The 52,074-nt window shown below is 53.4% G+C and carries 34 protein-coding genes (1 of these 34 running past the window's edge); 19 read left to right on the forward strand and 15 right to left on the reverse strand.

Annotated features, from left to right (window positions below; all coding sequences use genetic code 11):
- The 18 genes from PXG97_RS19345 to PXG97_RS19430 form a co-directional block, all read left to right on the forward strand.
- On the forward strand, window positions 1-574 hold the final stretch of the coding sequence (locus tag PXG97_RS19345; protein ID WP_276499482.1) for a LamG domain-containing protein. It extends 2,798 nt beyond the left edge of the window; 574 of the gene's 3,372 nt are visible here — the last part of the coding sequence; its start codon lies beyond the left edge, outside the window; it ends in the stop codon at window positions 572-574.
- A 116-nt stretch (window positions 575-690) separates the two neighbouring features.
- The gene (locus PXG97_RS19350) at window positions 691-4,785 is read left to right on the forward strand and encodes a cellulase family glycosylhydrolase (protein ID WP_276499483.1); all 4,095 of its coding nucleotides are present in this window, start codon (window positions 691-693) and stop codon (window positions 4,783-4,785) included.
- 314 nt (window positions 4,786-5,099) lie between these two features.
- Complete coding sequence (locus tag PXG97_RS19355) at window positions 5,100-6,419, forward strand: glycoside hydrolase family 140 protein (RefSeq protein ID WP_276499484.1); 1,320 nt, start codon at window positions 5,100-5,102, stop codon at window positions 6,417-6,419.
- 472 nt (window positions 6,420-6,891) lie between these two features.
- Window positions 6,892-10,080 (forward strand): SusC/RagA family TonB-linked outer membrane protein, encoded by a 3,189-nt coding sequence (locus tag PXG97_RS19360; protein WP_276499485.1) that lies wholly within the window; start codon window positions 6,892-6,894, stop codon window positions 10,078-10,080.
- Window positions 10,081-10,095: 15 nt separating this feature from the next.
- Window positions 10,096-11,526, forward strand: a complete 1,431-nt coding sequence (locus tag PXG97_RS19365) for a RagB/SusD family nutrient uptake outer membrane protein (protein ID WP_276499486.1) — start codon at window positions 10,096-10,098, stop codon at window positions 11,524-11,526.
- Window positions 11,527-11,602: 76 nt separating this feature from the next.
- Window positions 11,603-14,191, forward strand: a complete 2,589-nt coding sequence (locus PXG97_RS19370) for a hypothetical protein (protein ID WP_276499487.1) — start codon at window positions 11,603-11,605, stop codon at window positions 14,189-14,191.
- 15 nt (window positions 14,192-14,206) lie between these two features.
- Window positions 14,207-14,920 carry an SGNH/GDSL hydrolase family protein gene (locus PXG97_RS19375; protein ID WP_276499488.1) on the forward strand — a complete coding sequence of 238 codons (714 nt, stop codon included), beginning with the start codon at window positions 14,207-14,209 and terminating at the stop codon, window positions 14,918-14,920.
- 42 nt (window positions 14,921-14,962) lie between these two features.
- Window positions 14,963-17,320: a glycoside hydrolase family 3 C-terminal domain-containing protein gene (locus PXG97_RS19380; RefSeq protein ID WP_276499489.1), complete on the forward strand. Its 2,358-nt coding sequence runs from the start codon at window positions 14,963-14,965 to the stop codon at window positions 17,318-17,320.
- 159 nt (window positions 17,321-17,479) lie between these two features.
- Window positions 17,480-18,331, forward strand: a complete 852-nt coding sequence (locus tag PXG97_RS19385) for a sugar phosphate isomerase/epimerase family protein (protein ID WP_276499490.1) — start codon at window positions 17,480-17,482, stop codon at window positions 18,329-18,331.
- A 25-nt stretch (window positions 18,332-18,356) separates the two neighbouring features.
- Window positions 18,357-18,893 (forward strand): gluconate 2-dehydrogenase subunit 3 family protein, encoded by a 537-nt coding sequence (locus PXG97_RS19390; RefSeq protein ID WP_276499491.1) that lies wholly within the window; start codon window positions 18,357-18,359, stop codon window positions 18,891-18,893.
- Between the two features lie 4 nt (window positions 18,894-18,897).
- Window positions 18,898-20,613 (forward strand): GMC oxidoreductase, encoded by a 1,716-nt coding sequence (locus tag PXG97_RS19395; RefSeq protein WP_276499492.1) that lies wholly within the window; start codon window positions 18,898-18,900, stop codon window positions 20,611-20,613.
- A gap of 86 nt (window positions 20,614-20,699) precedes the next feature.
- Window positions 20,700-22,826, forward strand: coding sequence for a bifunctional aldolase/short-chain dehydrogenase (locus tag PXG97_RS19400; protein ID WP_276499493.1), 2,127 nt, complete (start codon window positions 20,700-20,702; stop codon window positions 22,824-22,826).
- A gap of 184 nt (window positions 22,827-23,010) precedes the next feature.
- Window positions 23,011-24,285, forward strand: a complete 1,275-nt coding sequence (locus PXG97_RS19405; RefSeq protein WP_276499494.1) for a sugar isomerase — start codon at window positions 23,011-23,013, stop codon at window positions 24,283-24,285.
- 2 nt (window positions 24,286-24,287) lie between these two features.
- The gene (locus PXG97_RS19410; protein WP_276499495.1) at window positions 24,288-25,676 is read left to right on the forward strand and encodes an FGGY-family carbohydrate kinase; all 1,389 of its coding nucleotides are present in this window, start codon (window positions 24,288-24,290) and stop codon (window positions 25,674-25,676) included.
- Complete coding sequence (locus PXG97_RS19415) at window positions 25,673-26,413, forward strand: (Fe-S)-binding protein (protein WP_276499496.1); 741 nt, start codon at window positions 25,673-25,675, stop codon at window positions 26,411-26,413. Before PXG97_RS19410 ends, PXG97_RS19415 begins: the two co-directional genes overlap by 4 nt.
- A gap of 9 nt (window positions 26,414-26,422) precedes the next feature.
- Entirely contained in the window at window positions 26,423-27,814 is a 1,392-nt protein-coding gene (locus PXG97_RS19420; protein WP_276499497.1) for a lactate utilization protein B, read from the forward strand.
- Complete coding sequence (locus PXG97_RS19425; protein WP_276499498.1) at window positions 27,807-28,412, forward strand: LutC/YkgG family protein; 606 nt, start codon at window positions 27,807-27,809, stop codon at window positions 28,410-28,412. Before PXG97_RS19420 ends, PXG97_RS19425 begins: the two co-directional genes overlap by 8 nt.
- 956 nt (window positions 28,413-29,368) lie before the next feature.
- Entirely contained in the window at window positions 29,369-30,241 is an 873-nt protein-coding gene (locus tag PXG97_RS19430; protein WP_276499499.1) for a prephenate dehydrogenase, read from the forward strand.
- A 938-nt stretch (window positions 30,242-31,179) separates the two neighbouring features.
- Here PXG97_RS19430 and PXG97_RS19435 read toward each other — a convergent pair.
- The 12 genes from PXG97_RS19435 to PXG97_RS19490 all read right to left on the reverse strand — a co-directional run bounded on the left by PXG97_RS19435 (window position 31,180) and on the right by PXG97_RS19490 (window position 43,552).
- The gene (locus tag PXG97_RS19435; protein WP_276499500.1) at window positions 31,180-31,518 is read right to left on the reverse strand and encodes a helix-turn-helix domain-containing protein; all 339 of its coding nucleotides are present in this window, start codon (window positions 31,516-31,518) and stop codon (window positions 31,180-31,182) included.
- Between the two features lie 85 nt (window positions 31,519-31,603).
- Window positions 31,604-32,761 (reverse strand): site-specific integrase, encoded by a 1,158-nt coding sequence (locus tag PXG97_RS19440; RefSeq protein ID WP_276499501.1) that lies wholly within the window; start codon window positions 32,759-32,761, stop codon window positions 31,604-31,606.
- Between the two features lie 547 nt (window positions 32,762-33,308).
- A complete protein-coding gene (locus PXG97_RS19445) occupies window positions 33,309-33,896 on the reverse strand; it encodes a helix-turn-helix domain-containing protein (protein ID WP_276499502.1) in 588 nt (195 codons plus the stop codon).
- A gap of 240 nt (window positions 33,897-34,136) precedes the next feature.
- Entirely contained in the window at window positions 34,137-35,513 is a 1,377-nt protein-coding gene (gene mnmE / locus PXG97_RS19450) for a tRNA uridine-5-carboxymethylaminomethyl(34) synthesis GTPase MnmE (protein ID WP_276499503.1), read from the reverse strand.
- Between the two features lie 155 nt (window positions 35,514-35,668).
- Window positions 35,669-36,259: a thioredoxin family protein gene (locus PXG97_RS19455; protein ID WP_276499504.1), complete on the reverse strand. Its 591-nt coding sequence runs from the start codon at window positions 36,257-36,259 to the stop codon at window positions 35,669-35,671.
- 71 nt (window positions 36,260-36,330) lie between these two features.
- The gene (locus PXG97_RS19460) at window positions 36,331-37,209 is read right to left on the reverse strand and encodes a metal ABC transporter permease (protein WP_276499505.1); all 879 of its coding nucleotides are present in this window, start codon (window positions 37,207-37,209) and stop codon (window positions 36,331-36,333) included.
- Between the two features lie 100 nt (window positions 37,210-37,309).
- Entirely contained in the window at window positions 37,310-38,593 is a 1,284-nt protein-coding gene (locus tag PXG97_RS19465) for a metal ABC transporter permease (protein ID WP_276499506.1), read from the reverse strand.
- Between the two features lie 179 nt (window positions 38,594-38,772).
- The gene (locus tag PXG97_RS19470) at window positions 38,773-39,561 is read right to left on the reverse strand and encodes a metal ABC transporter ATP-binding protein (protein WP_276499507.1); all 789 of its coding nucleotides are present in this window, start codon (window positions 39,559-39,561) and stop codon (window positions 38,773-38,775) included.
- A 12-nt stretch (window positions 39,562-39,573) separates the two neighbouring features.
- A complete protein-coding gene (locus PXG97_RS19475; RefSeq protein WP_276499508.1) occupies window positions 39,574-40,503 on the reverse strand; it encodes a metal ABC transporter solute-binding protein, Zn/Mn family in 930 nt (309 codons plus the stop codon).
- Window positions 40,504-40,521: 18 nt separating this feature from the next.
- Window positions 40,522-41,181, reverse strand: coding sequence for a metal-dependent transcriptional regulator (locus PXG97_RS19480; RefSeq protein ID WP_276499509.1), 660 nt, complete (start codon window positions 41,179-41,181; stop codon window positions 40,522-40,524).
- Between the two features lie 159 nt (window positions 41,182-41,340).
- A complete protein-coding gene (locus PXG97_RS19485) occupies window positions 41,341-42,339 on the reverse strand; it encodes a 3-oxoacyl-ACP synthase III family protein (RefSeq protein ID WP_276499510.1) in 999 nt (332 codons plus the stop codon).
- Window positions 42,340-42,412: 73 nt separating this feature from the next.
- Window positions 42,413-43,552 carry a glycosyltransferase family protein gene (locus tag PXG97_RS19490; RefSeq protein WP_276499511.1) on the reverse strand — a complete coding sequence of 380 codons (1,140 nt, stop codon included), beginning with the start codon at window positions 43,550-43,552 and terminating at the stop codon, window positions 42,413-42,415.
- Between the two features lie 52 nt (window positions 43,553-43,604).
- On the opposite strand from PXG97_RS19490, the gene PXG97_RS19495 reads away from it, so the two are divergent.
- Window positions 43,605-44,417, forward strand: a complete 813-nt coding sequence (locus PXG97_RS19495; protein ID WP_276499512.1) for a 2,3,4,5-tetrahydropyridine-2,6-dicarboxylate N-succinyltransferase — start codon at window positions 43,605-43,607, stop codon at window positions 44,415-44,417.
- Between the two features lie 122 nt (window positions 44,418-44,539).
- Here PXG97_RS19495 and PXG97_RS19500 read toward each other — a convergent pair whose 3' ends face one another.
- The 3 genes from PXG97_RS19500 to PXG97_RS19510 form a co-directional block, all read right to left on the reverse strand.
- Window positions 44,540-45,955: a T9SS type A sorting domain-containing protein gene (locus tag PXG97_RS19500; protein ID WP_276499513.1), complete on the reverse strand. Its 1,416-nt coding sequence runs from the start codon at window positions 45,953-45,955 to the stop codon at window positions 44,540-44,542.
- A gap of 333 nt (window positions 45,956-46,288) precedes the next feature.
- On the reverse strand, window positions 46,289-47,296 hold the full coding sequence (locus tag PXG97_RS19505; protein ID WP_276499514.1) for a glycosyltransferase: 1,008 nt from the start codon (window positions 47,294-47,296) through the stop codon (window positions 46,289-46,291).
- A gap of 256 nt (window positions 47,297-47,552) precedes the next feature.
- On the reverse strand, window positions 47,553-50,507 hold the full coding sequence (locus PXG97_RS19510) for an InlB B-repeat-containing protein (RefSeq protein ID WP_276499515.1): 2,955 nt from the start codon (window positions 50,505-50,507) through the stop codon (window positions 47,553-47,555).
- Between the last annotated feature and the right edge of the window lie 1,567 nt (window positions 50,508-52,074).

Here is a 52,074-nt window from a genome sequence, read left to right on the forward strand (position 1 = left end):
GGGGGGCTATGTGGTGGGCACCTTCGGGATGGAGCAGGAGCTGGCGCGTTTCTCACAGGCCCTTCAGGCCTTGCCGGCGGTAAAGTTCGAGGAGGTGCCGGCTGTATCGGACCCGGTGCGTATCCGACAACAGGTGGTGGACGGCAGGCTCTACTTCTACGTGCTGAACACCCTGCCGGAGCCTGTGGAAATCAACGTGAGGCTGAAGGAGGCGGGAGCACTCCGGGAGCCTGTTACAGGCAATTCACGCAGAAAGTCCCGGAAGCATCGCCTGAGCCTGGAGCCCTACGGGCTGCAGGTCTTTACCAGCGCGTCGGTGGACCAGCGTGTAGTAGGTGGAGAGGTGAAAGTCCCTAAAGAATGGTACAACAAGTTACAGGCAGCCTACGAGCGGGTGTGGCAAGTGGGGCAGGAGAAAGGCACTGACACGGGCAAATACGCGCCTTACCTGGCGCTGGCCCGCCAGAGCTGGGAAACGGGACAATACTCCCGGCTCTACTTTCTGCTGCAGGAAAGTTGGGCCAGGGAGCTGCTGAGGGCAAATGCCGGCGCGGTGACCCCGCTTTCGCAATAGAAGCCGTTGACTTGCAGGAGAGAGAAAAGAAGGGGCTGCAGGGCAGCGGGAGGAGAGGCACAGGTAGCGCTGGTAAGCCCTGATGGAAGGCAACCTATAACTTTAGATACAATGCCATGGTAAAGAAAACAGCCTGCCTGCTAGCCTTGCTGCTAGTAATGCTACAGCACCTTGTTAGTGCTCAGGGCGACGGAGACGTTCTTTTCAAGAACGGTGACCGCGTGAACTTCATCGGCAACAGCATTACCCATAGCGGGGAGTTCCACAACTTCATTCTGCTGTACTACGCCACCCGCTTTCCCGACCAGAAAATCACCTTCTACAACTCCGGTATCTGGGGAGACAATGCCAATAACTTCCTGCGCCGGATGGACACCGACATCCTGGCCCGGCCCGCTGACTGGTCGGTGGTGATGGCCGGGATGAACGATGTGAACAGAGCCCTTTATGCGGCCTCCAGGCAACAGGAACCAGACATTGAGGCCAGGAAGCAACGTGCCCTGGAGGATTACAGGGGCTATATGGAACAGGTGATCCAACGGCTGCTGCAGGCCGGTACGAAGGTAATCCTGCAGAAGCCAAGTATTTACGACCAGACAGGCGACCTGCCGGCCGAGAACATGTACGGTGTGAACGATGCCCTGGAGCGGTGTACCGGGATCATTGATGAGCTGGCGCAGCAGTATAACCTGAAAGTGGTGGATTACTGGACGATTCTTGATAGCCTGAACCAGCAGGTGCAGTCCACCAATCCCAAGGCTTCCCTGATCAGCAATGACCGGATCCACCCGGGCACGGTGGGCAATTTCATCATGGCCTACCAGTTTCTCAAAGACACGGGAGCGCCAAGGTTTGTGTCGGAAGTGAGCATAGACCGGGGCAGGCTAAAGCGCAGCAAGGGCTGCACGGTAACGGAAATCACGGCTACAGACAGTTTGCTCGAGTTTCGCTACCTGGCCCAAAGCCTGCCTTTTCCCGTGCCTGCCGAGGCAGCACCGGCGCTGGAGCTGGTGCCTTTCACACAGGAGCTGAACACTGAGATACTCAAGGTCTCCGGTCTGGCAACGGGCGTGTATGCCCTGACGATAGACGGAACCTTTGTCCGCAACTATACTCGTGAGGAGCTGGGCAAGGGCGTGAACCTGGCCCTGGAGCAGCACACGCCGCAGTACAGGCAGGCGGTGCAGGTGCGGGCGCAGGCCTCGCTCTACAGGTCGCTGCAACGCAAGCTGCGCGACATCAGGCGGGTGGAGATCAATTACCTGCCTGCCGAGCTGCGGGATGCGGCCTTTGCCGACGTTAAGGCATTCATAGCGCATTTAAAGAACACGGATGATCCGAAGTATACCGCCAACAAGGCGCTCTTTGAGAGTTACCTGGTAGAAAAGCCCAAAGAGCAGGAGACCGGGCGGCGGCTTTCCGAAGTAGCCGACCATATCTATACTATCAACAAGCCCATCGGGCATGTGTTCCGCCTGAGCCTTGGAGCCCAGACAGACCCGGACGCGCAGACTACCCACCGCTGGGATTTTGATGAGCCGGTGGTCAACAACCTGGTGGAAGGCTGGACGGTGGTCAATTACAGCGACGCTGCCACTTCAGGGGGTATCCTGAACCTGACGGGTGTGCAGACCTACAACCACATCCGCTATAATGTGCCCACCGCCAATACGGTAGACCCTGCACAGAGTAAAACAGCCCTGATCCGGCTCAAGAACGGCACGGCCGACACCAGGGCCCGGTTCTACTGGTGGGGAAGCGCCGCAACGGCCGCCTACATCGAGTTCGATATCTCTGCCAACGACACTGCCTTCAAGGAATATAAAATAGACCTGAGCAGCGACTCCCGCTGGAGCGGGAATATCAGCATCATCCGCTTTGATGTGCCCAGCCCGCTCCTGGCTGCTTCTTATGGCAGGCAGGTGGCCATCGACTACGTAAAGCTGAGCGCAGAGGAGCTGCCCCATCCGGAGCCGGAACCCGTAGGGGCGATGCCGGACAGGGTACCGGCGCCATTCGGGGTGAACCTGGCGGGGGCGGAGTTCGGCCAGGTGTGGGGACCGGATTATTCCTACCCAACGGAAGCGGAGCTGGACTACTTTAAGGCAAAAGGCCTGAACCTGGTGCGGCTCCCTTTTAAGTGGGAGCGGATACAGCCAACGCTCAACGGCCCCTTAAGCGCCGAGGAGCTGGCCAGGATGAGGAGCTTTGTGCAGGCGGCCAGGACCAGGGGCATGTGGGTGCTGCTGGACATGCACAACTATGGCCGCCGGAATATAGGAGGCACAGAGTATGTCATCGGTGATCCTGCCCTGCCCGTAGCGGCCGTGGCGGATGCCTGGCACAAGCTGGCCGGCGCGTTCAAGGATGATGAGAATGTCTGGGGCTATGGGATCATGAACGAGCCGCACGGGATGCTCGCCTCCACGCCCTGGTTCACGATAGCCCAGGCGATCATCGATAAAATCAGGACCACCGATACCCAGACCACCATTGTGGTGGGAGGGGATAGCTGGAGTTCTGCCGCCAGGTGGCCCGCTGCCAGCGATAACCTCAAAAACCTGGAGGACCCGGCTGATAAGCTGATCTTTGAGGCGCACGTTTACTTCGACGACGATGCCTCCGGTAAGTATGACGGCACCTACGACCAGGAGCAGGCCGACTCTGACATCGGCATAACCAGAACAGCTCCTTTCGTGAAGTGGCTGCGTGACAACGGCCTGCAGGGCTTCGTGGGGGAATACGGGGTGCCCGACAACGACCCCCGGTGGCTGACTGCCCTGGATAACATGCTGGCTTTCCTGCAGCGCAACTGCGTGAACGGAACCTACTGGGCTGCCGGCCCGCGCTGGGGGAGCTATACCCTGGCGGTGGAGCCTATCAACGGGCAGGACAGGCCACAAATGGCCGTGCTGGAGAAGTACAAGACGGCTAACACCGCCTGCACCGGTGAGGTGGAGCTGGAACAGCAGACCCATAGCTGGGAGTTTAACGGCGCTTTGGAAAGCAACCGCATCGACGGTTGGACGATCGCCAACTACACCAATGCCAGTGCTGCCAATGGCATACTGGATCTGACGGTAGCGCAGACCTACCAGCACATCAAGTATGACGTGCCTGCCAGTAACGCCATTGACCCTGCGATGAGCAAATATGCCGTGATCAGGCTGAAGAACACGACCCCGGATACCAAAGCCCGCTTCTACTGGTGGGGGCCTGTGGGCGATAACGTGGCCCATTACGTGGAGTTTGACATCAGCAGCAATGACACTGATTTTAAAGAGTATACCGTCGACCTGAGCCAGAACGCCAGCTGGACCGGGAAGAGCAGCATCCGCATCATCCGCTTTGATGTGCCGGGGATAGCCAGTGCCGCTTCTGTGGGCAAGCAGGTGCAGGTAGACCAGGTAAGGCTGCTGGCCGCGCTTCCGCCGCAACATGCCTATACCTGGCGCTTTGACGAGGCGGTGGCCAGCAACAGGGTAGAGGGCTGGAATATCGTCAACTACACGGGGGCCTATACTTCCGTAGGCGTCCTGCACCTGACCACTTCCCAGACCTATAACAATATCCGCTATGATGTGCCGGCCAACGCGCCGGTGGACCCCGCTGTGTACAGGTATGCCACCATCCGCCTCCGGAACGGGACGACAGACACCAGGGCGCGGTTTTACTGGTGGGGACCTGTAGGGGACAATGTGGCAAACTATGCTGAGTTTACCATCAGCAGCCAGGACACGGCTTTTCAGGAATACACCCTGGACCTGAGCCAGCTGCCCCTTTGGACGGGCAAGAGCAGCATCCGCATCATCCGTTTCGATGTGCCAAGCCCGGTGAGTGAGGTGTCGTACGGGGCGAGGGTGGGTATCGATGAGATCCGCCTGTCCTCGCACCTGCCGCAGCCATCGCTTCAGGTGAATGCCCTGGTGGCCAGGGCAAGCGCTGCCACGGAAACGGAGCACGCGGGGTTCTTTGTCCGTGCGGCATCCGAGCGTAGCATACACGTGAAGGCTTCTGTACCGGAGCAGACCGAGGGGATGCTGGTGATAACGGACATGGCGGGCCGGAGGCTGGCAGATAAACCATACCGTTTTGCCCGCGGCGACAATGCTTTGGAGGTGCGGGTGCGAAAGCTGGCCCCGGGCATGTATATTGCCACGTTCTACAGTGCCAGGGAGAAGGTGAGCAAGAAGTTTGTGGTGCAGTTTTAACGGCGCCTTACTCCTGCCGGCAGACATAACAGAAAGCCGGGGAGCCTGTCAAAGGCTCCCTGGTTTTCTGTCTTTATACATGTGCTGCCCCTGTAAAGGGCAGCCTCTTGGAGCATACAACAGTTACCGGCCAACAGGCTGTTTGGCTGTCAGGAGCTCCTGATGCATGATGGGAAAGTACAGCACGAGCGCAGGGAAGGTATCCGGCAGCACTGTACGTATCTTTCCTGTTCGTCTCTTTAACCTATTTTAATCCTGATATGAAGCTATCCGCTCTAGAAAGCATGCGCTGTGTCTTTCTTTTCGTTTTCAGCATGCTGGTTCCCTTCCTTGCCACTGCGCAGACAGACCTGCGTGTCAGCGATAACGGCCGCTACCTGGTGCATACCGACGGCACCCCTTTTTTCTATTTAGGTGATACGGCCTGGGAGCTCTTCCACAGGCTCGATAGGGAGGATGCCACCGCCTACCTGACCAACAGGGCTGCCAAAGGCTTTACCGTCATCCAGGCGGTGGTGCTGGCCGAGCACGACGGGCTGCACGACCCCAGTCCCTACGGGCACACGCCGCTCCTCAACGATGACCCTACCCAGCCGAACGAGGCATATTTTGCCCATGTTGATTTCATTGTGGACAAGGCGGCGGAACTGGGGCTGCATCTGGCCCTGCTGCCCACCTGGGGCGACAAGCTCTTCAAAAACAAGTGGGGCGTGGGGCCGGAGGTTTTCAACCCGCAGAATGCGTATGCCTATGGCCGCTACATCGGCAGGAGGTATCAGGATAGACAGAACATTATCTGGGTCATTGGCGGGGATAGAAACCCGCGGGAGGATTCAGCTGATGTGGAGGTGTGGCGGGCCATGGCCAGGGGCATTACCGACGCCGTTGGCGGAAAGGAGAAGGTGTTGATGACCTTTCACCCCCAGACAGCTTCCTCCAAGTGGTTCCACGAGGATGACTGGTTGGACTTTAACATGCTGCAGACAAGCCACTGCGCTGACACTAAGGTATGGGAGAAGATAAGCCATGACTACAACCTGCCTACTGTGAAACCAACCATGGATGGGGAGCCCATGTATGAGGAAATCCCCGTCTGCTTTGACCTGGAAAAGAACGGCTATGCTGACCCCAACGATATCCGCCGGAAAGCCTACCTGAGTCTCTTTGCCGGCGCCCATGGCCACACGTATGGCTGCAACAACATCTGGCAGATGTACGAGCCCGGTCGCATCCGCCACATTGAAGCCACCATGCCCTGGTATGAGTCGCTGGACCTGCCGGGGGCAAATGCCATGACGCATGTGCGAAAGCTGATGGAGTCGCGCCCCATGCTGGAGCGCGTCCCGGACCAGTCCCTGCTGGTGGGAACGGTCTCTGATAACTACAAGGAGCGTGTGCAGGCTACCCGGGGCAAGGCCTACGCTTTTATCTATACTTCCTCCGGGCTTCCTTTTGAATTACAATTGGGGAAGATCACAGGCAAAAAAGTACAGGCATCCTGGTTCAACCCCAGAACGGGAGAGACAAGCAAGGCCGGGCGGTTTAAAAACAGCGGAATTAAAGTATTCACACCCCCCACCCAGGGAGACGACCAGGACTGGGTGTTGATCCTGGATGATGCTACCAGGAAGTAAACCTGCAGTCATGGAGCCCGCAGTAGTTGGAGTGCTGGAGGATAGCGTTATGTTCAGGGGCTGCCTCGAATATCTACTTAGTGCGTTAAGTATTTTGGTTCTGTCCTGTATTCGCTTCCATTCGCATCAAACAGGAAAGAATATGAAAATAAAGCAGTAGAAATATGTCCAATTGACAGCTGCTGACTTCTTTTTAACTGAAAATAATATTGGAACTGTACTTGAATTATTGGAATAGATTCTATAATATTGATTGCTTGCTCACTTAGTGCGTTAAGTAAGTAGAATAAACGCTGTAAATGAGGGTGGAGCAACTCCTGGGCAGGGGATACAGGTATCGGCAGTGGGTTGCATGGGAAAGACTGAATAAGGTGTATTGCCGCATAGGTGTACCAGACTTGATGGGAAGATACAGCCAGGGGCCGATGCCCAGGCACAGCATTGAGGTTTGAACAAAATAAATTCCATACGTATGAGACATGAGTTTAACAACCTACTGCGATTAAAGTTGATCTGTGTCTTGCTATGCCTGACATGTGGTGTCAAAGCGCTGGCGGCGCAGGCGGCCGGTCCCATCACGGTTAGCGGCAGGATTACAGGGGCCACAGACGGTGCTCCCCTTATCGGAGCCTCTGTCGTGGAGAAAGGAACGAGCAACGGTACCGCCACTGATGCCGAGGGGCGTTTTACACTGACCGTGCGCCCGAATGCGACGCTGGTGGTGACCTACATCGGGTTTAACGCCCAAGAGGTCGCTGTGAATAACAGAACGGATTTGGAGATAGCCCTGGATGCCGACCAAAAGCAGCTGCAGGAAGTGGTGGTGGTGGGTTACGGCACACAGCGCAAAAAGGACCTGACGGGCTCAGTGGTGAGCCTGTCGACCGAGGAGCTGCTTCCGGTGCCGGCGGCCAGTTTTGACCAGCTCATGCAAGGCAAGGTGGCGGGCACGCAAATCTCCCAGACAACGGGTGCACCAGGGGGTAACGTGAACATCGTGATCAGGGGCATCAGCTCTATTACCGGCGGCAACCAGCCCCTGTATGTGATCGATGGCTATGCCATTGGCGCAGGCGGGGGTGGCTCGGATGTGAGCAGTTTCAATGGCAACTCCTTTTCCTCCAGCGGCATGGCCAACAACACGGTTAACAAGATCAACCCCTTGAGTACCATCAATCCTGCTGATATCGAGTCTATTGAAATACTCAAGGATGCCTCTGCCACAGCTATTTACGGTTCCAGGGGCGCGAACGGCGTGGTGATTATCACAATGAAAAGGGGGAGGCAGGGCAGGCCGAGCATTAGCCTGGAGGCCTCTGGTGGCGTGCAGACGCTGGCCAACAAGCTGGATTTGCTGGACGCGCGCCAGTTTGCCGCGTTCGTGGCTGATGGCCGGGACAATGCCTGGGTCTATGCGGGCGGAGATGCCGCCGATCCGAATGAGGCCCGCTCCGGTGCCACCCGGGTAAAGCCAGAGTTCCGCAACCCGGAGGCGATAACAGTCAACACAGACTGGCAGGATGTGATTTTCAGGCCTGCCGCCATCCAGAACTACCAGCTATCCGCCAGCGGCGGCAAAGAGGATTTAACCTACTACATTGGCGGCGGCTATTTTGACCAGGACGGTATCATCGAGGGGTCTGACTTTAAGAAGTTTAACCTCCGTACCAATCTGGATGTGGATCTGACCAAGCGCCTGCGCTTAGGGGTCTCGGTAGCAGGGTCGCATTCCTGGGGCGACTTTGCCCGCGCCGAGGGTCACCTGGGGCAGCGCGGCCTGATCTCAGCGGCCCTGGCCAGCTCCCCGGCCCTGCCTATCTATGATGCCGAGGGGAATTACAGCTCTGAATTGCTCGATCCCCTGGGTGTTCCGGTGGAGAATCCCTTGCTTATCCTGGATGAGTTCAGTGACAAGCGGCAATCCAGCAACTTCTTCACCAACAATTACCTGGAGTATGAGTTGCTGGAAGGGTTAACCCTACGGTCCTCGATTGGTATTAATTACATAGTGGACAAGACCAGGCTTTGGAAATCCTCCGAGATAGGCGAGTGGGGAGCCAAGACCAGCCCTGCGACAGCGGGGGCGCATAACAGGACCAGCCTTAACTGGCTTAACGAGAACACGGTAAACTTTCAGCGGGTCTTCAACGAGCGGCACAGCCTGAATGCCGTGGCGGGCTTCACGGCACAGAAAGACGTGATGGAGATGCTGCAGGCGGGTGCTACTGACTTCCCGACCGATCACATTCAGTTCCTGGCCGGGGGCAACGTGAACGCCGGCACCAACTTCACGTCAGAGTGGGCCATGCTTTCCCTGCTGGCCAGGGCAAGCTACACGTTCAACGACAGGTACCTTTTTACGGCCACCGTGCGGCGGGACGGCAGCTCCCGTTTCGGGGCGAACGAGCGCTGGGGTACCTTCCCCTCTTTCTCTGTGGGCTACCGCGTTTCGGAGGAGCCGTTCATGCAGGGCCTTGCTTTCCTGGACGACCTCAAACTCAGGGCCAGCTACGGGGTATCGGGTAATAACCTGATCGGTAACTATGCCCACATCGGCTTGCTGGGGATCTCCAGGTATGTATCCAACGGGCAGCCGGTGCTAGGCATCGTGCCGCAGGGCCTGGCCAACGACGATCTGACCTGGGAGCGCTCGCTGCAGACGAACCTGGGCCTGGACCTGTCCCTGTGGGACAGCAGGCTCACACTGACGGCAGACGTGTACCGCAACCATAAAAAAGACCTGCTGCTTAATACCCTGCTGCCGGCGGCCTCCGGCTTCGGGTCTTCCATACAGAACGTGGGTGAGCTGGATAACAAGGGCCTGGAAGTAGCGGTAGGCGCTGATATCGTCAGGAACAAGAATTTTACCTGGAACGTGAACGCCAACATCAGCATGAACCGCAACGAGGTGCTGGCGCTCAGCTCCTCGAGCTCCCGTATCATCAACTCAGCCTACCAGATCACGGAGGTAGGCCAGCCGATCGCCAGTTTCTTCCTGCTCCATGCCATCGGCGTATTCAAAGACCAGGCAGAGGTGGACGCCAGCCCGAAGCAGCACCCGAACGTGCAGCCCGGGGACCTGAAGTTTGAGGACGTGAACGGCGACGGCGTGATCACAGACGCGGACAAGAAGATCGTAGGCAGCCCCTGGCCGAAGTATACCTTTGGGTTCACCAACAGGCTCACGTTCAATGGGCTGACGTTGAGCACGGCCATTGTAGGGTCCCAGGGGAATGATGTATACTTTCAGGGTGGGGAGATCGTGCTTAACAATGCCGGGGTGCAGAACCAGCTGGCCATCGCGGCAGAGCGATGGCGCTCGCCGCAGGAACCGGGCAACGGCATGGTGCCCAGGGCCATCCGCAACGACTACGCCAGGGGCATAAGCGCTAATTCCCGCTATCTGTTTGACGGATCGTTTGTCAGGATCAAGAATATCAACCTTGCCTACAACCTGCCAACAAGTGTGCTGGACAGGTTACGCGTGCCCGCCCTCACGGTGTTCGCGGATGTGGCCAACGTGTATACGTTCACTGATTACCCCGGCTATGACCCGGAAGCCAGTTCCACGGGCGATAACATCGCAGCCACCGGTGTCGACTACTTCTCCTATCCTCTTCCAAGGATTTTCACACTAGGCTTAAGAGTATCTCTCCAATAATTAAGGTAAAGCGTTATGAGACTGAAAATACTTGCCACTGTATTGCTTTTAGGCACACTTACCTCCTGCGAGGACTTCCTGGAGCTTCAGCCGGACTCCCAGATAAATGACCAGAGCTTCTATCGGACGGAGAATGATTTTGAATCGGCCATGATCGGGGTGTACGGCACCTTTAAGAACCTCTACAACACGGATCTTTTTTACGTGGCCGAGCTGATGTCAGACAATGCCGAGATCTCCATTTCCTCCTCTTCTATCACCGAGGTGGAGTTTGACGAACTGAATGTAACCCCATCCAATACAATCGTGCAGTCTGTCTGGAACACGGCCCTCTACACGGTGGCACGCTGCAATATCATCCTTAGCAGGCTGGAAACGGCAGACATCGATGCCGGTGTGAAGAGCAGGATAGCGGGAGAGGCCAGGTTCATGCGGGCCTACAGCTATTTTATACTGGTGCAGACCTTCGGCAGGGCGCCCCTGACGGATGCAGAGTTCAGGAGTCCCGGCCAGATTGCGGGTGCTGACCTAAGCCTGAAGCCGCGGGAGGAAGTGTACCGAAAAATCATCGAAGACCTGACGGAGGCGGAGGTGCTGTTGCCCGAGGAGCTGAACCCGAACAAAGGGTATGCCTCACGTGGAACCGTTAAAACCCTGCTGGGCAAAGTGTACCTCACCCAGCAGCAGTACGATCAGGCCGCTGCCAAGCTGAAAGAAGTGATCGAGTCAGGACAGTATAGCCTAGTAAGTAATTACAAGAGCCTTTTTGCTACCGGCAATGAAAACCTGCCGGAGTCCATCTTTGAACTCAAGTTTATATCCGGGGCTAACCTGGGCAACAGCTACTCGGTGCAGTTCACGCCAGCCTCCACCGGCCTGCTGGCAAACGGGCAGCAGGGTTCGGGCAGGATTACCCCCACCCTGAGCTTGGTGGAGGCTTATGAGGAGGGAGACTTGCGCAAGGATGCCACCGTAGGGGAGTACATCGTTTCTGACCTGACAGGGGAGAGGGCCTATAGCAGACATGGGCTGAAATTCGTAGATTTAACAGCGGAGAATCCCCGCGACGGCAGCATCAATTTTACCGTGCTGCGCTATGCGGACGTGCTGCTGATGTATGCCGAGGCACTGAATGCCTTGGGCAACACGGACGAGGCCGAAGACTACCTGAACCTGGTGCGTAGCCGCGCCGGCCTTGCTGGCCAAGAGGGGCTCTCGCAGGACGCGCTGCGCGAGGCGATCGCCCATGAGCGAAGGGTGGAGCTGGCCTACGAGGCGCACCGCTGGTTTGACCTGGTGCGCACCGGCAGGGCACAGGAAGTGATCAATGCCTATTATGCCGCCAAAGGGCTTAATTTTTCAGTGGCCGGTCACGAGCTGGTCCTGCCCATCCCGAGAAGGGAGATAGAGATAAACCCGACGCTGGAGCAAAACCCCGGCTACTAATGGCAATACTGTATTTCCGTTCCCCGCTGCCATGCCGGCAGTGGGGAACGGAATTTAATTTTAACCCTTACACCCTATGACGCTTAATTTCAGACCGCTTATGTGGCTTCTTGCCGGCAGCCTTGCCTATGCCTGCTCCGGTTCGAAGCCTGCACCAAGCCAGCCTGAGGCAGCCGTGGCGACACAGGCGCCTGCAGCGCCCTTACCCTTGATCGATTCCAGCCTGAGGGGGCAGCCTTTTGAGAACATCACGCTGGAGGCCTCCCTGAAACCCTTCAAGCAAAACGACCCGGCCTACATTAAGCGGGTAGCCGCCGAGATGTTCACCCAGTGGAGCGCCCTGCTGCGCCATGCCGACACGGTTTCGGTCATGCTCTGGACGGCCGACGGTTCGGAAATACTTGATTACAAGGGCACACTGGAGCAGCCGTTGGAGTGGGCAAAGTACATCGGCAACCCGAACACGGAGCACGCGGTTGGCTCCGGACCAAAGGAGCTGTCACTCCATGAGCGGGCTTACCTGTACATGGACAGTCCGCCGGAGTTTACCTACGGGGACCTGAAGCTGATCGTGCAGACCCTGCGGGAAACAGGGGAGGCAATAACCGGCAAACCAGTAAGAGTAGGCGCTACCTTTGACCCGGGGCCGGAGTTCGCCAAGTCTGACTTTAAGTATAAGAAGCACCCGGAGATACTGGAAGGAAGCGCCATGGGGCATAAGTCCTTTGTGTTCAGCTATGCCGTGCTGAACGCCGACAACGCCTCCTATGCCGGTTTCCCGGATGGCATTCCGGCGAACACCCCTTTCGGAACCTTCTTTGGCCGCCAGAGCCAGCACTTCCTGCAGGACCTGGGCTTTGATTACATCTGGTTCAGCAACGGTTTTGGCTTTGGCATGGAGCCTTGGGCCTCGACGGGCACCATCTTCACCGGAAAGGGCTTTAATCAGGAGAACCTGGCAGAGACCAAGGAGAAGATCATTAATTTCTGGACGCTTTTCCGCCAGGAGTGCCCGGATTTTCGGATCGAAACCAGGGGCACCAACCTGGCCACAGGCATTGACCTGGCCAAGGATGGCGTGGACCTGAAAGCCATTTACGAAGGAGGATACAACATTCTGCCGCCGCCAAATTCACCCTGGGCCGCCCTGGACGGAGACTTCGGCCTGGAGATGGTAGGCTACATGTCGCGGATGGCGCAGCTGCCCGATGACCGCTACATCTTCCGCTACTACACCCATGATCCCTGGTGGCTGAACAGCCCCTGGCTGGACCGGTATGGCCGTGAACCGCATGATATTTACCTGCCGATGGCCGTAGCCCGTTTGAACGGGCAGGGGGAGGTAAAACTGCCCACGCACCTGAACTTCCTGACCATCGATGATTCCTTTGGGGACATGCCCACGCAGGTGCCCAACGAGGTGATCCCCCACATCCTGAAGGCCCGCTACGACAGCCCCACAGCGCCCGGTCCCCTGGTATGGGTGTACCCGTTTGAGGAGTATCACAGCTGGGCCTACAACCAGCCGGACCGCCTGGCGGAAATATACTACGGTGACTGGTTTATCCGGCAGGCCATCAACAACGGCTTCCCGCTTAACACCATCATCTCCACCAAATATTTTCCTGCTGCCCTGGAAAATAAGCCGCATGTGTTTGACGAGTCGGTCTTGCTGACGATTGTGCCGGATGCAGGCTCTGCCTTCGAGCAGAGTTTGATCAACTACGTGCGGCAAGGGGGCAAAATCATTGTTTATGGGCCTGCTGACCATGCCAGCCCTGCCTTTGCCGAGCTGTTGAACCTGGAAAACGCTACGGCGCTGGAGGGGGAGTTTACCCTGACAGAAAGCTACGGCAAAGATAAACTAACCCGGAAGGGGCCTGCCACCATACAGCACCTGGCCCTGTTCTCCGGCGGCGGCCTGCGCACAAAAGTGAGGAACATGAAAGATCTGCATACCAAGGTAGGGGTCCGCATGACCCAGGGCGGCAACACGCGCGACGCCCTCTGGACAAGGGCACTACCTGACTGGAAGGGGGGCAAGGTAGCGTACGTGCGCGGTACCAACTCAAGCCACTACGAAGGGGGGCGCCTGCTCAAGCCGAATGATCCCACCAAGTATGCGGTGGGACCCGCGTACCTGCGGCACGTGCTCCAGGAATTCGGTATGGAGTATATCGTGGACAAGTATGATCCGGCAGTTAAAAGCCCGGTGCTGAGCATATCCCGCAGCAACAACGGCTATTTCTTCTCCGGGTACGTGCCCAACACATCGGTCAGGCACCGCTTCAGGTTCCCGCAGGGGGCACCGGTGCTGCTTGGCTACGATACCGAGCTACAGAACGGCTACGCGACCTATTCCTTCCCTACCGCCTGGAACCGCGAAGCGCGGGTGTTTGTCGAGCAGCAGGATGGCATTGTGTCTGTGAAAGAGATGCATTCGGGCGAGCTGGGCATCAAGCGCAGGCTGCAGATAGCGGGGCTTGAGAACGCCACGGTGCGGGTGTACCCGGATGCGGATATTTCCGACGAGGGCATACACTTCTACCTCAACACGGGGTACCCTTGGAAGACGGGGCACCTGCCTTTTGAGAAAGGGGAGAAGCAGTTCGGCAAGAGCTACCTGGTAAAGAATGTAACGGGTACTGTGGTGGTATCCTGGTAAGAAAGCATGTATCGCATGAATAATATAAAGCTAATCGTTCTGGCTTTGCTGCTATCGCTTTCAGCGCAATGCCAAAGTATAAAGAGAGCGCCTGCGTCAGCCTATCTGAGTGATGTGCAGCAGGAGCTGAAAGCGGTTTTCCCGAACAACAAACGGATTAACCTGGTCTTTCACGGGCACTCCGTCCCCTCCGGCTACTGGAGCAAGCAGGAAGTGCACACGCTGGAGTCTTACCCGCACTTGCTGCTCACCAAGCTAAAAAAGGAGTACCCGCACGCGGTGATCAATGTCATCATCACCGCTATAGGCGGTGAGTTTGCCGAGAAGGGGCAGCCGCGACTGGCCACTGAGGTGTTGCCGCTCAAGCCCGATGTCCTCTTCATCGACTATGCCCTCAACGATATGGGCATAGGCCTGGAAAGGTCAAGGGTGGCCTGGGAAAAGATGATCGAGGAAGCCCTGCGCCATAACGTGAAGGTTATTCTGGTGACCCCTTCCCCCGATCAGCGGCAGGACCTGAAGGACCCTGACAATAAGCTGGCCCAGCATGCCAGGCAGATACGGGGGCTGGCCACCAGGTATAAGGTCGGCTTGGCGGATCCCTATGCCGCATTCGAGCGGATTGCCAGGGAGGAGGGCACCGTGGCCCCTTACATGTCGCACGTGAACCATCCCAATGAAAAAGGCCACGACATCATTGCCCGGGAGTTGCTCAAGCACTTCCTGTAAAGCAGCATAGAAAAGACTACAAAGCAAATAACCCTATAGCTTATGAACGTATCAAATTACAGTATGGCCCTGCTGTTGACGGCGCAGTTTTGCCTAGCAGGGGCCGTCAAGGCACAGACCTCTCTGAACGGATCGGGCGATGCAAAGCCCTCCAAAATGGCTCCGCAATTCGGTAAAAGCCCGCTCGAAGAAGTTATTAACGCCATGACCACGGAGGAGAAATCGCTGATGGTGACCGGCGCCAAGCGCCGGGAGGTGGTACCGGTGGCAACGCCGGGGAGAAAGCAGAAGAATATCACGGCAGTAGGGGGATACACCTATCCTTTTGTGCACCTGGATATCCCGGCCATTTACCTTTCGGACGGGCCAGCGGGTTTACGCATCGCCCCCAGGAGGGAAAATGACCTCAACACATATTACTGCACCGCTTTTCCGGTAGCCACCCTCGTAGCCTCCAGCTGGGACCCCGGGGTGGCAGAGCGTGTGGGCAGCGCCATGGGGCATGAGGCCCTGGAGTATGGCGTGGATATCCTGCTGGGCCCGGCGCTGAACATCCACCGTGATCCGCTCGGGGGCAGGAGCTTTGAGTACTATTCCGAAGACCCGCTGATCTCGGGCAAGATGACGGCGGCAGCGGTAAAAGGCATACAGTCGCAGGGAGTAGGCACCTCGCTCAAACACTTTGCCGCCAACAACCAGGAGACGAGCCGGCGCTTTATCAATACCATCGTAAGTGAGCGCGCCCTGCGGGAAATATACCTGGAAGGCTTCAAGATAGCTGTCGAGGAGTCTGACCCCTGGACGGTGATGTCGTCCTACAACAAAATCAACGGCGTGTACACTTCTGAGAGCGAGGAGCTGCTGGAAACGATCCTGCGCAAGGAGTGGGGCTTTAACGGCTTTGTGCTCAGCGACTGGTACGGGGGAGAGGATGCGGTAAAGCAGATGAAGGCAGGCAACGACCTGCTCATGCCCGGCCTGGCCGTCTGGTCAGATAAAATTGACAGTGCCGCCAGCAACGGATCACTGGACATGAAAGTGCTGGACCGCAACATCGCGCGTATTCTGACCGTGGCCCAGCGCACCCCGACCTACAGGAACTACCCCTACTCTGACAAGCCGGACCTGAAGGGCAATGCCGCCCTGGCCCGCGATGCAGCCGCACAGTCGATGGTGTTGCTCCAGAACAAGAACCAGGCACTGCCGCTAGCCCGGGGCACACAGAAAGTAGCCGCCTTCGGCAACTACTCCTATAAGATGATCGTGGGCGGTACAGGCAGCGGCATGGTCAACAACGCGTACAGCGTATCGCTGGCGCAGGGCCTGGAGCAGGCAGGTTACCAGATGGACAAGGAGCTGCAGAAGACATACCTGGAGTACCTGAAGCTAGGTAAACCGCGCAACCTGAAAGCCGATAGCCTGATCACGGCCCTGCCAAAGCTGGATAGCATATTAGGTGAGCTGGCCCTGGATGAAAAGCTGATCCGCCGGAAGGCCAAAGAAGCAGACATCGCCATGGTGACCATCATGCGTGTATTCGGAGAAGGCGGCGACAGGAAGCTGAAAGACTTTTACCTGACGACAGAAGAAAAGGCGCTGCTCAAGTCCGTGTCGGAGGCTTTTCGCGGCGAGGGAAAGAAAGTGGTGGTGGTGCTCAACATTGGCGGCGTGATAGAGGTGGCCAGCTGGAGAGACCAGGCCGATGCCATCCTGTTGGCCTGGCAGCCCGGGCAGGAGGGCGGTCACGCGCTGGCAGACCTGATGTCGGGTAAAGTGACCCCGTCGGGTAAGCTGGCGACCACCTTCCCGATGGATTACCAGGACGGCCCATCGGCTAAGAACTTCCCGGGTACGCCTGCCGGAGAACCGAAACAGGTAGTCTATGAGGAAGGGGTCTATGTAGGGTATCGCTACTATGACAGTTTCAATATTACCCCAGCCTACGCGTTTGGCTACGGCTTGTCTTACACCGACTTTACCTACAGTAACCTGAAGCTGAGTTCAGGCAGGTTCAGGGACAAGCTGACCGTTACCATGGACGTGAAGAACACAGGCAAGGCGGCTGGAAAGGAGGTGGTGCAGCTCTACCTGAGTGCCCCTGCCAGGAGCATGGATAAGCCGGCAAAAGAACTGAAGGGGTTCGCGAAGACAGCACTCCTGCAGCCGGGGGAGACACAAACCGTTTCCTTTACACTGGATGCCAGGGCACTGGCCTCCTTTGACACCGGACAGACTGCCTGGGTAGCCGAGCCAGGGAGGTATACAGTACAGCTTGGCGCCTCTTCCAGAGATATCAGGCAGACGGCCTCCTTTAAGCTACCGAAGGCAAGGGTGGTAGAGCGGGTTACGAAAGTGCTGGTGCCGGAGGTACCCATTCAGGAGCTGAAAGCCACCAGATAGGCTGCTGCGGCAGGTATAATCTCATGCGTTGCTTGGGACTCTTCTAAATTTTATTAACTTAGTGCGTTAAGCAGTTTGTGGTGAGGCTGTAGCCTGTACCGGCGCTGTTTCACCCTGCGCAGCAGCAAGAGGCCCTTTAAACAACAAAAAAGATTAGATATGACACCTTCCTGTAAAATAGTAGCAGCCATTGCCCTGCTGTTTAGCCTGCTGGCTAGCCGGGAGACGGTACAAGCCCAAAAAAATCCGGAGGAGCGACTGGGATGGAAGCTTGGTGCCCAGGCCTATACCTTCAAGGAGTATACTTTCTTTGAGGCTGTTGAAAAGATCGACAGCTGTGGACTCAGGTATGTGGAGGCTTATCCGGGCCAGGTGCTGGGTGGAGGAATGGAAGGCCGGATGGATATCCACATGGATGCGGCAAAGCGGGAAGAAATTCTAAGGCGCCTGGAAGCAAAAGGCATGAAGATGGTGTCGTTTGGTGTGATCTCCCCAGGCAATGAGGCCGATTGGCGCCAGCTGTTTGCGTTCGGGAAGGCCATGGGCATTGAAACAATCACCTCTGAGCCGAAGCAGGAGGACCTGCCCTTGCTCTCGCAGTTGTGCGAGGAGTACAGGATCAATGTGGCTATCCACAACCACCCGAATCCTACCCGCTACTGGAACCCTGACATCGTGTTGGAAGCCCTGCAGGGACAAAGCAGGCGCATTGGCGTGTGTGCCGATATTGGTCACTGGACCCGCTCGGGGCTGGATCCGGTAGCCAGCCTCAAAAAGCTGGAGGGCCATGTCTTGCAGCTGCATGTAAAGGATCTGCATACACGGGATCCAAAGGCGCATGATGTGCACTGGGGGCAGGGTGTAACGAATATAGCCGGTGTCATCCAGGAGTTGAAGCGGCAAAATTTCAAAGGGATTCTCTCTGCCGAGTATGAGTACAACTGGCGCCATAACACACCCGATGTACGGGCGAGTGTGGACTATTTCAGAAGTGTGCTAAGGGAAGAGTAGCATTTAATTTAAAAAGTATAAGCATATGGATAGGCGATCGGCCGTTAAGGGCCTGTTGATTTTGGCGGGGGGCGTGGCGGTACTGCCCTCCTGCGTCCTGGAGGAGGGCAAGGCCTCCATCCCGCTGGACCACCTGGACGTGTCGCAGGGGCAGGAGGAGCTGCTGGCCGAGTTGGTGGAGACCATCCTGCCGGCCACCGACACCCCCGAGGGCCGCGAGATGGGCCTGCACCTGTTCGCCTTGAAGATGGTGGACGACTGCTACAGGCAGGAGGAGCGGCAGGCGTTCATGCAGGGCATGGCCGCCTTCGAGGAACTAGCCAAGAGTCAGGCCGGCAGCAGGTTCGGGAAACTCAGCCCGGAGCAGCGCCAAAAGCTGGTCGCGGCCGTGAACGCAGGGCAGGCGCCGCAGGAGGTGCTCGTCTTCTACAAAATCCTCAAGGGCGAGACGATCAAGGGCTACCTCAACTCCGAGCTGGTGATGACCCGCCTGCGGGTGTACGAGCTGGTGCCGGGCCGCTACGAGGCCTACTATCCGATTTCCAAAGCACAGATAAGCTAACGACATGGCAAACTTAAACACAGAAAGCGCGAAGCAGCGCACCTACGACGCCATTGTGATTGGCTCGGGGATAAGCGGCGGCTGGGCGGCCAAGGAACTGACCGAAAAAGGCCTGAAGACCTTGGTGCTGGAGCGGGGCCGCGACGTGAAGCACAACCGCGACTACCCCACCACCAATAAGATGCCCTACGAGTTCGAGCACCGGGGCGAGGTGCCCCTGGAGATCCGGGAGAAGGAGCCGGTGATCAGCCGCTGCTACGCTTTCCGCGAGGACGCCATGCACTTCTTCGTCCGGGACTCCGAGCACCCCTACGTGCAGGAGAAGCCCTTCGACTGGATCCGCGGCTACCAGGTGGGCGGCAAGTCGCTCTTGTGGGCGCGGCAGACCCAGCGCTGGAGCGACCTGGACTTCGAGGGACCGGCTAGGGACGGCTTCGCCGTGGACTGGCCCATCCGCTACAAGGACCTGGCGCCCTGGTACAGCCACGTGGAGAGGTTCGCCGGCATCTCCGGCAACAGCGATGGGCTGGCCGAGCTGCCGGATGGCGAATTCCTGCCCCCTTACCCGCTCAACAGCGTGGAGGACTACTTCAAGCAGCAGCTCAAGGACAAGTACGGCAACCGCCATGTCATTAGCGCCCGCTGCGCGCACCTGTCCAAGCCCAACCAGATCCACCTGGACCAGGGGCGGGCGCAGTGCCAGAACCGCACCCTCTGCCAGCGCGGCTGCCCCTTCGGTGGCTACTTTAGCAGTAACTCCTCCACCTTGCCCTGGGCCGAGCGCACGGGCAACCTCACGCTTAGGCCCTTCTCGGTGGTGGAGTCGGTAATCTATGACGAAAAGGCCGGCAAGGCCACCGGCGTGCGCGTGGTGGATGCCAACACCAAAGAGGTGACCGAGTACTATGCCCGCATCATCTTCGTGAACGCCTCGGCGCTGCACACCAACCACATCCTTTTGAACTCCACCTCCTCGCGCTTCCCCAACGGGCTGGGCAACGACAGCGGACTGCTGGGCAAGTACGTGGCCTTCCACAACTACAGGGCCAGGGTGTCGGCCGAGTACGACGGACTGCTGCAGTACAGCACCGACGGGCGCAACCCGGCGGGCGGAGGCTACATCCCGCGCTTCAGGAACCTGCACCGCCAGGAGACCGATTTCCTCAGGGGCTACGCCGCCGGCTTCAGCGCCCGCAGGTATGAGTTCGAGGACCGCTCCGGCTTCGGGGAGGTCCTGAAGCGGCAGCTGCTCAGCCCGCAGCTAAGCAACTGGAAGGTGGGCTCCCACATGATGGGGGAGACGATCCCGAAGGAGGAGAACTACGTGAGCCTGAGCAAGGAGCAGAAGGACGCCTGGGGCATGCCGCTACTCAACATCTCCGTCGGCTACGACGACAACGACGAGAAGATGGTGAAGGACTACCTCGAGCAGATGGAGGAGATGTTCACCAAGGCGGGCTTCACCAACATCAGGACCTCGGACTCAAAGCAGGCGCCGGGGCTGGACATCCACGAGATGGGCGGCGTGAGGATGGGCCACGACCCGGAGACCTCGCTGCTGAACAAGTATAACCAGCTGCACCACTGCCGGAACGTGTTCGTCACCGACGGGGCCTGCATGACCTCGACCTCTACCCAGAACCCCTCGCTCACCTACATGGCCCTGACGGCCCGCGCCGTGGACCACGCCGTGAGCGAGATGAAGAAGGGGAACCTGTAAAAAAATGATAAAAGGCTTCTGCCGCCATAAAGCTTGTGCGTCAGTGACAGCCAGTTAACTAAGTCAATCCATACATTAAAAAGCATATGCCTGAATTAACTGCAAACCCCACTTTTAAGCATGTAAGCTACCTGTGGGATGAGGAAGATGCGGCCAAACTGGCCGGGGACGAAGTAGCGCTGTTGATCTACCGATCAAACCTCCTGGGGGCAGACCTGCGGCTGACGAACTACGGCGGGGGCAATACCTCCTGCAAAGCCATGGCCAAAGACCCTTTAACCGGAGAGGAGACCGAGGTGATGTGGGTGAAGGGCTCCGGCGGAGACCTGGGTACCCTTAAGCGCAGTGGCCTTGCAGCACTGCATGTAGACCGCCTCAGAAGCCTGAAGAACGTGTACCGCGGCAGAGGGCACGAAGACGAGATGGTGGCGCTCTTTCACCACTGTCTCTTCGACCTTGATTCAAAGGCGCCCTCTATTGATACGCCTTTGCATGGTTTTCTTCCCTTCAGGCATATTGACCACCTGCACCCTGACGCGGCCATCGCCATTGCCGCATCCAAGGACGGCAAAAGCATTACAGAGGAGCTCTTTGAGGGAACCATCGGGTGGGTAGACTGGCAGCGCCCGGGCTTTGACCTTGGCTTAAAGCTGCGCCAGTGCCTGGACGAGAACCCGGGCATACGGGGTATCATGCTGGGCTCGCATGGCCTGTTTACCTGGGGAGACACGGCCTATGAAAGTTATGTGAACACACTGGAGGTGATTGAAAGGTGCGCCGGATACCTGGAGCAGCATGTCGGGAGGAAAGGCCCTGTCTTTGGCGGTGTCAGGATACAAAGCCTGGAGGAGAAGGCCAGAAGAGAACAGGCAGCGGCGCTTGCCCCTGTGCTGCGCGGCTTCTGCTCCAGTGAGCGTCCTATGATCGGTCATTTCAGTGATGATGCCCGCGTGCTGGAGTTTATCAATTCACAAGACCTGGACAGGCTGGCCCCGATGGGCACTAGCTGCCCGGACCATTTCCTCCGCACAAAGATCAGCCCCCTGGTGCTGGACCTGCAACCAGACGAGGACCTCTCGGACCTGAAAGCCTTGAAGGAGAAGCTGGCCCCTGCCTTTGCAGCATACCGGCAAATGTACGCTGCCTATTACCAGAACCACAGGCACCCGGACAGCCCGGCCATACGGGATCGAAACCCGGTGATTATACTTTACCCGGGAGTAGGCCTGTTTGCCTTTGCCAAAGACAAGCAGACGGCCCGTGTCGCCTCTGAGTTCTATAGCAACGCTATCAACGTGATGCGAGGGGCAGAGGCTATATCGGCCTATACCTCACTGCCGCGGCAGGAAGCCTTTGATATCGAGTACTGGCTGCTGGAGGAGGCCAAGCTACAGCGCATGCCCAGGCCAAAGCCACTTTCCGGGAAAATAGCCTTGGTAACAGGCAGTGCCGGAGGCATCGGGAAAGCGATTGCCAGGAAGTTTGTGGAGGAGGGGGCCGTGGTCATACTCAACGACATGAACGAGGCGCGCCTGCAAGGGACAGGGGAGGAGTTCAGGTCAGCCTATGGCAAGGATGCCTATACTACGGCGGTGCTGGACGTAACCAGGGAAGCGCAAATACAGGAGACCTTCCAGACAGCTGCACTGGCGTTCGGAGGGGTCGATATCATCGTGAACAACGCGGGCCTCTCTATATCGAAATCTATGGAAGATCACACCGCGAAAGATTGGGACCTGCTGTACGATGTGTTGGTAAAGGGCCAGTTCCTGGTGACGCAGGCCGCCGTGGACGTCATGCGCAGGCAAGCGATCGGGGGAGACGTGCTCAACATTGTGAGCAAGAACGCGCTGGTGTCTGGCCCGAACAACGCGGGCTATGGCTCTGCCAAGGCTGCACAGCTGCACCTGAGCAGGCTGAATGCTGCCGAGTTGGGAGGCGATGGCATACGCGTGAACGTGGTGAACCCGGATGCGGTGATCAGCGACAGCAACATCTGGGCTGGTGGCTGGGCCGAGGGCCGCGCCAAAGCCTATGGCATCACGGTAGCGGAGCTACCTGCTTTCTACGCCAGGCGCACCCTGCTCGGGCAGGTCATACTCCCCGAAGACATTGCCAACGCCTGTTTTGCCTTTGTGGGCGGATTGCTCAGCAAATCCACAGGCAATGTGCTTAATGTGGACGGCGGTGTGACTGCGGCCTTTGTGCGATAGCCAGGAAGGCCACGGCCCTACAACGAGCATAACCGAGTGCCATGGCGCCGCCGCCGGACATCATGCCCATGGAAGGCTTAGAAGGGCAGTAGAAACAGCGGCAGCACCCCTTGAAGGTACGCGAAGACTATGCCCCTGGCCATCCCCTGAAAAATGTGTTTTACCAAGCTTAACCCGATTAACCATGCAGATCGAGAAGTATCAATTAGAGGAGTACAACCATCACCACGCTACCGCCCATGAGCGGGCATTTTCCTTTGCTGCCTCCTCCGTGCCGCACCTGGACACGGTGCTGCAAAAGCTAACCGACTTCCAGATTGCCATACCGAGCTGGGCCCTGGGGACAGGCGGGACGCGCTTCGGCAGGTTTTCTGGGGGGGGAGAGCCGCGCAGCCTGGAGGAGAAGATCGAGGATATCGGCCTGCTGCATGCCCTGAACCGCTCCAGCGGCGCCATCTCCCTGCACATTCCCTGGGACATCCCACAGGATTATAAAGCCATCAAAGCATTGGCGGCAGCGCATGGGCTAACCTTCGATGCCATGAACTCCAATACATTCCAGGATCAGGCAGGGCAAGCATATAGCTACAAGTTTGGCTCCATGCAGCATGTAGACAAGGCTGTGCGGCGGCAGGCAGTGGAGCATAACATAGAGGTGATCAAGCACGGCATGGCCCTTGGCTCCAACTCCCTTACCGTGTGGCTAGCGGACGGCTCCTGCTTTCCGGGGCAACTGAATTTCCGGAAAGCTTTCCAAAACACCCTGGAGAGCCTGGAGGAAGTGTATGCGGCCTTGCCCGAGAACTGGAAGATGTATGTGGAGTACAAGGCTTTTGAGCCGAATTTCTACTCCACCACCATCGGCGATTGGGGCCAATCCTACCTGTTGGCTAGCAAACTGGGACCGAAGGCCTACACCTTGGTGGACCTGGGCCATCATCTGCCCAATGCCAATATCGAACAGATAGTGGCGCTGCTGCTGATGGAGGGCAAGCTGGGCGGCTTTCATTTTAACGATTCCAAATATGCCGACGATGACCTGACCACCGGCAGCATCAAGCCGTATCAGCTGTTCCTTATCTTTAATGAACTGGTTGAAGGCATGGATGCCCGTGGCATGGCGCATGCCACCAGCCTTGGCTGGATGATAGATGCCGCACACAATGTGAAAGACCCTTTAGAAGACTTGCTGCAGTCCGTGGAGGCCATTATGCTGGCCTACGCACAGGCCCTGCTTGTGGACCGGAAGGGCCTGGCGGAGGCGCAGCAGGAAAACGATGTGGTGCGCTGCCAGGAGATCCTGCAGGAGGCCTTCCGGACCGATGTGCGTCCGCTGGTGGCGGAGGCGCGCCTGCGCGCAGGAGGCGCCCTGCACCCCTTGGGCCTGTATCGTCAGTTACGGGTCAGGGAACAGCTCGTGCAGGAACGGGGGCTTAAAACGGTAGCCTCTGGTTTATAGCTATGCAACAGATACCGGTAATTGCTGTTTTCGATGTGGGCAAAACCAATAAGAAGCTGTTTCTCTTCGATGAGCACTACCAGATCGTGCACGAGAAGTCCGCACGGTTCCTGGAGACAGTGGATGAGGACGGGGACGCCTGCGAGAACCTGGAAAGCCTGCGGCTGGCCGTGTTCGACTCCATCAGGGATGTGTTCAGCAGGCAGGAGTTCGCGGTGAAGGCCGTGAACTTTTCAACCTACGGGGCAAGCTTTGTGTATGTGGGGGAGGAGGGTGCCCCGCTCTGCCCATTGTATAATTACCTGAAACCTTACCCCGAGCAGCTCAAGAGACAGTTTTATGACACCTATGGGGGAGAGGAGCAATTATCGAAGCAGACAGCCTCTCCTGTGCTGGGAAGCCTGAACTCGGGCATGCAGCTCTATCGCCTGAAATATGAGAAGCCGGAACTTTTCCAAAAGATAAAATACGCCCTGCACCTGCCGCAGTACCTGAGTTACCTTATTTCAGGGAGAGCCTATTCGGATATCACGAGCATTGGCTGCCACACCAACCTGTGGGACTTCCAGAAGGGCGGCTACCACGAGTGGGTAAGCAAAGAGGGCATCCTGGAAAAGCTAGCGCCGCTGGCTTCGCCTGACAGCGTAGTGCCGGCGGCCTTCCCGGGCAATAGTTATGCGGTAGGGGTTGGCCTGCACGACAGCTCGGCCGCCCTGATTCCATACCTGGTGAATTTTCAGGAGCCTTTCGTGCTCATCTCTACCGGAACCTGGTGTATCAGTTTAAACCCTTTCAATGCCACTTCCCTGACGACAGGAGAGCTGCAAAAAGACTGCCTCTGCTACCTGCAGTACAAGGGCAAGCCTGTGAAGGCATCCAGGTTCTTTGGGGGCCACGAGCACGAGCAGCAGGTAAAGCGCATCGCAGCGCATTTCAACCAGAATGCCGCCCGCTATAAGGCAGTAGCCTTTGAACCGGAGATGATCAGTAAACTACAGCGGGAGACCTTCTCCCTCATCAGGGCGGGTGAGCAGCAAGGGCACGTGTCATTGTTTGGGCAGCGGGACCTGTCCTCATTTGCCTGCGATATAGAAGCCTATCACCAGCTTATCCTTGACCTGGTGACGCAGCAGGTAGCCTCTACGCAACTGGTGCTGGAGGGATCTGACGTGAAGCGGATCTTTGTGGACGGCGGCTTTAGCAAGAACGCCATTTACATGAACCTGCTGGCCTCTCTTTACCCCGAGAAAGAAGTGTTTGCTGCTTCCATGGCGCAGGCAACGGCCATCGGTACGGCGCTGGCCATTCACCGGCACTGGAACACGAAGCAGTTGCCCCGCGACATCATTGCATTAAAATACTATGCCGTAACACATGACACCAGTATATGAAGATAGGCCTTTTTATTCCCTGTTATATAGACCAATTGTACCCTCAGGCCGCCATGGCTACCCTTTGTTTGCTTGAAAAACTGGGGGCAGAGGTGGTGTACCCCTTAAGGCAGACCTGCTGCGGCCAGCCTATGGCTAATGCCGGGTTTGAGCATCTGACAGAGGAGAGCAGTGCGCTTTTCGTGGAGAACTTCACAGGCTTTGATTACATCGTGGCCCCCTCCGGCAGCTGTGTGCTGCACCTGAGAGACCACCTGCACGCTAGCAGGTATCCTGACGAGGCAAAAGCGCTGCGGGGCAAGCTCTATGAGCTGGTCGAGTTCCTGACCGATGTGTTGCAGGTAACCTCGCTCCAGGCACGCTTCCCCCACAGGGTAGGCCTGCACCAGGGATGCCACGGGCAGCGGGGCCTCGGGCTGGCGCAAATGTCAGAGCTTGCCGCACCTGCCTTTTCCAAGCCTGAGCAGCTTTTGAGCATGGTGGAGGGCCTGGAGCTGACCGGGCTGACACGCAGGGATGAATGCTGTGGCTTTGGGGGAACCTTCTGCGTGGCAGAGGAGGCCGTGTCGGTGAAGATGGGCAAGGACCGTGTCACGGATCACCTGCAACACGCAGCAGAGGTGATCACCGGCTCGGACATGAGCTGCCTGATGCATCTTGAGGGAATCCTGCGCAGGCAGAAGAGCAGCGTTCGGGTTATGCATATCGCTGAAATCTTGAATGCCATAGAGAAGTAAAGGGAAAACATGACAGGAGATACAAAGGAGATAAAAGACCACGCCGCCCTTGCCGCTGCTTTCAACGCCGATGAGTCCAGGGTAAACTGGCACGACGAGACACTATGGTTCATCCGGCAGAAGCGCGATAAGGCGGCCTATGCCCTTGGAGACTGGGAGTTGCTGCGTGAGACGGCATCCCGCATCAAGGGAAACGTCCTTTCGAACCTGCACCAATACCTGTTGCAGCTCGAGGTTTACGCCCGGGCTAACGGGGTGATCGTGCACTGGGCGGCTGATGCCGCAGAGCACAATCAAATTGTGCACGGCATCCTCCAAAAGCATGGGGTGAAGCGCATGGTAAAGAGCAAGTCGATGCTCACCGAGGAGTGCGACCTGAATGAGTACCTGGCAGCTAACGGTATAGAGGTGACGGACACGGACCTGGGAGAGCGTATTGTGCAGCTGGCAAAGGAGCCACCGAGCCACATTGTGCTGCCCTGCATCCACAAGAAGAAGGAGGAGATAGGGGAGCTGTTCCAGGAGCATCTGGGCACACCTGCCGGCCTGTCTGACCCGCAGGTGCTGACCGAGGCGGCCCGGCAAAACTTAAGAGAAGCCTTTCTCACGCGCCGCGCCGCGCTGACGGGCGTGAACTTTGCGGTAGCTGAAACAGGGGAGCTTGTTATCTGCACCAACGAAGGGAACGCCGACATGGGCGCCCACCTGGCCGATGTGCACATCGCCTGCATGGGTATTGAAAAGCTGATACCAAAACGCGAGCACCTGGGCGTATTCCTCCGGCTGCTGGCCAGGAGCGCCACCGGGCAGCCCATCACCACCTACTCCAGTCATTTCAGGAAGCCGCGTAAAGGGCAGGAACTGCACCTGGTGCTGGTCGACAACGGCCGTAGCACCCACCTGGGTCGGGAGGATTTTCGCAACGCGCTCAAGTGCATCCGCTGCGGGGCCTGCCTGAACACCTGCCCGGTATACAGGCGAAGCGGCGGCCACAGCTACCATGCAGCAGTGGCCGGCCCGATCGGTGCCATCCTGGCACCGAACCTGGACATGGAAAAGAATGCTGACCTGCCCTTCGCCTCCACGCTGTGCGGCTCCTGCTCGAATGTGTGTCCCGTGAAGATTGATATCCACGACCAGCTCTATAAATGGCGGCAGGTGATTGTGAAGGCGGGATATGCGGACAAAAAGAAAAGATGGGGCATGAAAGCCATGACACAAACCGTAGCCTCTCCCACCACATTTCAATTGGCAGGAAAGACGGGTAGGTGGTTGATGCGACATGTCCCTTTTGTCGTAAGCAACAAGCTGAACCCCTGGCATAAGCAGCGCGAGATGCCTGAGCCGCCGAGGGAGTCTTTCCGTGAGTGGTACCTTAAAAATAGGAAAAGAAATGAATAGCCGGGAAAAGATACTGGCAGCAGTTGCCAAAAACCAGCCGGAGCTCATAGCCTTACCGGAGGTGCCTGCTTTTGCGGTAGAAGAAACGGATCTGGTAGAGAAGTTTACGGCAGTGGCAGTAAGCATCGGGAGCAAGGTGTTCCGGGTGCAGCACATGGAGGAGGTAAAACAAATCCTGTTGCAGGAGCACAGAAACGCAGGGAGAATCATAGCCCTTTATCCGGAGTTCTCGGATATAGCTGAAACTGCCGTTGATCCGGACGCAGACCCGCACTCCCTGGCCGATGTGGACTTGGCTGTGCTGCCCGCCCGGTTGGGGGTAGCAGAGAACAGTGCCCTGTGGGTGACGGATGAAGACCTGCCGTGGCGCGTGCTGCCCTTTATCTGTCAGCATCTGGCCTTGGTGCTTCCCCAGCAACACATTGTGCCGCTTCTACAGCAGGCATATAGGGTGATCGCAGCACAGGCATATGGCTTCGGCACTTTCATCGCGGGCCCCTCCAAGACCGCTGACATTGAACAGTCGCTGGTACTAGGGGCGCATGGGGCGAGAACCCTCACTATTTTTCTGATAGATAATATTATGCCACAGCGTTAACTTTATTATGTAATACCCGGATTCCCTGTGTTTGATAACTTAATCCTGCTGGTATTTTAATCTTCTGACGAGGGAAACCTGGGTTACTTGAACCACCATAAAAAGTTAGCTATTATCCCAAACATAGAGAGCACATCCCCGGTGACGCCGTCAGAAGCTACCTGCGTGTGTTACCGCTACCTCCCTGTCTACCTCAGGTACTTCTCCAAGGACAGTATAGCAAACATCCATAGTGGAAGTTTAATAAAAAATGAAGAAACCAGCTTTTTATTTTAAACGACATTTTGGATATTGGCTCTTGCAAATGAAAAAGACACAAGTACATACAGCCTATTATTGCTATTACTTTTTTTACCCGGGTAACTAAAAGGAGGCTGGCCTGTACATGAACATGTATAAAAGATGATGAAAGCCTCCGCACAGGGGGCTTTTTCTATATACTAAGGTGAACAAGGAATTTAATCGCGCTTACTCTTTTTACTATTACTACTACTTCTATCTCAGGAAGCAGGCGGGACATCTATGGCAAAAAGGTAAGCAATGAAAAATTGCTGATCAGCAAAGAGGAGTCCCCATACCGGCGGACTCTTTTTTTATACCCTTTAACAAGCAACATGATCACAACAGCTCCAAGGCTCAACGCTATCAAGGATTATTGGCTCATGCCCGCCGAAGCCAAAGGCAGATCGCCTTTGCCAGACCTTGCGGTGCACAGCAGAACCCTGCATAGGCAGGAGGAGTCCTTTGGTTTTACCCAAGATGATACGCCCCGAAACAACTTTTCAGACAAGGTGTGTCGGAGTTTATGCTGGAGCTTGATTCACTGAACAAGTCCCGTAACACGGAGCGGGGGCAGGCCACGGCAGGCATATTTATAGGATCCGGCGCGGGCCAGGAAACGCTCTAAGCGGCACAAGGCAGCATAACGAAACGCTAACATTAAATTCTCAAAAAACATGAAAGTAGGAATTGTAGGAGTTGGCCTGATTGGCGGCTCCATGGCACTGGACCTCAAACAAAGTGGCTTCGCCACGAGCATCGTGGGAGTGGACAACAACCCGGAGCATATTCGTATTGCCAAGCAAATGGGTATCATAAAAGAGGAAAGCAGCCTTGCCCGGGTTGCGGAGGATTGTGACCTGATCGTGATTGCCACGCCGGTAGATGCAGCCAGTGGTATACTGCTCAATATCTTAGACCAGGTGCATGATAAGGTGGTGGTGCTGGATGTAGGGTCCACAAAGGAAAACATATGCAAAGTCGTGCAGGAGCACCCCCGCAGCAGGCAGTTCGTGGCCTGTCACCCTATTGCCGGTACCGAGCATACAGGTCCGGGTGCAGCGCATCATAAGCTTTTCGACAAGAAGGTCAACATCATTTGCAACGCCGAAATCAGCGGTGCAGAAGCCGTGCAAACGGCCAAGGCGCTGTTTGCCGCATTGGGAATGGAGACTATTTTCATGGGTGCCCAGGAACACGACCGGCATATTGCTTATGTGTCCCACCTCTCGCATATCTCTTCCTTTGCCCTGGGATTAACCGTGCTGAACATGGAGAAAGATGAGAAAAGTGTTTTCAACATGGCAGGCAGTGGTTTTGCCTCCACGGTAAGGCTTGCCAAAAGCTCTCCTGATATGTGGACTCCTATCTTTAAGCAGAACGCGGCGCATGTTTCCGAGGCGCTTGGTGCCTATATCGACCAGCTCCAGTTGTTCAAGCAAACCATTGACGAGGGACTGGCCACAGAAACATATGATCTGATCTCAACGGCTAACCAGATAGCCAAGGTGCTGGATGGCATAGCGCTGAGAAGCAAGCCGAAGGTTTAGGTAAAGGCAGGGGCAAAGGCGCAGGGACTGAGGATTGACCTGGTAGAGGCGTGGCTTTCTGGCCTGCAGGGTCCTTAGGAGATCGGATTATCTTGCAGCCGGGAAACGAGGCAGGTGCTGGAGACCTGTCGGTAGCACCTGCTATCGGCAAGGTGGGTGTGCTTCGCACCGGCATCTGGAAACTCCGAACTAAGCCAAAAACTTTGAAGGGTGCGATTAGCCTGGAGTAGCTAAAATAAGCCTAAGAGAATACGGGGCTGTAGGGCGGTGTGGAAGTTTTCAAAAAGTAGCATCTGGAGGAGGCGCTGAAGCATGGAATGGACTTCCTCTGGGTAGGTGCCTATACCAAAGCATAACCGTTCTCGGTGCAGGAAACAACAGATTCCCTGCAAGGCGTGGACATCCCGTTAACGATCAAGGATGCCTCCAACGCAGACTCGGGGCTGGTGGTAAGGGGCTCAACGTGTTGTTCAAGCCTTAGAAGGCCCTCCTGCAGGAGGCTGCCTTCTAAGGCTTTGGTACTTCCGCATCCTCTTGCTCCTCGCCTAGTGCATCGGGGGTGAAGTGCCTTAGCCAACCCTATAATAACTGCTTATATTCTCCCTGCCCGGAGTCTGAATTTTTAGTTGTAGACTTTTTCCTGCTGCAGTGCAGTCCACAATTTGAGGAGATGTATTCTTATAAGTTCTATTATTCAGTCTTTTGAGAATAAAGGTGTGCTGTAGATCTAAAGCAAATTCACCTGCACGGCGCTTCTGTCAAAGTGCTGTGCAGGTGAGTCTTTAAAAAAGTTATTGGTGTAAAGGGTGATGCTTTACGCTCTACAGACAATAGGCCTGTTGCTATGCTGTCGGTACAAGGTTTGCCTCATTTCCTGCTGATGCACTGCAGCGAAAGATCATCTCCAGGCGGGTACCGGTTTAGTATTCCCCTTTTTTTTACCGCCTGTGCCTGGTGTTCTTACCGGCATACTCCTGCGCCTCCAGCTGCAGCTCCGCCAAAGTCTTTTTCCGACCCTCTTTGATCCAGGCCTCTAATTCAGATTTGTAGAAGTAAAGCCGATTTCCTCTCTTGTTGGATGGTACCTGTCTGCTACTGACCTTCCTGTATAACGTGGTAACGGTCAGGTTTAGAAATGCTGCCGCCTGTTCAACAGTGAATATCTCTTCCACATTATGAGGGGGCTGTTTTTCCAATAGGAGCTGCTCAATCCGGCTTATTTTCTTATGCAGCTGGCAGATAGCTTGCGGGAGTTGCTCAAAAGTCAGTGTTTCCATGGTGATTATAGTTTTGTTTCAGTAGTTTCATTCATAAGGTGCTATTGGCAAGCACGGGCCTCTCTAAAGTCAATGCAGCTGCAGGTCAGGATAAGTCGATCTGAATCCTGTCTGCTGCTTCCCGCTTTGAGCGGTCTACTACTTTTGCATATATCTGTGTGGTTTTCAGCTCACGGTGGCCCAGCAGTTTTGAAACCGTATAAATGTCGGTGCCGTGCGCTAGCTGCAGCGTAGCATAAGTATGACGGAAGCAATGAAAGGTGATGTATTTAGCGATGCCGGCTGCCTTCACCCAGGATCTCAGGATATCGTTGTTATAGGCAGAGTATGCCAAGCCATTGAAAACCACTGCCGTCGGATCTTCCCGTTCCCCCAATAATCGGAAAGCTTGTTCTGAGATGGGTAGCTTTTCGACTCCTTTTGTTTTTTGCTGTCGGAACTGAAGGTAGTGCCCTTCTGCCTGACTGTGCTGTATCTGGCCCCAGGTAAGCTGCTTTATATCTGAAAAACGCAACCCGGTCAGTGCTGAGAAGATGGCGGCACGTTTCAGAACAGGCAATGAGCATTCCGTATTGTAGAGCGCCTGCAGCTCTTCTAAGGTCAGATACTCGCGCTTCGTCTCCACAGGTTTAATGGATGCTATCTTAGCGTTTAGATCTGTGGCTAAGAGATCCTCTTTGTAGGCTTGTCTTAAGGTAGCTTTTAACTTGTTAAAGTAGGAGAGGGCGGTATTAGAAGAAATCACCTTGGCTGTTTTTGCGCTGCACTGGCTGTTGTTCACTTTCTTTATTTTTCGCTGGCTCTTGGCATGGAGCAGGTAGTTTTTGTAATCGTTGCAGGCAGCCACTGTGAGCTCTGAAAGTCTGAGGTTCTCAGGAAAGAACTCCTCGAGGTAAAATAGAGAGCTTTGCCAGTTTCCGCTGTTGGATCCGCTTCGCTTGGAGACCTGCTCTTTATAGTAGTCTATAAGTGTTGTGTTTCTTCTGGCGGAGGATAGAAATCCATACCTCATGCTTTGCACATCTAATTGGCGCTTGGCCCTGATATGTTCGGCTAAGGTTAATGTTTCCCTGTTGTGGTGCTTGTCAAGTTGGTTCCTCGGCTTGTCAAAAACGTACAGGCGCAGAAACTCCCGTCGTGTCAGTTTCCCTGTATCCGGATGTGGAATGGGCGGGTAGTAGTCCAGGTAAAGCGTGTGACGTCCCTTCGACATTGGCTTGCGGCGTAGTGTTACTTTCGTCATCAGAGCAATAAATTTGTTTTCAAATCATCACAATATAGTTAGTAGTCCCTCGGCCCTCAGGCCCTCCACCTGTCTGTGCTTCACCTGACGTGCAGCTGATCGCTGCTTGTACAGCTTTCAGTCGGGCCTTAGGAGAGTACCTGGCAAAAGCCTCTTCCCTATGCTTTACCACGTTAGTTTGTTTATGCATTCCTTCTCACTGTACTGGAAATTTACTTTTATGCTAATATTGAAGCTCATAATCAATTGGCACTGCTAGTGGAGACAGCGTAGAATTAGTGTTAAATAAATCAAACAATTACACCTGTTTTCAGTACTGATGCACAACTACTGATACTTTTTTATGCTTTTAATACACAGCAAGCATGTGTTGAAAAAAGGTTTTTGCGTTCATGACTCTCCTTGCCTCATTGCGTCTGTGGTTTTCATAGAAGTGAAGCCAGGTAAACACCAGTAAGTAAGCTTACCGGTTTCAGCATGAGGTAAAGCTGGGTTGAACCCTATGTACAGCATCTACCGGTTTATGGGCACTTGCTAGCTTCTTACTTTAACCTTTCTCAACTGATGGTCCTGCTGAAGGATTAAGTATGCGATCGATCGCTGACTTTGGTATATAAGCATGTTTCCCTTTTTTGTACTTCGGGATATTGTTGCGAATAACCACCTCATAAAGGGCTTTCTCTGAAATACCGTAAACCTTCTGTGCTTCGGTCATCGTATAGCAGTCTTCTATCGGTGTTTGGCTTTTGAATGACTCCTGTTGCTTTGCCACCGAAGGCTGGTTTTGCTCGAAGAGTTGATCAAGATCGACGCGCTTAATAATGGTACGCCTTCCAATTTTCACTGCCACTAATTCTCCTGCCTTGATGGCTCTCCAGACAGTCCACCGGCTAAGCCCTAGTAGTTGGCAAGCTTCTGAGATATTCAGAAACTCTTTAGCCTTCAACTCTACTATGGGTTTTAGCCTTGTAGTTTTAGTTTCTTCATTGCTCGTCTGAATTTTCGCTTGCTTTTGCCTCGCTTTATAGGCACGCTTCGCACAGTTATCGCTGCAGTACTGTGTAACTGTCGTCTTGGCTATGAAATTATTTCCGCAGTGCTGACAGATCCGCTCTATTCTAATATTGGAGCTCATGTTGCTTGATGTAGCTTGATGTTGCTAAAGGTAGCTAGATGTTGCTATATGTTGCAAGATTTCTCCCGAAAATAAGATTTAGAGGCACGATGAGAGGATGGGGTACAAGCTAGGTACAGATATAGTAACAATAGTGTATTAGTAAAGTTCTATCAGGGGTAGGTTTTAGATGTAAAAAAGCCCCTAAACATTTGTTTTAGGGGCTTTTAATGCAATTTGCTATAAAGTTGATGGAGGTTCTTACTTGCCGATGCAGAACTTGGTAAAGATGTTGTCCAGCAAATCATCTGTGGTGATCTCCCCTGTGATTTCACCCAAACTGTACAGCGCTCTGCGGATATCAGCCGCTACCAAATCGCCGCTCATGCCCAATCCAAGCCCGTTAAGCACATCGTCCAGCGCCTCGTATGTTTTATTAAGGCTGTCCACGTGGCGCAGATTTGTTACGATGGTCTGGCTTTGGGTATTCAGTTTGCCCAGGTTTACTTTCTCTACCAGCGCCTGTTTCAAATCATCCAAATTGGCCCCCTCGGCAGCGGAGATCTGCACCAGCCCATCTATACTTGCAAAAGCCGCTAGTTTCTCTGGTGATGCCTGATCAATTTTGTTGGCCACGGCTACCAAAGGCAGCTTCTTCGGGTTCAGCCTCTCGAGCTCTGCCTGTACTTCAGTTGCTGATACTTCAGTAATGTCGAACAGGTAAATGATGAGCGAAGATTGGCTCAACTTCTGCATGGTACGCTCCACGCCGATGGCCTCCACTTTATCCGTCGTCTCCCGCAAACCAGCCGTGTCGATAAAGCGGAAGGTGATACCTTCAATATTGATCTCGTCCTCAATGAAGTCGCGGGTAGTGCCTGGCACATCCGAAACGATGGCTTTCTCCTCGTTCAACAGTTTGTTGAGCAGGGTAGATTTGCCGGCATTGGGTTTGCCCACAATCACGGTTGGCACCCCGTTTTTAATCACATTGCCTAGCTCAAACGACTTCAGCAGTTCCCGGATGATGTGCTGAATGTTGTTTATGAGCGAGCGCAGCTGCTCACGGTCGGCGAACTCTACGTCTTCTTCTCCAAAGTCCAGCTCCAGTTCTATCATCGAGGCAAAGTGCACCAACTCGGCCCGCAGGCGCCTGATCTCCTGCGAAAAGCCGCCGCGCATCTGCTTAATGGCCACTTCATGCGACAGGGCCGAGTCAGAGGAGATGAGGTCGGCTACAGCCTCGGCCTGCGCCAGATCAAATTGCCCGTTCAGGAAGGCACGCTTGGTGAACTCTCCGGCATTAGCCAACCGGGCACCCTTCTTCAGAAGCAGCTTCACGATCTGCTGCACGATGAAATCAGAGCCGTGGCAGGAGATCTCCACCACATTCTCTTTGGTGTAAGAGTGAGGCGCCACAAACAGCGACACCAGCACCTCGTCCAGCACTTTATCCTCGTCCCGGATGGTGCCGAAATGGATGGTGTGGCTGGCCTGCTTGGCTAGGTCTTTCCCTTTGAAAACGGAGTTGGTGATATGGATAGCCTCCGGACCCGACAAGCGAATCACGGCAATGGCGCCAACGCCTGGGGCGGTAGCGACGGCTACAATGGTATCGGTATTGGTGTGGTGGATCAATTCAGGTATAAATTATTTGCGCTGCAAAAGTACGGATAATTGTCTGAACCTATAAACAGGGCTCTTACCCCAAAGATTTACAGGAGGAGATGATAAGCAGGATGATATTAAATCAGGGTTTTACAGTCCTGTCCACACAGCGTGCTTGTTAAACTTTACTTCTGCTTCTCGTACTCCTGAAAGTTCATCGACTTATGATGGTTCTCGCCGAAGTAACGCAGTATCTTCGAAAAGGTCTTGGCGTCAAGGTAACCGGGTACAGGGGCCAGCATGTTCATTTTCTCGTCCAGATACACGGTAGTGGGGTAGCTCATCTGGCCCTGCAGCAGCGCCACCGCCAACTCATGCGACCTATATTCGTCTTTATACTTAAATGTTTGGCCCTTTAGAGTAATGGGTTCTTTGCCTTCGGCGTCCAGCTTTACAGGGTAGAAATGCTTATTCACCAACTCCACTACCTTAGGGTCGGTAAACGTGCTTTTATCCATTTTCTTGCACCAGCCGCACCAGTCGGTGTATACATCGATCACAATCTTTCGGGGCTCCTTCTTCATGCGTGCGGCAGCCTGTTCTATGGTTAGCCACTTTATTCCCTCTGCTTTGTTATCCGTGTATCCAAAAGAAGTTAATTGTGCTGGTGTTGCATCTGTGGCCAAAGTCTGTGTGCTGGCAGATGTGTTGCTGTCGGAACAGCCAGAGAAAAGGGCTAGGGCAAGAACCGGAAGTATAGCTGCTTTCTTTAACATGGTTTGGGGTGGTAGGGTGTGTTTAGGTTTAGGTTACTGCATAACAGGAGAGGCAAAGTATAAATTCCTGCTTAATGCTGCACAGGTTGCAACTGTCTTCTTTTAATCAGCAAACCCCGGGTAGGGGAGAACAGAAACGCCAGCATAAACTCAATGCCTGTAACGGTGGCAATAGCCCCGGCAATGGAGCCGTCTATCCAAACCGCCAGGTAGTAGCCGCCCACGGAGGCAAGTATACCGGCTACCACCGAGAGCAGCAGCATGGTTTTAAAGTTGTCGGTGAGCAGGTAAGCCGTGGCCGGAGGGGCCACCAGCAGCGCCACCACGAGTATGGCGCCCACCGATTCAAAAGAGGCCACCGTGGTAAGAGACACAGCCGTCATGAGGGAGTAGTACCATACGGAGGTAGAGATGCCAACCGCCGCTGCGTAGGCCGGATCGAAGGTGGTCAGGAAAAGCTCCTTGTACCCCAGCACAATGAACAGTATGATCAGTAGGGTAACCACCCCAAGCGTCCAGACGGTGCGGGGGCCGAGGCTCAGGCCGCCGTCTATGATCCAAAGATCCAATGGCACATAGGCAATCTCGCCGTACAGCACGCAGTCCTGGTCGAGGTCTACCTGGCCGGCAAACACGGAGATAAGTATAATGCCAATGGCAAAGAGCCAGGTAAAGGTAACGCCAATGGAGGCATCGGCCTGCACACGGGCATAGCGATGGAAGAACTCGATCAAGAAAGTGGTTAACACACCCAGCAGGCCGGCACCAATCAGCATTGGCACCGTCTCCCTGGAACCGGTGAACAGGAAGGCAACCACGATGCCTGGCAGTACGGCATGGGAAATCGCGTCGCCGACCATGGCCATGCGGCGCAGGATAAGGTAGCAGCCCAGCAGGCTACAGCAGGTGGCTACCAACGATCCGGTAAGTATGATCCAAAAGGCGTTCACAATACTAAATTGTTTTATTGGTGATAACTAGATTGTTGACAGACGAATTTGGCGGCGTTCAACTCTCTAACTCTTTATATCTCTAACTCCCAAACTTTCCTCACGGTATCCGGGTGCTGTGCGGGTCGAGGACAGGAAATCCGAGCTCTTCCATTAGTCGCTGTTCCAGTTCCGGGGTGATGATGTGCTCTATCGTTTCGGCATCCTCGTGCACGTGGTCTGAGGCCAGGTTCAGGTACTGCGTAAGGTATAGCTCCCAAAGGCGGTGCAGCCTCACTACCCGCTCACCCCGCCGCTGGCCCTGCGCCGTGAGCTGCCACCCTTCAGGTGTTTTTTCGATATAGCCTTGTTTCCGGAGCTTGCCAAGGCCAACGTTCGCCTGTTTTTTAGGAATGGCTCTTCTTTGCAGGATTTCCTGCAGCGTGTGTGGCAGCTGAAAGTTCTGCTTCGTTTCCCCCAGCTGGTACAGCAGCTTCAGCAGGTTCTCTTCAAGTATAAGTGTTTTGTTGCGGCGCTGGCGCAGCAGCCGGGAGACCCAGCCCTTGTTCGGGGCAAAGGCAAAAGATACGATGGCGATCATTGAGACGATCAGTACGATCCAGGGGCCGGTGGGCATGGCGGGTGCGGTATAAGACACAAAGGCCCCGGACACGCCTGAAAACGCCCCAATCAAAGCAGCCAGCACCAGCATCAGGCTTAGCCTGTCGGTCCAGAAGCGGGCAGCTGCGGCCGGCGTAATGAGCATAGCCGCCATCAGCACCACCCCAACCGCCTGTATACCCACCACTACCGCAAAAACGGTGAGGGTGGTAAGTAACAGCTCCAGTGCCCGCACCGGGTAGCCAATGGTCTTGGCGTAGGCTTGGTCGAAGCAGAGCAGGGTAAGTTCTTTATAGAAGAGGAGTGTGGTAATCAGCAGCAGCACCGCCACAAGACTAAAGGCAATCAGGTCCTCACCAACCAGCGAAGCAGCCTTGCCAAACAGAAACTTGTCCAGCCCGCTTTGCGCGGCGTTACCCGAGTGCTGAATGGCCGTGAGTAAAAGTATCCCGATGCCGAAAAACACGGAAAGCACCAGGCCAATGGCCGTGTCTTCCTTGATACGGGAGCGTGAGGTGATAAAATCTATGGTGACAAGGGAGAGCCAACCCGTGATGAAAGCCCCCAGCAGAAGTATAAACGGGTTTTTGGTGCCCGAAAGTATAAACGCCAGACAAACTCCCGGCAGCACGGCGTGTGCCACGGCATCGCCCACCAGCGCCCGCTTGCGCAGCAGCGTAAAGCAGCCTACCACGGCCGAACTGGTAGCCAGCAGCACAGAGCCAAGCGTAACATAGCGAATGTTGGCGTCTGCAAATGAAAAGAACTCAAAAAACTCGTTCATGCTGCTCTTAAATGGTTAAATCAGGTTTGGAGGATTTAGAAGGATACATGGGATGAGATTGTTAAATGCTGATGAACAGGAATCATGTCTTCTGGTTTTCTAACTGTGAGGCGCCAGGTAATACATTTCTACAGCGTTGTAACTCCTAAACCCTCCAACTCCCAAACTCTTTAACTCTCTCAGCTTTCCCTTGACGGAAATTCCTGTTTGCGCAGCAGCTCGCCCACTTTGGTGAGAACTGTCAGCTTGCCGCCGTAGGTTTGCTCCAGCAATTGCTGCGTGAGCACCTGCTCGGTAGGGCCGGAGGCCACCAGGCGCATGTTCAGCAGCACCACCCAGTCAAAATACTCGGTGGCCGACTGCAGGTCGTGGTGCACCACGATCACGGTCTTGCCCTGCTCGCGCATGGTGCGCAGGAGTTCGATAATGGCCGTTTCGGTGGCGATGTCTACCCCGGCAAACGGCTCGTCCATGAAATAGATGTCGGCATTCTGCGCCAGGGCACGAGCCAGAAACACACGCTGCTGCTGCCCCCCGGAGAGCTGGGAGATCTGGCGGGTGGCATAGCCCTGCATCCCCACTTTCTGCAGCGCGTCCATGGCGGCATCTTTATCGGCTTTGCGCGGGCGCTTAAACAGGCCCAGCTTGCCGTAGCTGCCCATCAGCACCACGTCGAACACCGAGGCCGGAAAATCCCAATCCACCGACTCTCGCTGGGGCACGTAGCTGATGCGGTTGCGCACCTCGCTTATCGGCTTGTCAAAAATCCTGACGTAGCCGCTGCCGGCCGGCAGCAGGTCCATCATCGCCTTTATCAGCGTAGACTTTCCTGCACCGTTCGGCCCGATCACGCCCACCAGCGCGCCTGCAGGCAAGGTCAGGTCGATGCCCCACAGCACGGGCTTGCGGTCGTAACTTACCGTCAGGTCGTGCACTTCTACTACCGGGTTCTCTACTTGGAGTATCATCTGTTAATACGTTTATTTTAAGGCCAATACCATGCTGTTCACGTTGTGCCGCACCATGCCTGTGTAGGTGCCCTCTGGTGTTCCTTCCTCACCCAAGGCATCCGAGTAGAGGGTGCCGCCAATCTTTACATCATGGCCGCGCTCCCTGCTGCCCACTACCACCGCCTCTATGGCCTTCGGCGACACGGACGACTCCACAAAGACCGCCTTGATCTTGTTCTCCACGATGTACTTCACCAGCGAAGACACGTCCTGCAGGCCAAACTCCGACACCGTGGAAATGCCTTGCAGGCCGCGCACTTTTATACCATAGGCATCGCCAAAATACCCGAAGGCATCGTGGGCCGTGATGAGGATACGCTGCTGCTCTGGTATGGCCTGGATTTGCTGTGCCACCCATCCGTGCAGCTCGCTCAGCTCCTGTAGGTAAGCCTGCGTATTCTGTTGGTACACTTCGGCGTTGGCAGGGTCTTTCTGCTGCAGCTCCTGGCTCACATGTTTTACCACTTCCTGCCATAACTGCACATCAAACCACACGTGGGGGTCCTGGCTGTCCTGGAACTGCGGCGATTTACGCAGCTTTTCCTGCGGGATACCTGCCGTGGCGGCTACTACCGTTTTCTGGCGGCTGAGTTTCTCCAGCACTTCGCCCATCTTGCCCTCCAGGTGCAGCCCGTTGTATACCACCACATCAGCCTCCATCAGCTTCTGCAGGTCGCCCTGCGTGGCTTTGTAGAGGTGGGGGTCCACACCGCTTCCCATTACGGACTCCACCTCGGCGGCATCCCCTACAATATGGGCCACGGCATCCTTAAGAATGCTGGTGGTGGTGAGCACTTTCATGCGTTGGCCAGAGGCCATGGTGCCTTTGCTGTCGGTTTGGGTGCAGGCGCTGGCCACAAGGGTGAAGCAAAGCAGGGCCAGAAAGTAGAGCGTTCTCATTGTTTTTGCAAAGCGCGGTTAAGCCGAGATAAATATGTTCTTGGAAACTTCGCTGGAGATGAGCAGGCTCTTGCTGTCCTCCAGGTTAATCTCCAGTGAGTTGTCGTAGGGGATTTTGTCTATCACTTTTATACTTGACCCGAGGGAAATGCCCATTTTGTCCAGGTACTGCAGGAAGAGCGGTTGCGAGTCATTTACGCCCACCACCACACCGGCATCGTTTACCTGCATCTCCGAGAGCAGCCTTTGTTTTTTCTGTTTCATCTCGCCCGTCTCGGATGGGATAGGGTCGCCGTGCGGGTCGAACTTGGGGTAACCCAGGAACTCGTCGAGGCGGTTGGTGAGCAGGGTGGAGGAAATGTGCTCCAGTTCCTCTGCCACCTCGTGCACCTCATCCCAGTTAAACTTTAGCTTCTCCACCAGAAATGTCTCCCACAGCCGGTGTTTCCGGATAATCTGCAGCGCCACCCGCTCGCCCTGTGGCGTAAGCGACACGCCTTTATACTTCTTATAGTTGACAATATCCTTGGCGTTCAGCTTCCGGAGCATGTCTGTCACCGAGGCAGCTTTGGTATCCAGCACCTCCGCAATGGCATTGGTGTTCACTTCTTGTGTGCCGTTGGCCGAAAGCTTGTAAATAGCCTTGATGTAGTTCTCTTCGGTAAAGCTATGGGACATAGTAGCAAAGGGTGAATGAGCGATTGAGAGAATGAGTGGGTGAGTGTGTGGTTCGAGTTGGGTAAAAACAGAAATAAGCGGCACTCATACCTGCTCTTACTGTAACCAAACTTTTTCCATCATTCACTCATCCACTCATTCAAAATTCAGAGTTTATACTTACCAGCGGATGAGGGCAGAGGCCCAGGTAAAGCCGCTGCCAAAAGCAGCCAGGCACACCAGGTCACCCTCTTTGATGCGGCCTTCCTGGTAAGCCTCGCTCAGGGCGATGGGCACAGAGGCGGCCGTGGTGTTGCCGTACTTATGAATGTTGCTCATCACCTTTTCGGCCGGCAAGCCCATTTTCTGCTGAATGTAAGAGGTGATGCGCAGGTTAGCCTGGTGCGGCACCAGCAGGTCAATGTTCTCTGCTTTGTAGCCGTTTTTGTTCAGGGCCTCCTCAATCACTTCCGGGAAACGGGTAACCGCGTGCTTGAACACCATGTTGCCGTTCATGTGCGGGTAAATCGAGCCAGAGTCGATCATCTCATGCGTGAGGCGCTCTTTCTTGTTGCTGCCTGGGTCCAGCACCGCCAGCTCCTCTGCAAACTCGCCATCGGCGTGCAGGTGCGTAGACAGGATGCCCCGGTCGTTGCTCTCGGAAGGAACCAGCACGGCAGCGCCGGCCCCATCGCCAAAGATCACCGACACGCCACGGCCGCGGGTTGAGAAATCGAGGCCGGAGGAGTGGATCTCGGAACCCACTACCAGCACGTTGTTATACATTCCGGTTTTGATGAACTGATCAGCCACTGACAGGGCATAGATAAAGCCGGAGCACTGGTTGCGCACATCCAGTGCGGGGATTTCCTTGATGCCCAGCTCACGCTGCAACAGCACCCCTGAGCCAGGGAAAACATAGTCGGGGCTGAGGGTGGCAAACACGATCATGTCCAGATCCTTTGGCTCCAGGCCAGCCATCTGAATGGCTTTTCTGGCCGCGGCGGCTCCCATGTTGGCGGTGGTGTCTACGCCCTCCTGAAAGTAGCGGCGCTCCACGATGCCTGTACGCTCCCGGATCCACTCATCCGAGGTATCCATCAGTTGCTCCAGATCCTTGTTCGTTACCACGTTTTCCGGCACGTAGTGGCCAACGCCTGCAATTCTCGAGTTACGCATGTTCTAGTTTCGTTTAGTTACAAATATACTGTTTTATTCAGGTTTTAGATTCATCTAAAAATAAAATTTATACTTAGAGATTATGGCTTAAGGTGTCTTTAATTATTTCTAGCAGCTTTGCCTCCTCTGTTTCCCAGAATACCTCAGCAGGGATGCCGGAAGTATAAAATTGACTTTGTCGTATACGTGGCAGCAGGTCCTGTGGCGGCGCCTGCCTGAAATCTATGGCAATGCCTGCCTGGTATGCCGCTGTTATACTTTGCCACAGCGGGTTTTGCTGCACCAGCACCGGTAGGGCATGGGCCACGTATTCGTAAAGCTTGGTGGGGATGCAGCGCTCGGTGCTCGGGTGTGGCTGGTAAGGCAGCAGCCCCAGGTTACTCTCCTGTACTTGCTCCAGGATCTGTTGGTGCGGCACTAGTTTATCGCCTCCGATAAGTTTGATGTAGCGCTTGCCTTTGATGCGCTCCTTCAGCTGCTGCAAGGTGTGGCTGCGGGCGCTGTAGCCGATAATGGTGAGCGAGGTAGAAGGCTCAAGCTCATGCAGCGCCTCAGCAAAGCTCACCGCTTCAAAAACGCCGTATACTTCTGCTATGGTGCCGGAGTAGAGCAGCCGCAGCGGCTGCTGCGCCACCTGTACCGGAGTAGCAGGCAAAGTATAGCCAGGGGCCGGTTTATACTTGTTGCCGATGACGGTATACTTGCCCTTTTGCAGAAAGGGGAGTTCGTCGGCGTAGCTCTCCTCAGCCAGCAGGAAGTGGGCTATGCTTTGGGAGGCTTTTCTTTCTGCCTGTGCCACGCCGAGGGCTAGCAGCTGGCGTAGCAGGGGAGGGTAGTTCTCCTGCGAGGTCAGGTTTAAAGTATAGTTTTCCTGCACATCATAAACCAGCTGGGCGCCATACTTTTGGCAATAGCTCAGGCTGGCCAGCAGCAGCTCATGGGTGCAGGCGATGATCAGGTGCGGCTTTAGCTGACGGAGCAGTTGCTTGTACTTCTGCTGTGCCCGGAACCGGTCTAGGCTCAGTCGTTTGAAATCGAAGATGGGGTGAAAGTGCAGGTTAGCGGGCGCCGTGACAGGTAGGGGAGCTTGGAAACCGGCTATGTCCACCTGGGTTTCTGCGAACTTACTTAGCGACAGGCCCAGCTTTTCGTACATGCGGGTGTCGTTAACAGGCTTTAAAAGCGATGCTAGCAGGACTCTGGTTTCTGACATCCATCAAAAATACTTACTTTTACGCAATATTGAGTAACGAGCATATATAGAAATGGAATTGAGAAACATAATAAAAGAGGCCTGGGACAACCGGGAGCTGTTAAAAGAATCTGCCACGGTAGAGGCCATACGTTCCGTGATCGAGGATTTGGATAAAGGCGTGCTGCGCGTGGCCGAGCCGAAAGGAGAGGAGTGGACGGTGAATGAGTGGGTGAAGAAGGCCGTGCTCTTATACTTCCCTATCCAGCAGATGAAGACCATCGAGGTGGGCCCATTCGAGTTTCATGACAAGATTACGCTGAAGCGCAACTATGAGCAGCTGGGCGTGCGCGTGGTGCCGCATGCCGTGGCACGCTACGGCTCCTTCCTGGCGAGGGGTGTGGTGATGATGCCGTCGTACGTAAACATTGGCGCTTACGTGGACTCCGGCACGATGGTGGACACCTGGGCAACGGTAGGTAGCTGCGCGCAGGTAGGTAAGAATGTGCACCTGAGCGGAGGCGTTGGCCTTGGCGGTGTGCTGGAGCCGGTGCAGGCTGCCCCGGTTATTGTGGAGGACGGGGCCTTCATCGGTTCCAGAAGTATCCTGGTGGAAGGATGCCGCATTGGCAAAGAGGCTGTGATCGGTGCCGGCGTGACCATCACGGGCAGCTCCAAAATTATCGACGTGACCGGCAGCGAGCCGAAGGAGTACAAGGGCTATGTGCCGCCGCGCTCTGTGGTAATTCCTGGTTCCTACACCAAGAAGTTCCCGGCAGGCGAGTTCCAGGTGCCGTGCGCCCTTATCATTGGGCAGCGCAAGGAAAGCACTGACCTGAAGACCTCTCTGAACGACGTGCTCCGCGACCATGCGGTGGCGGTGTAATTGACAGGAATTCCCACTATCACTTCCCTGCAGATGCCGCAGGGAAGTGATGGAGAGAATTGATGCTTGCTGAAAGTAATAGAGGGAGGCTAACGCTGCTGGGTAAAATTTCTATAAAGGTCTTACTTATCTAAAACTAACTTCAAGACTTCGGTTTTCTCCTCTGTCTGTATCTTTACCAGATAAAGGCCTCTGGCAAAGTCTTCTCCTTTTATGTCTACCTTGTTAACCTCTCCAGCTATCGCATCGCCCTGCTTAAGCATTGTGACCTTCGAGCCGTTGGTGTCGTAGAGAGAGACTTCGTATCTTCCATTCTGAAGTAGAGTAAAGTACAAGGATGTTGTTGAGAAAAAAGGATTCGGATAGATAACCCATTTACAACAATCATCTGTTGGAAGTACATCTGATGCTAAAACACCAGCAGTGCGATCCGAGTTTGAGGCTAAGACGACAACCTCTGAAGTATACTTGCCTTTTATGCTCGTGGCATCTGTATAAGGACCCTGGAACAGTGTCATCTCTGGGGTAAAAGAAATAGCAGCAGTAGATGATTCTTTATAAACAATGTTATTTCCGTTCTCGGAGGAGGTGTTGTATATGACTTTAAGTTTTTTCTCATCCTCGTTGAGAATAACTAGTGGTCTTTCACCTGATTGCGTAATCTCGTGTAGGTCCTCCCATTTTCCTGAGCTACGTCTTACTAAAAGAGCTAACCTTGGGTAGCCCTCTAGGTTATAGTTGGTTTTGATAGCACAAAAGAGAGTACCGTCGCCTGCTACAGCCAAGTTCAAAGAAGCGTTGGCCATCCCTTGCTTGATGTCTAGTGCCGACTGCGATGAAGGTACCTCATCTATAGACCAATCTGTTGGCGATTTTCCATCTTTATGCGTCTTAAATCCAAACCGTCTGGTGTTTTGATTAGACCAGATAACGCCAACTTTGCCAGCCATTGCGACTACGGCACATATGTCTCCGTTTGTAACACCGGTAGCTAACACAATCGGTTCGCTCCAATTGGCATATGGTGCGTCGCTCCAACGAACATCAATACTGCTTTTATTATCAGAGGCCAACCACATCCTACCTTTGCTATCTACATCAATAGTGGCAGTCAATGCGTCCTTGCCTACAAAGAGCTCTACAGGTGTGGGCCTCTTCGACCACGTTTTATATGATTTAGAAGAAGGTACGTACTCCAGAGATGTCAGATAAATGTAGTCAAGTCCCCTGAAAAGTAGAACGTGAGTTACATTTCCTACTACCTTACAGTCTGCCTTGTATGCAATATCAGAGAGAGTCATTTGTTTTGACCACTGTGTACCATCCAGGCGCCAAAGGTGTGTTCCCTCGGCATCTGGAAGAACTGCCCAATGCGTATTAGCATATGTCCAAACCTTCGACTGCGGGGTTTCTCCTGTGTCCTTTGTTACAGGGATAGGGGTGAGTTCTTTGATAGAAGCAAAACCTGGTTGATCCTGAGCCTTAATTAAAAACGGAACAAAGATTACCCAAGCTATAATAGTAAGAATTTTTACCATAGGAGTAAGGTTTCATTTAAGAAGTTGATCTGAAAAAGCAATATGAAAAGTAAGCGTAAGAGCAAAGCTCTATAGCTTAGAATGTAAAGTCGGGCTTGTGCTGTTCTAGCTTTGTTTTCTTAGCTTGGGCAAAACTCTTTACTTACAATGCTATATGAGAATTTTATATATTTGGTTATAGTTTTTTTATATATTTTTTAATTATTGTATTGTGTGCAACTTTTACTGATAGGTGTCAAAGAAAAATATGAGCAGACAGTGAGACAGAATTTCTGTAAAGGGAGCTGACAATATAATTCAAAGTGTTACTTATGTTCAGAGAAGGCATTCAGCCTACAATAAACACTTTTCAAAGCTCTTGATCTTCAGATAGTTTTGCCGCATCGCCTTGTAGTGTTTGAAAGCTAGGATTTTATACAGCAAGTTGAAAAACCGTAACTTGTTTTCAAGAGCCTCTTCGGTGCCAGGTTTCAGTACTTTGCCACGCAGTAACAGTGGAAGCATCTTTCTTGTATAGTAGAGTAAGACGTTGAACGCCTTCCAATCAAATAGAAGGTGATTGCTACATTGCATGTTAATTCGAATTCTGAACGGAATAAGGACTTCTAAACTCTGCGCTCCTTCTTTTAGTAGCCGCATACAATAGGTCCAGTTAATTCTCTTTTGAGGCATAAAGTGTTTAAATACAAGCCTCTCATCGTACCATATATCATATCCTGCTAAGGCAATGGCATAACATAGCTCATAGTCACCTCCAGCACTTAAACCATTCTCTTCTCTGTCGGTGAGCATCGGTGTAAAACCTGCCCTTTTCAACTTTTCGAAAGCTGATTTTCTAACTACACAACCAGCTCCATAAACAGCATTGTATTTTACTTTACCTGAGGTAGCAGCCTGTGGTCCGCTGGCAAAGGCACTAAAACTTTTTGCCCAAAGAGGGGGGGAAGTTTCAAATACTAGTTTCCCATGGCCGCCCAACACGCCAATGGAGGGCTTGCTCTCCAGTAAGCGGAATGCCAGGCTTAGGTAATCAGGAGATAACCAGTTATCATCATCACAGAACAGTATAAATTCGTAGGAAGCATTCATCAGCGCCATTTCTCGCGCATGAGCCAGCCCTTTACGAGGTTGGCTTAGAAGCTTGAAAGGTATAGGGCACGCATGTTTTTCCCATTCTGCTACCGCAATTATAGGTGTAGTGTCAGTAGATGCATTGTCAACAACAATTACCTCCCAGGCAATATCGGACGGCACTTGCTGCAATGCAAGGTGACGGATTGTGTCAGGAAGGACCTGTTCCCCATTGTAGGTACAGATTATTACTGTTATACCTAAGCCCATACCTTTGTTGTTAACATTTGTACTCCACACAGCAGTATTTGTAACGTCTGCTTTTAAGCCAGATGAAGCTCATAAAGCTAGTGCTGAACTGGTACTATATATACGTGAAGTAAAAAGGTATGTGCTCTTGTAAGTGGTGTATTAGAAATTTAATTATCCAAACAAAAAGCCGGAGTAAATAGGAAAAACCTTCTTTACCCCGGCTCCTGCTGCTTATCAGGTTGCTGTGTGTTGAGTAAGTGTCAAGAATGAGCTCCTACCTCTTCAAAAGAAGTTTAAGAGAGCTAGACTGCGCTTTAGATACTAACCTTACAACATAGAGTCCTTCTGTGAATGTGGTACCATCTAGCTCAAGTTTCAGTTCTTCTCCTGCACTTCCGGAACCTTGCTTCAGTACGTCAATCAAGGCACCTCTTCCATCATATACTTCAACAGTATATGGACCACCTTCAGAGAGGGTGAACTGAATTTTGGTTCTTTTGCTGAAGGGGTTAGGGTAAGCCATCAAGTTGGCCATGGGCTGGGCATCTTCCTTCAATATTTCTTTAATGGAAGTAACTGTCTGTTCATCTGATATCTTGTCTGTTGCTAAAACTGAGTAGGATTGTTTGCTTGTAGAGGCAAATATGACAATCTCAGAACTGTAATTTTCCTTACTGCTAGTAGCATAGTCACATGTTTCATTTATCAAAGACAGTTCTGATCCGAAAGCAATGTTGGAAGTAGAAGACTCTTTATAGTAGATGCCGCCAGCGCTTGGGGCAGCATAAAGCACTTTCACCTTGCCAATAGTTTCATTTAGGATCACAATTGGCCGGTTCCCTGCTTTAGATACTTCATAAAGGTCGTCCCATGTGCCTGAAGGGCGGCGCACCAATAAAGCGATTCGCGGGAGTCCTGTTTTGAAACCAGTCTTAACGGCGCAATATAGTGTGCCGTCAGATGCTAATGCCATGTTCAGGTGATCATCCGCCATTCCATCTGCGCTTTCTATTGCTGATTGCGAAGCAGGGACTTCATCGGCCGACCACGTGGATGGGGTTGTGCCATCGGTGTGTGTTTTAAAGCCAAACCTTTTTGTGTTTTGGTTGGACCACAAAAGTCCCATTTTGTTTGCTTTAGGCATTGCTATAATGGCGCAAATGTCATCTGAGGTTAGTCCTGTGGCAACAGTAACTGGTGCGCTCCAATTGGTGTAAGGCGCATCGCTCCAACGGACATACGCATTGTTATTCCCATTAGAGGCAAGCCACATTCTTCCAGTTCCATCTATGTCAATAGTGGCGGTTTTCACACCTGCATCTAATGATAATGAAACGTTAGAGGCTCTTTGTGACCAAGGGGCATAGTTCCCCGAAACTGATGAATACTCAACAGATACTAGCTGTGAAGGCAAGGAAGCCCCCCTATATAATAGGATATGAGCATTGTTCCCCTGCACTTTACAATCTGCTCTGGTATAGTCGCTTGGTGATATGGCAAGTACTTTTGTCCACGTTTTGCCATCTAGCCTCCAGATGTGCGTGCCTTCTCCAGTGGTAGGAAGTACGGCCCACCATTTACCAGCATATGACCACACCTTTGATTGTGGCTGATCTCCTAAGCTAGTATGAATAGGCAAAGGGCTTAACGGTGTTACAGAGGCAAATCCTTCCGGGCTGCTTGTTGATGTTTCAATAGTATAAGTTTCTCCTGAGGTATACCCTCCGGCGATAAGGTTGCCAGCTTTATCTTTGATGCCGGTACCACTGCTCCTCAAATCTAACCTTAACGTTCCGCTTCCCCCCGTAAGGCCAACAGTAACGTCGTAAGTAGTGGCACTGGACCCAGCTTGTGCTACTGAAGATACGCTCGCAGATAAGGGGCCTGATATTATAATGGGTATAAAGTCAGCCATATCTACCCCACTCACTTCTTCTGAGAACAGAACCCTGAATGTAACAGATGTAGCGTCCGTCACGCTAGTTGTCGGGTTTTGGCGTTTAATGCTTGTAACGTTAGGAGGTGTAAGGTCAGTTGGTGTTTCATTTTGTTCCGCAGCTATTGTGAAGGAGACAGTAAGGGGAACGCCAGCTGTACCAGTGCCTTTACTTCCTGAATAAGGAGTTGCCTTTAAAGTATAAGTGCCGGTGGCTGGTGGGTTCCAATTACCGTAGTAGTAATTGCCATTGCCGTCATCGCCGTGCAGTGCATATGGAGCTGCATTGTCTGTGTAGCTTTTACTCTGCGCACCACTTAACTCTAGCATCACACTGCCAACCGAATATGGCGAAGTATTCGCGCGGATATTTAATTTACTGGATGGGAGGGAGGACAGTTGGATGACCGCGCCGTTCTCGATGGGTTGAATATCTTGCTCGTTAGCTGAATTGACAAGTACAAAGCCTGTTACTTTCTGTTCTCCTGTAGAGGCAGTGAATAAAGCCGTGATAGCTTTGTCTCGGTCCATTGACACGGTTAAAGGATTTGCTGTCCCGGATGCATCTCCACTCCAACCGGCAAATGTATGTCCCGTGCTAGGTATTGCAGTAATGGTTACAGATTCTCCACTTGCATAGGTAGCTTGTTCAGGACTTTTACCAATAGTACCGCTTCCTGTAACTGATGTTACTAAGCTATAATGATTGACAGCAAGTGTACTAGCTGCAAGTTCTAAATCAAAAGCAAGATCAGAGGAGCTCGCTTTGGACTGATGGACCTCTACAGCTATCACATTATCTCCTTTCACAAAAGCAGAAGGAGCAATGGTAAAAGTATGAATTACCCTTCCGTCATCACTTGCACCGTCGAGTGCCAGTGTTTGAAAATCAATGTTCCCAGATGGCATGTTATCACGGAAGACCTCAGTACCGTTTACAAAAACCACTACACCGTCATCTCTACTTATGCTTGTTATATAAGAAGAGAAGGCTGCCGGGTCACTGAGGTAAAAGGATTTCCTAAAGTAGGTAGTAATGTATTTAGGAGAAGATTTAGGACCATAATAAACTGTTGTGGCTATATCGCCGGTACCATACCCAAATTTCCCATTACCTGTTTTCCAGCCATTATCATCAAATGTGATGGTATTCCAGCCGCTACCCTGATTTGAGCCATCGTCTATATATTTCCAGGAGGCTCCGAAGGGGAAAATAGTACTTTGTGCAGCTAAGTTTTCTGTGGTCACAAATGCTAACAGCAGTATCGTAAAAATAAAAGTAAATGTCTTCATAAGTAATTTTTCTCAGCTTGAAATTGATAAACCATGTTCTTGAGGAAATAATTGATAGCATAAATTTTATTGTATAATTATTTATTATAACAGTATTATACGAAGTTTGTATACGGTTTTTATAAAAATAGTTTAATTATATTTTAAATATTCGTGTGTAATGCTGCTGCTTATTGGCAAAGAAGTACACTTGTTGTGTGCGTAAATTTTATAGTGTAATTGACTTATATTAGAAGGGGGATTTCTGTTGGACTAGTTAATTTCTCACCTATGAAGGTAAGCACTCAACAAAGGCAAATTATCAATTTACGGCTTTACCTTATTAATAGCCTCTTACCTGAGGACAAAGAGCAGATTCACCTATAGATAAACATACGTAAATTGAAAATTAAGTATAGCTCACTAAGGGTAGCATAGTTAAAACTTCAAGCTGTCTGCTCTGACAGTAACAGTATGCAGGAACAGGATGTTAAGTTCTACCATGAAATACACAGACTGCTTCCAATATTTGCTTTCTCAATCCAAGCATACTTAACCTAGATCTTATATCACAGCAAACTTGATAGCTTCTCTATAGCTTCTCTCATAAGAACGCTCACTTAATAACTACTGCCCGTGCTTTAGGGAAAAGTGGCAATTCCAACAGTACTGCTGATTTGGGTAAATAACTAAATCGAAGTAGATCCGACATCTTTTAAGCTAGCAAGTAGTTTTAGAAGCCACAGGACTCGCTTAATAAATGGTCTATAAAACGCTGTTTCTCGGAAATATGCCGCTCTGTTTTTTAAGAGAGGAGCCTGTCCATTCTAATCCCGTCTTTCTTCGTGACGATGAGTAAGAAAGTTGTGGTGTATGTTTCTTATAATCAGCCAATTGCTAAAAAGTGCAAATTTGTTTTTCATGAGTTGATGCAGCCTTTAATGGATACTTCTCCTTTTCTCTTTCAAATTTAGTTCTCTAGGCATAAACTCTCCATCAGGGTTCACTTGCACTCTTCAATAAATTTATTAAAGTTAATAATGGTCGATATCGTAAAGACTTACCTTAAAATATTTATACACATAATTTGAATAAATCTAAGTATCTATATGTATAATTTTATTCCACAAAATGTGGAATTTTGCAAGTTAAAAAGAAGTTGTGGCCATCTACAAAGTTTTTTAGGGGGTAATTGGCGAATGGTTTTTAAATCTGAAATCAAGCCCTTTATATTTGTCACAGTCAGTTGAACGGAAATGTTCAATATCAATAAAGTGATCACTATTGAGTTAATGTTGTTGTAATATGTTGAATTAAAGAATATTGGGATGCGTATGAGAAGACTTTTAGGGAGGAGAATATTCTATTTTAATTATATTTAATAAATCTATACTTTAACCAGAGTATCATAATGTTCTAAGCAAATCAAAACGGAATAATCATATAAATGCTTAGTGCAGCTATCAAACATTTCACTTTTTAGCCAAAGAAAAATGAATTTGAGATTCAAGTATATCCTTATGCCCCTACTAGCGGGGGCGGTAGCAGTTTCATGCGACAAAAAAGACCTGGAGGAGGTAAGCCCTAG

Origin of the sequence: Pontibacter litorisediminis (genome assembly GCF_029360645.1) — a bacterium.
Classification (GTDB): Bacteria; Bacteroidota; Bacteroidia; order Cytophagales; family Hymenobacteraceae; genus Pontibacter; species Pontibacter litorisediminis.

Coding starts and splice junctions, on each gene's coding strand:
- PXG97_RS19465 (WP_276499506.1), bottom strand. CDS start 38,593: ATGAACGAGTTTTTTGAGTTCTTTTCATTTGCAGACGCCAACATTCGC.
- PXG97_RS19470 (WP_276499507.1), bottom strand. CDS start 39,561: ATGATACTCCAAGTAGAGAACCCGGTAGTAGAAGTGCACGACCTGACG.
- PXG97_RS19500 (WP_276499513.1), bottom strand. CDS start 45,955: ATGGTAAAAATTCTTACTATTATAGCTTGGGTAATCTTTGTTCCGTTT.
- PXG97_RS19455 (WP_276499504.1), bottom strand. CDS start 36,259: ATGTTAAAGAAAGCAGCTATACTTCCGGTTCTTGCCCTAGCCCTTTTC.
- PXG97_RS19425 (WP_276499498.1), top strand. CDS start 27,807: ATGAATAGCCGGGAAAAGATACTGGCAGCAGTTGCCAAAAACCAGCCG.
- PXG97_RS19405 (WP_276499494.1), top strand. CDS start 23,011: ATGCAGATCGAGAAGTATCAATTAGAGGAGTACAACCATCACCACGCT.
- PXG97_RS19475 (WP_276499508.1), bottom strand. CDS start 40,503: ATGAGAACGCTCTACTTTCTGGCCCTGCTTTGCTTCACCCTTGTGGCC.
- PXG97_RS19485 (WP_276499510.1), bottom strand. CDS start 42,339: ATGCGTAACTCGAGAATTGCAGGCGTTGGCCACTACGTGCCGGAAAAC.
- PXG97_RS19365 (WP_276499486.1), top strand. CDS start 10,096: ATGAGACTGAAAATACTTGCCACTGTATTGCTTTTAGGCACACTTACC.
- PXG97_RS19510 (WP_276499515.1), bottom strand. CDS start 50,507: ATGAAGACATTTACTTTTATTTTTACGATACTGCTGTTAGCATTTGTG.
- PXG97_RS19440 (WP_276499501.1), bottom strand. CDS start 32,761: ATGACGAAAGTAACACTACGCCGCAAGCCAATGTCGAAGGGACGTCAC.
- PXG97_RS19430 (WP_276499499.1), top strand. CDS start 29,369: ATGAAAGTAGGAATTGTAGGAGTTGGCCTGATTGGCGGCTCCATGGCA.
- PXG97_RS19490 (WP_276499511.1), bottom strand. CDS start 43,552: ATGTCAGAAACCAGAGTCCTGCTAGCATCGCTTTTAAAGCCTGTTAAC.
- PXG97_RS19410 (WP_276499495.1), top strand. CDS start 24,288: ATGCAACAGATACCGGTAATTGCTGTTTTCGATGTGGGCAAAACCAAT.
- PXG97_RS19395 (WP_276499492.1), top strand. CDS start 18,898: ATGGCAAACTTAAACACAGAAAGCGCGAAGCAGCGCACCTACGACGCC.
- PXG97_RS19370 (WP_276499487.1), top strand. CDS start 11,603: ATGACGCTTAATTTCAGACCGCTTATGTGGCTTCTTGCCGGCAGCCTT.
- PXG97_RS19360 (WP_276499485.1), top strand. CDS start 6,892: ATGAGACATGAGTTTAACAACCTACTGCGATTAAAGTTGATCTGTGTC.
- PXG97_RS19350 (WP_276499483.1), top strand. CDS start 691: ATGGTAAAGAAAACAGCCTGCCTGCTAGCCTTGCTGCTAGTAATGCTA.
- PXG97_RS19390 (WP_276499491.1), top strand. CDS start 18,357: ATGGATAGGCGATCGGCCGTTAAGGGCCTGTTGATTTTGGCGGGGGGC.
- PXG97_RS19495 (WP_276499512.1), top strand. CDS start 43,605: ATGGAATTGAGAAACATAATAAAAGAGGCCTGGGACAACCGGGAGCTG.
- PXG97_RS19420 (WP_276499497.1), top strand. CDS start 26,423: ATGACAGGAGATACAAAGGAGATAAAAGACCACGCCGCCCTTGCCGCT.
- PXG97_RS19445 (WP_276499502.1), bottom strand. CDS start 33,896: ATGAGCTCCAATATTAGAATAGAGCGGATCTGTCAGCACTGCGGAAAT.
- PXG97_RS19385 (WP_276499490.1), top strand. CDS start 17,480: ATGACACCTTCCTGTAAAATAGTAGCAGCCATTGCCCTGCTGTTTAGC.
- PXG97_RS19415 (WP_276499496.1), top strand. CDS start 25,673: ATGAAGATAGGCCTTTTTATTCCCTGTTATATAGACCAATTGTACCCT.
- PXG97_RS19375 (WP_276499488.1), top strand. CDS start 14,207: ATGAATAATATAAAGCTAATCGTTCTGGCTTTGCTGCTATCGCTTTCA.
- PXG97_RS19400 (WP_276499493.1), top strand. CDS start 20,700: ATGCCTGAATTAACTGCAAACCCCACTTTTAAGCATGTAAGCTACCTG.
- PXG97_RS19435 (WP_276499500.1), bottom strand. CDS start 31,518: ATGGAAACACTGACTTTTGAGCAACTCCCGCAAGCTATCTGCCAGCTG.
- PXG97_RS19355 (WP_276499484.1), top strand. CDS start 5,100: ATGCTGGTTCCCTTCCTTGCCACTGCGCAGACAGACCTGCGTGTCAGC.
- PXG97_RS19380 (WP_276499489.1), top strand. CDS start 14,963: ATGAACGTATCAAATTACAGTATGGCCCTGCTGTTGACGGCGCAGTTT.
- PXG97_RS19480 (WP_276499509.1), bottom strand. CDS start 41,181: ATGTCCCATAGCTTTACCGAAGAGAACTACATCAAGGCTATTTACAAG.
- PXG97_RS19505 (WP_276499514.1), bottom strand. CDS start 47,296: ATGGGCTTAGGTATAACAGTAATAATCTGTACCTACAATGGGGAACAG.